The sequence below is a fragment of the Streptomyces ortus genome (genome assembly GCF_026341275.1).
GTDB classification, from domain to species: Bacteria; Actinomycetota; Actinomycetes; order Streptomycetales; family Streptomycetaceae; genus Streptomyces; species Streptomyces ortus.
In genome coordinates this window covers 7,970,051-8,025,697 of the sequence record NZ_JAIFZO010000002.1, presented here as the reverse complement: position 1 = coordinate 8,025,697, position 55,647 = coordinate 7,970,051, and the positions used below count along the sequence as shown (strand labels likewise).

55 protein-coding genes and 1 riboswitch (2 of these 56 only partly in view) are annotated in these 55,647 nt (G+C 70.6%); of the genes, 22 read left to right on the top strand and 33 right to left on the bottom strand.

Going from position 1 to position 55,647, the window contains the following annotated elements:
* Positions 1-68, bottom strand: the 5' end (the start) of a protein-coding gene (locus tag K3769_RS38185) for a hypothetical protein (protein WP_267030793.1). 151 nt of this gene lie to the left of the window's left edge; the window shows 68 of its 219 coding nt (coding positions 1-68); it begins with the start codon at positions 66-68; the stop codon falls past the left edge of the window.
* Between the two features lie 213 nt (positions 69-281).
* Complete coding sequence (locus tag K3769_RS38180) at positions 282-1,334, bottom strand: alpha/beta hydrolase family protein (RefSeq protein WP_267030792.1); 1,053 nt, start codon at positions 1,332-1,334, stop codon at positions 282-284.
* Positions 1,335-1,534: 200 nt separating this feature from the next.
* Between K3769_RS38180 and K3769_RS38175 the strand changes: the two genes are divergently transcribed.
* Positions 1,535-2,143 carry a TetR/AcrR family transcriptional regulator gene (locus tag K3769_RS38175; protein ID WP_372515117.1) on the top strand — a complete coding sequence of 203 codons (609 nt, stop codon included), beginning with the start codon at positions 1,535-1,537 and terminating at the stop codon, positions 2,141-2,143.
* 63 nt (positions 2,144-2,206) lie between these two features.
* Here K3769_RS38175 and K3769_RS38170 read toward each other — a convergent pair whose 3' ends face one another.
* Positions 2,207-2,704: a PaaI family thioesterase gene (locus K3769_RS38170; protein WP_267030790.1), complete on the bottom strand. Its 498-nt coding sequence runs from the start codon at positions 2,702-2,704 to the stop codon at positions 2,207-2,209.
* 101 nt (positions 2,705-2,805) lie between these two features.
* On the opposite strand from K3769_RS38170, the gene K3769_RS38165 reads away from it, so the two are divergent.
* Positions 2,806-3,276 (top strand): winged helix-turn-helix transcriptional regulator, encoded by a 471-nt coding sequence (locus tag K3769_RS38165; RefSeq protein WP_267030789.1) that lies wholly within the window; start codon positions 2,806-2,808, stop codon positions 3,274-3,276.
* Between the two features lie 23 nt (positions 3,277-3,299).
* Positions 3,300-3,920 (top strand): TetR/AcrR family transcriptional regulator, encoded by a 621-nt coding sequence (locus K3769_RS38160; protein WP_267030788.1) that lies wholly within the window; start codon positions 3,300-3,302, stop codon positions 3,918-3,920.
* Positions 3,921-4,003: 83 nt separating this feature from the next.
* Here the strand turns inward: K3769_RS38160 and K3769_RS38155 are convergent, their stop codons facing one another.
* Positions 4,004-4,609, bottom strand: a complete 606-nt coding sequence (locus tag K3769_RS38155; RefSeq protein ID WP_267030787.1) for a GOLPH3/VPS74 family protein — start codon at positions 4,607-4,609, stop codon at positions 4,004-4,006.
* Between the two features lie 217 nt (positions 4,610-4,826).
* Between K3769_RS38155 and K3769_RS38150 the strand changes: the two genes are divergently transcribed.
* The 3 genes from K3769_RS38150 to K3769_RS38140 all read left to right on the top strand — a co-directional run bounded on the left by K3769_RS38150 (position 4,827) and on the right by K3769_RS38140 (position 7,074).
* Positions 4,827-5,747 (top strand): LysR family transcriptional regulator, encoded by a 921-nt coding sequence (locus K3769_RS38150; RefSeq protein WP_282566326.1) that lies wholly within the window; start codon positions 4,827-4,829, stop codon positions 5,745-5,747.
* 184 nt (positions 5,748-5,931) lie between these two features.
* Positions 5,932-6,648 carry an SDR family NAD(P)-dependent oxidoreductase gene (locus K3769_RS38145; protein ID WP_267030786.1) on the top strand — a complete coding sequence of 239 codons (717 nt, stop codon included), beginning with the start codon at positions 5,932-5,934 and terminating at the stop codon, positions 6,646-6,648.
* Between the two features lie 51 nt (positions 6,649-6,699).
* Positions 6,700-7,074, top strand: a complete 375-nt coding sequence (locus K3769_RS38140) for a YybH family protein (protein ID WP_267030785.1) — start codon at positions 6,700-6,702, stop codon at positions 7,072-7,074.
* A 57-nt stretch (positions 7,075-7,131) separates the two neighbouring features.
* Here the strand turns inward: K3769_RS38140 and K3769_RS38135 are convergent, their stop codons facing one another.
* The 4 genes from K3769_RS38135 to K3769_RS38120 form a co-directional block, all read right to left on the bottom strand.
* Positions 7,132-8,349 (bottom strand): glycosyltransferase, encoded by a 1,218-nt coding sequence (locus K3769_RS38135; protein ID WP_267030784.1) that lies wholly within the window; start codon positions 8,347-8,349, stop codon positions 7,132-7,134.
* A 137-nt stretch (positions 8,350-8,486) separates the two neighbouring features.
* Positions 8,487-9,287 carry an MBL fold metallo-hydrolase gene (locus K3769_RS38130; protein ID WP_267030783.1) on the bottom strand — a complete coding sequence of 267 codons (801 nt, stop codon included), beginning with the start codon at positions 9,285-9,287 and terminating at the stop codon, positions 8,487-8,489.
* 34 nt (positions 9,288-9,321) lie between these two features.
* Positions 9,322-9,882, bottom strand: a complete 561-nt coding sequence (locus K3769_RS38125; RefSeq protein WP_267030782.1) for an ester cyclase — start codon at positions 9,880-9,882, stop codon at positions 9,322-9,324.
* A gap of 11 nt (positions 9,883-9,893) precedes the next feature.
* Positions 9,894-11,000 carry an MBL fold metallo-hydrolase gene (locus K3769_RS38120; RefSeq protein ID WP_267030781.1) on the bottom strand — a complete coding sequence of 369 codons (1,107 nt, stop codon included), beginning with the start codon at positions 10,998-11,000 and terminating at the stop codon, positions 9,894-9,896.
* 97 nt (positions 11,001-11,097) lie between these two features.
* On the opposite strand from K3769_RS38120, the gene K3769_RS38115 reads away from it, so the two are divergent.
* The 6 genes from K3769_RS38115 to K3769_RS38090 all read left to right on the top strand — a co-directional run bounded on the left by K3769_RS38115 (position 11,098) and on the right by K3769_RS38090 (position 20,643).
* Complete coding sequence (locus K3769_RS38115) at positions 11,098-11,811, top strand: TetR/AcrR family transcriptional regulator C-terminal domain-containing protein (RefSeq protein WP_267030780.1); 714 nt, start codon at positions 11,098-11,100, stop codon at positions 11,809-11,811.
* A gap of 315 nt (positions 11,812-12,126) precedes the next feature.
* A complete protein-coding gene (locus K3769_RS38110) occupies positions 12,127-12,891 on the top strand; it encodes a serine/threonine protein kinase (RefSeq protein WP_372515116.1) in 765 nt (254 codons plus the stop codon).
* Between the two features lie 19 nt (positions 12,892-12,910).
* Complete coding sequence (locus tag K3769_RS38105; protein ID WP_267030778.1) at positions 12,911-14,458, top strand: serine/threonine-protein kinase; 1,548 nt, start codon at positions 12,911-12,913, stop codon at positions 14,456-14,458.
* Between the two features lie 109 nt (positions 14,459-14,567).
* Positions 14,568-15,827, top strand: coding sequence for a hypothetical protein (locus tag K3769_RS38100; protein ID WP_267030777.1), 1,260 nt, complete (start codon positions 14,568-14,570; stop codon positions 15,825-15,827).
* Positions 15,828-16,035: 208 nt separating this feature from the next.
* Positions 16,036-19,053 carry a 3-keto-alpha-glucoside-1,2-lyase-like domain-containing protein gene (locus K3769_RS38095; RefSeq protein ID WP_267030776.1) on the top strand — a complete coding sequence of 1,006 codons (3,018 nt, stop codon included), beginning with the start codon at positions 16,036-16,038 and terminating at the stop codon, positions 19,051-19,053.
* Between the two features lie 171 nt (positions 19,054-19,224).
* Positions 19,225-20,643: an erythromycin esterase family protein gene (locus tag K3769_RS38090; RefSeq protein WP_267030775.1), complete on the top strand. Its 1,419-nt coding sequence runs from the start codon at positions 19,225-19,227 to the stop codon at positions 20,641-20,643.
* A gap of 69 nt (positions 20,644-20,712) precedes the next feature.
* Here the strand turns inward: K3769_RS38090 and K3769_RS38085 are convergent, their stop codons facing one another.
* The 3 genes from K3769_RS38085 to K3769_RS38075 form a co-directional block, all read right to left on the bottom strand.
* On the bottom strand, positions 20,713-22,047 hold the full coding sequence (locus K3769_RS38085) for an NAD-dependent succinate-semialdehyde dehydrogenase (RefSeq protein ID WP_267030774.1): 1,335 nt from the start codon (positions 22,045-22,047) through the stop codon (positions 20,713-20,715).
* An 81-nt stretch (positions 22,048-22,128) separates the two neighbouring features.
* Complete coding sequence (locus K3769_RS38080; protein ID WP_267030773.1) at positions 22,129-23,244, bottom strand: alcohol dehydrogenase catalytic domain-containing protein; 1,116 nt, start codon at positions 23,242-23,244, stop codon at positions 22,129-22,131.
* Positions 23,245-23,276: 32 nt separating this feature from the next.
* Entirely contained in the window at positions 23,277-24,773 is a 1,497-nt protein-coding gene (locus K3769_RS38075) for an APC family permease (protein WP_267030772.1), read from the bottom strand.
* A 223-nt stretch (positions 24,774-24,996) separates the two neighbouring features.
* Between K3769_RS38075 and K3769_RS38070 the strand changes: the two genes are divergently transcribed.
* A complete protein-coding gene (locus tag K3769_RS38070) occupies positions 24,997-25,647 on the top strand; it encodes a TetR/AcrR family transcriptional regulator (RefSeq protein ID WP_267030771.1) in 651 nt (216 codons plus the stop codon).
* Positions 25,648-25,785: 138 nt separating this feature from the next.
* On the opposite strand, the gene K3769_RS38065 is transcribed toward K3769_RS38070, so the two are convergent.
* The gene (locus K3769_RS38065) at positions 25,786-26,253 is read right to left on the bottom strand and encodes a DoxX family protein (protein ID WP_267030770.1); all 468 of its coding nucleotides are present in this window, start codon (positions 26,251-26,253) and stop codon (positions 25,786-25,788) included.
* Between the two features lie 342 nt (positions 26,254-26,595).
* Here K3769_RS38065 and K3769_RS38060 point away from each other — a divergent pair, with 342 nt between their 5' ends.
* The 3 genes from K3769_RS38060 to K3769_RS38050 all read left to right on the top strand — a co-directional run bounded on the left by K3769_RS38060 (position 26,596) and on the right by K3769_RS38050 (position 28,507).
* On the top strand, positions 26,596-27,054 hold the full coding sequence (locus K3769_RS38060; RefSeq protein WP_267030769.1) for a MerR family transcriptional regulator: 459 nt from the start codon (positions 26,596-26,598) through the stop codon (positions 27,052-27,054).
* 105 nt (positions 27,055-27,159) lie between these two features.
* On the top strand, positions 27,160-28,239 hold the full coding sequence (locus K3769_RS38055; RefSeq protein WP_267030768.1) for an NAD-dependent epimerase/dehydratase family protein: 1,080 nt from the start codon (positions 27,160-27,162) through the stop codon (positions 28,237-28,239).
* A 91-nt stretch (positions 28,240-28,330) separates the two neighbouring features.
* Positions 28,331-28,507: a hypothetical protein gene (locus K3769_RS38050; RefSeq protein WP_267030767.1), complete on the top strand. Its 177-nt coding sequence runs from the start codon at positions 28,331-28,333 to the stop codon at positions 28,505-28,507.
* A 157-nt stretch (positions 28,508-28,664) separates the two neighbouring features.
* Here K3769_RS38050 and K3769_RS38045 read toward each other — a convergent pair whose 3' ends face one another.
* On the bottom strand, positions 28,665-29,171 hold the full coding sequence (locus K3769_RS38045; protein WP_267030766.1) for a CGNR zinc finger domain-containing protein: 507 nt from the start codon (positions 29,169-29,171) through the stop codon (positions 28,665-28,667).
* 108 nt (positions 29,172-29,279) lie between these two features.
* On the opposite strand from K3769_RS38045, the gene K3769_RS38040 reads away from it, so the two are divergent.
* Complete coding sequence (locus tag K3769_RS38040; RefSeq protein ID WP_267030765.1) at positions 29,280-30,146, top strand: alpha/beta fold hydrolase; 867 nt, start codon at positions 29,280-29,282, stop codon at positions 30,144-30,146.
* An 89-nt stretch (positions 30,147-30,235) separates the two neighbouring features.
* Here the strand turns inward: K3769_RS38040 and K3769_RS38035 are convergent, their stop codons facing one another.
* From K3769_RS38035 to K3769_RS38010, 6 genes are all read right to left on the bottom strand, one after another.
* A complete protein-coding gene (locus K3769_RS38035; RefSeq protein ID WP_267030764.1) occupies positions 30,236-31,657 on the bottom strand; it encodes a glucoamylase family protein in 1,422 nt (473 codons plus the stop codon).
* Between the two features lie 172 nt (positions 31,658-31,829).
* Entirely contained in the window at positions 31,830-33,032 is a 1,203-nt protein-coding gene (locus tag K3769_RS38030; protein ID WP_267030763.1) for a glycoside hydrolase family 1 protein, read from the bottom strand.
* A 189-nt stretch (positions 33,033-33,221) separates the two neighbouring features.
* Positions 33,222-34,118, bottom strand: a complete 897-nt coding sequence (locus K3769_RS38025) for a carbohydrate ABC transporter permease (protein ID WP_267030762.1) — start codon at positions 34,116-34,118, stop codon at positions 33,222-33,224.
* Positions 34,115-35,095, bottom strand: coding sequence for a carbohydrate ABC transporter permease (locus K3769_RS38020; RefSeq protein WP_267030761.1), 981 nt, complete (start codon positions 35,093-35,095; stop codon positions 34,115-34,117). Before K3769_RS38020 ends, K3769_RS38025 begins: the two co-directional genes overlap by 4 nt.
* A gap of 25 nt (positions 35,096-35,120) precedes the next feature.
* The gene (locus tag K3769_RS38015; RefSeq protein ID WP_267030760.1) at positions 35,121-36,365 is read right to left on the bottom strand and encodes a sugar ABC transporter substrate-binding protein; all 1,245 of its coding nucleotides are present in this window, start codon (positions 36,363-36,365) and stop codon (positions 35,121-35,123) included.
* A 538-nt stretch (positions 36,366-36,903) separates the two neighbouring features.
* Positions 36,904-37,989: a LacI family DNA-binding transcriptional regulator gene (locus tag K3769_RS38010; RefSeq protein ID WP_267030759.1), complete on the bottom strand. Its 1,086-nt coding sequence runs from the start codon at positions 37,987-37,989 to the stop codon at positions 36,904-36,906.
* Between the two features lie 329 nt (positions 37,990-38,318).
* Here K3769_RS38010 and K3769_RS38005 point away from each other — a divergent pair, with 329 nt between their 5' ends.
* The gene (locus K3769_RS38005; protein ID WP_267030758.1) at positions 38,319-38,906 is read left to right on the top strand and encodes a histidine phosphatase family protein; all 588 of its coding nucleotides are present in this window, start codon (positions 38,319-38,321) and stop codon (positions 38,904-38,906) included.
* Positions 38,907-38,941: 35 nt separating this feature from the next.
* Here the strand turns inward: K3769_RS38005 and K3769_RS38000 are convergent, their stop codons facing one another.
* The 5 genes from K3769_RS38000 to K3769_RS37980 all read right to left on the bottom strand — a co-directional run bounded on the left by K3769_RS38000 (position 38,942) and on the right by K3769_RS37980 (position 42,258).
* Positions 38,942-39,700 carry a CbtA family protein gene (locus K3769_RS38000; RefSeq protein WP_267030757.1) on the bottom strand — a complete coding sequence of 253 codons (759 nt, stop codon included), beginning with the start codon at positions 39,698-39,700 and terminating at the stop codon, positions 38,942-38,944.
* A gap of 18 nt (positions 39,701-39,718) precedes the next feature.
* Positions 39,719-39,937, bottom strand: coding sequence for a CbtB domain-containing protein (locus K3769_RS37995; RefSeq protein WP_267030756.1), 219 nt, complete (start codon positions 39,935-39,937; stop codon positions 39,719-39,721).
* 36 nt (positions 39,938-39,973) lie between these two features.
* A riboswitch (cobalamin riboswitch) is annotated at positions 39,974-40,103 on the bottom strand.
* A gap of 87 nt (positions 40,104-40,190) precedes the next feature.
* Positions 40,191-41,339 carry an enoyl-CoA hydratase/isomerase family protein gene (locus tag K3769_RS37990; protein WP_267030755.1) on the bottom strand — a complete coding sequence of 383 codons (1,149 nt, stop codon included), beginning with the start codon at positions 41,337-41,339 and terminating at the stop codon, positions 40,191-40,193.
* Between the two features lie 191 nt (positions 41,340-41,530).
* Positions 41,531-41,887, bottom strand: a complete 357-nt coding sequence (locus K3769_RS37985) for a ribosome maturation factor RimM (RefSeq protein ID WP_267030754.1) — start codon at positions 41,885-41,887, stop codon at positions 41,531-41,533.
* Between the two features lie 209 nt (positions 41,888-42,096).
* Positions 42,097-42,258, bottom strand: a complete 162-nt coding sequence (locus K3769_RS37980) for a DUF5670 family protein (RefSeq protein ID WP_267031722.1) — start codon at positions 42,256-42,258, stop codon at positions 42,097-42,099.
* Positions 42,259-42,411: 153 nt separating this feature from the next.
* Between K3769_RS37980 and K3769_RS37975 the strand changes: the two genes are divergently transcribed.
* Positions 42,412-43,035: a flavodoxin family protein gene (locus tag K3769_RS37975; RefSeq protein ID WP_267030753.1), complete on the top strand. Its 624-nt coding sequence runs from the start codon at positions 42,412-42,414 to the stop codon at positions 43,033-43,035.
* Positions 43,036-43,063: 28 nt separating this feature from the next.
* On the opposite strand, the gene K3769_RS37970 is transcribed toward K3769_RS37975, so the two are convergent.
* The 9 genes from K3769_RS37970 to K3769_RS37930 form a co-directional block, all read right to left on the bottom strand.
* A complete protein-coding gene (locus K3769_RS37970) occupies positions 43,064-43,756 on the bottom strand; it encodes a response regulator (protein ID WP_267030752.1) in 693 nt (230 codons plus the stop codon).
* Positions 43,753-45,039, bottom strand: a complete 1,287-nt coding sequence (locus K3769_RS37965; protein ID WP_267030751.1) for a sensor histidine kinase — start codon at positions 45,037-45,039, stop codon at positions 43,753-43,755. The genes K3769_RS37970 and K3769_RS37965 overlap by 4 nt, the downstream gene beginning before the upstream one ends.
* A gap of 61 nt (positions 45,040-45,100) precedes the next feature.
* A complete protein-coding gene (locus tag K3769_RS37960; protein ID WP_267030750.1) occupies positions 45,101-46,705 on the bottom strand; it encodes a fused response regulator/phosphatase in 1,605 nt (534 codons plus the stop codon).
* Positions 46,702-48,156 (bottom strand): sensor histidine kinase, encoded by a 1,455-nt coding sequence (locus tag K3769_RS37955; protein WP_267030749.1) that lies wholly within the window; start codon positions 48,154-48,156, stop codon positions 46,702-46,704. The genes K3769_RS37960 and K3769_RS37955 overlap by 4 nt, the downstream gene beginning before the upstream one ends.
* Positions 48,157-48,171: 15 nt before the next feature.
* Positions 48,172-49,236 carry an ATP-binding SpoIIE family protein phosphatase gene (locus K3769_RS37950; RefSeq protein ID WP_267030748.1) on the bottom strand — a complete coding sequence of 355 codons (1,065 nt, stop codon included), beginning with the start codon at positions 49,234-49,236 and terminating at the stop codon, positions 48,172-48,174.
* Positions 49,224-49,646, bottom strand: coding sequence for an anti-sigma regulatory factor (locus K3769_RS37945; RefSeq protein ID WP_267030747.1), 423 nt, complete (start codon positions 49,644-49,646; stop codon positions 49,224-49,226). Before K3769_RS37945 ends, K3769_RS37950 begins: the two co-directional genes overlap by 13 nt.
* Complete coding sequence (locus K3769_RS37940; protein ID WP_267030746.1) at positions 49,643-50,014, bottom strand: STAS domain-containing protein; 372 nt, start codon at positions 50,012-50,014, stop codon at positions 49,643-49,645. Before K3769_RS37940 ends, K3769_RS37945 begins: the two co-directional genes overlap by 4 nt.
* The gene (locus K3769_RS37935) at positions 50,011-50,862 is read right to left on the bottom strand and encodes an STAS domain-containing protein (RefSeq protein WP_267030745.1); all 852 of its coding nucleotides are present in this window, start codon (positions 50,860-50,862) and stop codon (positions 50,011-50,013) included. Before K3769_RS37935 ends, K3769_RS37940 begins: the two co-directional genes overlap by 4 nt.
* A gap of 141 nt (positions 50,863-51,003) precedes the next feature.
* Positions 51,004-51,369, bottom strand: coding sequence for an STAS domain-containing protein (locus K3769_RS37930; RefSeq protein ID WP_267030744.1), 366 nt, complete (start codon positions 51,367-51,369; stop codon positions 51,004-51,006).
* A 237-nt stretch (positions 51,370-51,606) separates the two neighbouring features.
* Between K3769_RS37930 and K3769_RS37925 the strand changes: the two genes are divergently transcribed.
* The 3 genes from K3769_RS37925 to K3769_RS37915 all read left to right on the top strand — a co-directional run.
* Positions 51,607-51,981 (top strand): ATP-binding protein, encoded by a 375-nt coding sequence (locus K3769_RS37925; protein WP_267031721.1) that lies wholly within the window; start codon positions 51,607-51,609, stop codon positions 51,979-51,981.
* Between the two features lie 205 nt (positions 51,982-52,186).
* Positions 52,187-53,149 (top strand): bis(hydroxyethyl) terephthalate hydrolase, encoded by a 963-nt coding sequence (gene bdeA, locus K3769_RS37920; protein ID WP_435369369.1) that lies wholly within the window; start codon positions 52,187-52,189, stop codon positions 53,147-53,149.
* 222 nt (positions 53,150-53,371) lie between these two features.
* Positions 53,372-55,647, top strand: the 5' portion of a protein-coding gene (locus K3769_RS37915) for a helix-turn-helix transcriptional regulator (RefSeq protein ID WP_267030743.1). 652 nt of this gene lie beyond the right edge of the window; only the first 2,276 of its 2,928 coding nucleotides appear in the window; its start codon is at positions 53,372-53,374; its stop codon lies off the right edge, out of view.

Genomic DNA, 55,647 nt, shown 5'->3' with positions numbered 1-55,647 from the left:
CCGGCGGGCCTGCTGCCGCACGCCTTGCAACGGCGGTGTGTCTCGCGGTCGCTGTCGTTCTCCGTCATGACTCTCCTGCTCGCGGTCGGCCGGTGATCGTGCGCGGGCCGAGTTCCCAAGGAGCGAACAGTGACTCCTCATCCTCCGAACCGCCGCCCCGGATTCCGCCGCCACGCCCGGTTCCGCCGCCACGCCGCCACTCCGCGGAGGGCTCCCCTCAGGGGTTCGGAGAACCACTGGCAGGACTGCTCGCAGCGCTAAAGCGCCACAGCGGCACAGCGCTACTTCGACTCGACCCGCCCCCACGGCTCCGCGCCGCCCGTCAGCGCGTCCTGCGCCTCCCGCCACGCATCGTCACCGGGGTGGAACCGCGTGCGGAGGTACGCCGCGGTGAGCCGCCCGACGGCGGCGACCCGTGCGGGGTTCTCGTCCGTCGTCTCCGCCACGTCGTACCCGGCGATCCCACCGAGCCCGTGTTCGGCGTCGAACAGGGTGAGCAGGGTCTTGGGGCCGGGAGCGAGGGTGTACGGGTCCGCGTGCCAGTCCGGGCCCATGTCCGTGAAGTGCCGCGAGTCGTCCTTGTCCCCGGCGACGACCAGCGCGGGCGTGCTCATCGTGGAGAAGTCGACGACCTTGAAGAACGGAATCCCCTTGGCCATGGGGCCGTTCAGCGCGTCACCGCCCCTCCCGGGGGCGGCCAGCAGTACACCCGCCTTGATACGGGGTTCGGCGAGGTCCACCACTTCCCCGCTGTCGGGGTCGGTGACGCGGGCCCCCAGCAGCAGACCGGCCGTGAACCCGCCCAGCGAGTGACCCGCGACCGCGACCTTGCCGTGGTCGACGCGCCCCGCGAGCTGCGGCACGGCAGCCTCGATCACGTCAAGCCGGTCGAGGATGTGCGACATGTCCTCGGCGCGCGAGCGCCAGAAGAAGGGGCCGCCGGGGGCACCGGCGAGCACATCGCTCAGCATCCTGGAGCTGAGATGGGTCGGCTGGAGGACCATGAACCCGCGCGCCGCCCAGAAGTCGGCGAGCGGCGCGTATCCATGCAGCGAGGAGAGGTGGTTCGAGCCGCCGTGGCCGTGGGAGAGGAGGATCACCGGCAGGCCGGTGCCTGTCGCCGGCGCGGAGACCCGTACCCGCAGATCCACCGGCCGTCCGGGCACGGACAGCACCACCGGACTGTACGAGAGGACGGGTATGGGCGTGCCGCTGCCCGCACCCCCGCCCGTACCCCGGTCTGCACCCGTGTCCGTGTCGACCTCGACCTCGACCTCGGCCTCGACGTCGACCTCGGCATCGGCCTCGACCCCTGTGTCGGCATACGCACTCATGATGTCCGGTTCCCTTCGGTCGGCTGCGTGATTGCGCGACTGCGCGGCTGGCCAACCGCCCGGCTGGCCAGCCATGTCCGGTCTCGGCTAACCTGAACCGGAACGTCGCTCCACATAGCGCTTCTAGTATTCGGAACAGCGCTCCGCTTTGTCAACCGGAGCCGCAACCGGAGCCGAAGCCGAAGCCGGAAGGAAAATTGGTGTCCACCGAGAAGCCCACCGGGAACCACACCGGGAAGGCGGCATCCCGCACCAAACGGGCCGATGCGGTGCGCAACCAGCAGACGCTGCTCGCCGCCGCGGCCGAGGTCTTCGTCACCTCGGGTGTCGACGCGCCGATCCGCCAGATCGCGGCCAAGGCGGGAGTCGGGATGGGGACGATCTACCGGCACTTCCCGACCCGGGCGGATCTCGTGACGGCCGTCTACCGCCATCAGATCGAGGCGTGCGCGGAAGCCGGTCCGCGCCTGCTGGCCGAGGCCGATTCGCCGTTCGACGCCCTGCGTCAGTGGATCGACCTCTTCGTCGACTTCCTGGTCACCAAGCACGGACTCGCCGACGCACTCCAGTCGGACAGCAGCCGCTTCACCGCGCTGCACACCTATTTCCTCGACCGCCTGGGTCCCGTGTGCACCGAACTGCTGTCGGCCGCGGTCGACGCCGGGGACATCAGGCCCGGCACGCAGCCGTACGAGCTGATGCGCGGCATCGGCAACCTCTGCATCGGACGTGACACCGATCCGCGGTACGACCCTCGGCGGCTGATCGAGCTGCTCCTCCTGGGGCTGCGGCAGCCGCGGCAGACCTGAGCCGAACAGCCCCCGCACACAACCCCGGCACACAGCAGCGGACACGCCCGCCGGTCGGCGCGATCAGCCTGCCGTCGGCAGGGGAAAGAGCAGGCAACTGCTGGTGGCGTGGGCGAGCAGGCGGTCGGTGGAGTCGAAGAGTTCGGCCTGGGCGAGGGCGGTACGGCGGCCACTGTTCAGGACGGTGCCAACGGCCCGCACCTTGCCCGTGTCCACGGTGACAGGTCGCAGGAACTTCAGAGAGAGGTCGAGCGACGTGTACGCCATGCCCTGGGGCAGCACCGACTGAACGGCACAGCCGGCCGCCGAGTCGAGCAGCGTGGCATAGACACCGCCGTGGACGCTTCCGATGGGGTTGTAGTGCTCCTCGCCCGGCTCCAGGACGAAGACGGCCCTGCCGTGTTCGACCTCCTCCAGGGCGAAGCCCAGGGCGGCGGAGATGGGCGGCGGAGGCAGCCGTCCGGCGACGATGTCGCGCAGGAAGTCCAGGCCGGTGGCCTTTCCCACGGCGCCCGCCGAAACGGCCGGATCCTCCCAGGTGAACGTGCGCGATCGATCCATGACCCCTTCTCCACCAGTCATTTCACCCGCTGACTATGTTTAGTGAAGTTAGCCAGCCCGGCATCTGGCTGTCAATGGCGAAGCTGGCCTAGGGTCGTCCCATGGAGTGGGTCGAGGTCAGCACCGAGAACTGCACGGTCCAGCGAACGCTGGACGTGATCGGCGAGAAGTGGTCGCTTCTGCTGCTCCGGGACGCCATGAACGGAGTCCGGCGCTTCGACGACTTCCGGCGGCACATCGGCCTCTCCGACGCGGTGCTCGCCGACCGGCTGCGCAAGTTGGTCGCGGCGGGGATCCTGGACACCGTTCCCTACCAGGAGTCCGGCCGGCGCACCCGGCACGAGTACCGGCTCTCGAAGAAGGGCTGGGACCTGTGGCCCGTCATGCTCGCCCTCAAGGGGTGGGGCGACCGGTACACCGCCGATCCGGAGGGGCCACCGCTCGACGTCTTCCATGCGGACTGCGGCGAACCCGTACAGACGGTGGTCACCTGCGCGCACGGTCACGGCCCGCTGCGCCCTCAGGAGGCACACACCCGCCCGGGGCCCTCCGCGCGGCCCGACGGGCGGTAGACGACCGGTCGTACACTCGCCGTATGGGACGGACCAGCGATGCCAGGGTGAAGATTCTCAGCGCCGCCCGGTCGCTCATCGAGCTGCGCGGTTACTCGGCCCTGGGGGTGGCCGAGATATGCAAGGCGGCCGGTGTGCCCAAAGGCAGCTTCTACTACTTCTTCGCATCCAAGGAAGCGCTCGCGCTGGCGGTGATCGACGAGCACTGGACCGGTCAGCGGAGCACCTGGGAACGCATCCTGAGCGGTGACGCCGCCCCGCTGGACCGACTGCGCAGGCTGTTCGAGGAGACGGGGGCCGGACAGCTCGCCGGGCAGCGGAGCTGCGGCAGCGTGTCGGGGTGCCTGTTCGGGAACCTCACGCTCGAGATGAGCAATCAGACGGAGTCCGTCCGCACGCGGCTGCAGGAGATCTTCGAGGCCCAGGCCGCCCTCGTCGAGGCGGTCGTCACGGAGGCCCTCGAACGCCGGGAGGTCACCGTGACCGACACCCGGGAGGCCGCCCGCTCGGTGGTCGCGCAGTTGGAGGGACAGGTGCTGTTCGCCAAGCTGTACAACAACACCCGCCGCCTCGACTCGCTGTGGACGAACTGCCTCGCCCTGCTCGGCGCCCGCACGGCGGGTGAGGTCACCGTCGGGACCTGACTGCCACCGGACGACACCCGGCCGTGGCGCACGGGGGGGCGCGGCCATCCGCCTGGCGTCGTCACTCCCTCCTCACTTCCGCGTCACTGGCCGCGCCAGATGTTGTCGAAGGCCGCGTTCTCGATGCTCCGCCGCTGCCGTACGGCCTCCAGCTCCCGCACCGCGTCGTTCACCGCGGCCAGTACGGTCACCACCCTGTCGTCGACCAGGGTCGCGGCGTCCTCCGCCGGCTCCTCGTGGATGCCCACGGCCGCCGCGAGGAAAGCGAGGACGGGCTCGCCCGACGCCCAGCGGTCGGCCGCCCGGCGACGGGCCGGGGAGTCGGTCAACGTCGCCGCGTCACTCCGGAACGGGATCCACTGGTGGCGCTGGCGAGTGGTCTCCCCTTCCGCACCCAAGTCGTCGACATAGGCCGAGGACAGACCCCGGCCCCGGCGCCACAGCCAATCCTCGACGGTCTCGTACGGCGCCTCGCGGGTGAGCGCCGACGCGGCCTCGTCCAACAGCCGGTCCCCGAGGGCCGTCTGCGGGCCGGGCACGATGCGGTCGTCGTCCAGAGTGAGGGCCTGGGCCTCGCCGAGGTCGATCAGCTCGGCTCCGGCGAGGGCCAGTGACAGGTCGCCCTGCCCGACGGGAGCACTGGACGCCACGTCCATGGTGAGGATCAACAGGTCGCGCGGTGTGGTCATGACGAGCTCCATGTCAAAGGCGTCTGTGTCAAAGGCATCCGTGTCGGAGGTACCGGCGTCAGAGGTGCCGAGGTCAGAGGCATCGGTGCCAGAGGTGTCGGTGCCGGAGGTGTCGGTGCCAGAGGTATCGGTGCCGGAGGTGTCGGTGCCAGAGGTATCGGTCCCGACGTCACTGTAGGCTCCGCCGCTGGGAGGCGTGGCCTCTCACCCCCGTAGCATGACGCGCATGGAGCTGCGCCAACTGCGGTACTTCGTCGCGGTCGCCGAGGAGCTGAACTTCGGCCGGGCCGCCGAGCGCCTGCTGATCGCGGGGCCCTCCCTGTCACAGCAGATCAAGGCCCTGGAACGCGATTTGGGTGTACGACTGTTCGATCGTGACCGCCGCTCGGTGTCCCTCACCCCGGCCGGCTCGGCACTGCTCCCGCACACCCGCGCCCTGCTGGAACGAGCCGCCGACCTCCAGCGGCGCGCCGGCCGGCTGGCAGGATCGGAACCTGTACGGCTCGGGTACGTCAACTGGCTCCCCGGCGACCTGACGGCGCGGGCCGCCGCGGTGGCCCAGCTCCACCTCGACGCGTGGATCGCACCCTCGCACACCCAGGCGGCCCGCGTCGCCGACGGCAGCCTGGACCTCGCCGTCTGCTGGGTCAGGACCGAGGACCTGGAACGACGCGGCCTGCGCGCCCGGCTCATCGGCGCCGACCGGCTCTACGCCGTGGCCGCCGGCGACGACGCGAGCGACGTGGCGGCCCAGGACACCGCCGTCCTTCTCGACGACGACACCACCTCCTGGTCGTCCTGGAACACCTACGCCGAACTGCTGGCACGGGACACCGGGGCCCGTGCGGTACGCATCACCGACGGAGGCATCACCGGTCCCGCGTTCTTCGACCATGTCCGCCGCAGCGGCCTCCCGGTCATCAACTCGCCCAAGGGGCAGACCACTCCCCTGCCGGCCGACCTGGTCCGCCGCCCGGTCGTCGCGCCGGAGATCCACTGGACCTGGTCCCTGGTCCGGCGCGCGAGCGAGGACCGTCCCGCGGTACTCGCCCTCGTGGACGCGCTCTGCGACGGCGTCGGCGACCTCGTGCCGCACGCCCCGGACGCCTGGCTGCCCGGGGGCGACCCGCACCGCTGACGTGCGCTGACGTGCGCTGACGTGCGCTGGGAGGCTACGCCTACCAACAGCTAGAAAGCCGGTCCCGGCCAAGACCCCGTCGCCCTTTGACTCCCCCTGCGACCGCGCCTACATTCCAAATAGTCGACCGGTCGGCTAGTTAATCGGTCGGTCGAGAAACCACCTCACCTCGAAGAAGGTCGTCATGAGCGCTCAGGACCAGAAGGTCGCCGTCATCACCGGTGCTTCGCAGGGCATCGGTGCCGCCCTGGTCGACGCCTACCGCAAGCTCGGGTACGCCGTCGTCGCCACCTCGCGCACCATCGAATTCTCCGGCGACGCGGGCGTCGTGACCGTGCGGGGTGACATCGCCGATCCCGCGACCGCCGAGCGCGTCATCGCCGCCGGCATCAAGCAGTTCGGACGTATCGACACCGTCGTCAACAACGCCGGTCTCTTCGTCGCCAAGCCCTTCACCGACTACACCGCCGACGACTACGCCACCGTGACCGGTGTGAACCTGACCGGCTTCTTCCGCGTCACCCGGCTGGCCGTCGAGCACATGCTCGCCCAGGGCGGCGGCGGCCACATCGTCAACATCACCACCAGCCTGGTCGACAACGCCGACTCCAGGGTCCCCTCCGTGCTCGCCTCGTTGACCAAGGGCGGTCTGCAGTCCGCCACGAAGTCCCTCGCCATCGAGTACGCCACCCGTGGCATCCGCGCCAACGCGGTCTCCCCGGGCACCGTCAGGACGCCGATGCACCCCGAGGAGACCCATGCGGCCCTCGCCGCCCTGCAGCCGGTCGGCCGGCTCGGCGAGGAGAGCGACATCGTCGACGCGGTGCTCTACCTGGAGAACGCCCCGTTCGTCACCGGCGAGATCCTGCACGTCGACGGCGGCATGAGCGCCGGCCACTGACCCGTCCCGACCGACCCGAGCGGGGTCGGCCCCAGCGACAGGAGAACTCCGATGAGCGACATGACGGAAGACGGCGAAGCGGTCCTGCGCGCTGTGCTCGACCGGTGGAAGGCCGCCGTCGACCAGCACGAACCGGAGCGGGTGGCCGCGCAGTTCACCGAGGACGCCGTCTTTCAGGGACTGCGTCCCCACAGCGTCGGAAGGCCGGGCGTGGCCGCCTACTACGCGTCCCAGCCCCTCGGGCTGACGGCCGAGTACCGGATCCTCGAAACCCGGCGCCCGGCCGACGACCTCGTACTCGGTTATCTGAACGTCGACTTCTCGTTCACGGACCGCCCCACGCTCAGTGTCCACCTCGGTGTGCTGGTGCGGCGCGGGCAGGAGGGCTGGCAGATCAGCTACTACCAGGTCTCCCAGCCCAGTTGAACCGGCTGCTGCCGGTCAGGTGCTCCCGATCGGGGGCCAACGATCAGGCGCCGTCGATCAGGCGGCGCCGGCCAGCAGGAGTCCGGCGGCCACCGCCGCTCCGTCGGTGCGGATCGCACCGGCCACGGCGGTGGCCCGTACCCGCGTCTCGGGAGCCAGGGCCGTCCTGAGCGCGGCAGACAGGGACTCGGCGGTCGGGGCGGGGCCGTCGTGGGCGGCGCCGATGCCCAACTCGGCCACGCGAGCGGCGAAGTACGGCTGGTCGCCGCCCTGGGGCACCACCACCTGCGGTGTGCCCGACCAGGTGGCCGTCGTGGTCGTACCCGCGCCACCGTGGTGGACGACGGCCGCCGTCCGGCCGAACAGGGCCTGATGGTTGGCCTCGCCGACGACGAAGCAGTCGTCCTGACCGGCGACCGGGGCGAGTCCGGCCCAGCCGTGGGAGACGATCACGCGACGGCCCTGCGCACGAACCGCTTCGACGGCAGCCCGCGCGACCTCCGCCGGATCACCCATGGGAACGCTGCCGAAACCCACGTACACCGGGGGTGCGCCGGCGTCCAGGAACGCCGACAGCTCGGCCGGGAGCGGGCGTTCGTCCGGCACGAGCCACGCGCCGGTCTGCACCACCTCCAGGTCCGACGGCTGCTGCCACGGCGCCAGCACCGGGTCGGAGGCCAGCCACGGGCGGTCGGTGAAGACGTGGTCCCGGACGTTGTCCACCGGCGGCAGGCCGACCGACACGCGGTGGGTGTTGACCGCCTCGCCGAACACGGACTGCGCGTCACGGGCGTCCTGGTCCCAGAGCGCCCGGTTGTCGGTCACGTCCGCCGACAGGGGCTTCCCCGGCCGCGGAATCGGCCGGTGGTGGGGTGACGGCAGGCTGACCGGCTGGTAACTCGCGTACACATAGCGGATGCCCAGTTTCTCGGCGGCCGACTTCACCCCCGCCACGGCCGGTACGAGGCCGGTCGCCACCAGCACCTCGGCCCCCGCGCCCGCCGCCATGACGTTGTCGTGGAACGCGGCGACCAGTTCGGCCGCGCGCCGGGGCACACCCCCGGCCGTCGGCGGTGTCCTGCCGGTCACGAGCCGGCGCACCGACTGCCCGGTCGGCACCATCTCCACGCCGGCCCCGGCCAGTCGCTCCGCGAACTCCTCGTCGGGCGGCGCGCACACGCGCACCTCCGCGTCCAGTTCCCGCAGTCGCACCGCGAGCGCCACGAGCGGTTCGACACCGCCGCGCGAATCATAGGCAGCCAACACCACACGCATTCAGTACCCCTGTCCCCACAACGCCTTCGGCCCCTGCTCGGTCACCGGTGCCGTGTCACATGCTCGGCCACAGGGCCGCGCCTGGGTGCGACTATCGCATCGACGACCGCGAGCGGGTGGGTATCGCCGGGCGTGGGTCAGCCGCTCACGCCCCGGCCGCGAACGCGAGCAGCTTCGAACAGGGCGGGATCGTGGGCGCAGACCACGGACAGGTGCTCCGCACCGTCCTCGCGGAGTTCGGCGAGACGTGCCTGATTGGCTCGCAGGGCCTTGATGTCGTGGGCGACGAGGCGTTCCTGGATCCGGAGCGCGGCCGGGACATGGGTCGTACCGTCGAGGGTGCCCGGGTGGTAGAAGGTGTCTCCGCAGTGCAGGACCCAGTGGTCGCCGGCGTCGACCGCGACGGCCGCGTGTCCTCTGGTGTGGCCCGGCATCGGCACCAGCACGATGCCGTCGTCGATCCCGGTGAGCTGTTCGGCGGCGGCGAATCCCCGCCACTGTTCTCCGGTCGGGTCGTGCCGGACCAGCTTCGGGTGGTGGGACAACTGGGTAGGCCGGTAGCGGCTCTTCTCCAGTCGGGTGGCCGGTGACAGGGCCCCGCGCGCTTCCGCCGCCGTGACGTGGACCTGTGCGGCCGGGAAGTCGGCGAGTCCCCCGATGTGGTCCAGGTCGAAGTGGGTCACCACGATGTGCGTGACGTCCTCCCGCCGGAATCCGAGCCCCTCGATCTGGTGCAGCGCCGTCTCGTGGGGGTCCAGGGCAGGCCGGATGATGTGGCGTACGCCGCCGATGCGGCGGGCCGGATCGGCGATGTCCTTCGTCCCGAAGCCGGAGTCGACGAGGACGAGGCCCTTGCCGGTCTCGACCGCCAGGACGTGGCAGACGAGTGGCGCGCCCGGCAGTCGCATGGTCCCGCAGTTGAGGTGGTGGACCTTCATCCGAGAGCCTCCGGCATCGCGGCCATGGCCGGCCTCACTTGACGAACTCGGGCGGGGTGGTTTCGACGAGCCGAGGATCCTGTGCGCCGCCCGCCATGGACAGAACTCCTCTGACGATGCGGGCGAGTTTGAGCAGCCCGCTCGGCCTGCGTTTGTCGACGCCCGCCACCAGTTGCTTCAGGATGGTCAACTGGTCGAAGTAGATCCGCTCGGTGACGAGGTTCTCGTTCTCGTCGAAGACGAAGAACGCGTTCATGCGCGTACGGTGCTCGCCGCCCGTCGGCGGTATCTTGCCGAGGGGGCCGAGGTGTGTGCCCAGCAGCCAGAACTCCACGATGACGGCGTCGACGCTGTGCCGGAACGCGATGATCTCGTGGCGCTGGTCGGGGAAGGCGACCCGGGTGTCGTCGTAGTAGGCGCGTACGTCCGTGTCGCCGTCGTGCACCTTCATCTGCGCGACGAGTTCGTAGTGAGGGTGCGGGAAGGTGGACAGGGTGGCGTCCCAGTCCTGGGCCACCTCGTCGCGGAAGTGGTCGAGGACGAGTGTCTCCCGGGCGCGGAGCACGGACTCGTCGGGCAGCACGAAGCGGTTCATGGTCGGGCTCGCTAACGGGTGTGGGTGAGGGCGTGGTGGCTGAACGTGGGTTTGGTGCCGGGGTTCGTCCAGGCGCCGGTCAGTTCGCTGGACGGGAAGAACTGCAGGAAGCGGGGGTCTCGCTGACTCGGGTCGGCGAGCGTCTTCTCCAGGACGACCGAGTTGTACTGGTCGGCCGTGGTCTCGATGGTGTTGGCGTTGAGGACGGCCTCGTACTCCCATTCGCGGCTCCATCCGGCCACCCCGGGGAGCTTCGAGTGTTCCGGCGTCAGGCATTCGGCCGCTATGACGTTCTCACTGCTGACCCAGATCCCGGTCGAGGTGTTGACGACCAGGCTCTGGTTGCCGAACACATGGCCCGGTGTCTTCACCACGGCGACACCGGGGCCGAGGACGACGGAGCCCTCGATCGGGAGGAACGCCTCGGGCGGCACGTCACGGTAGGCGGCTGGCTGGTACCAGGGCTTCTGCAGCGGGTGCAGTTCGGCCATGCCGGCGAGTTCGTCGCGCTGCACGATGACCTTGGCGTTCGGGAAGGCCGCCGTCGGCCGGTCGCCGAGGTCCTGCTGGTACGCCGTCGTGCCCACCCAGCGGCGGAGATCCTGCGTGTGGAGGTGGTCGAACATCAGGTAGTCGACGTCCTGCGGCGCGATTCCCAGCGCAGCGAGATGTTCCAGGACCGTGGCGTACCGGGTCAGCATCAGACGGGCGACGGCGGCCGGTGTCCGCCGACTCAGGCGGTCGAAGTACGGGGTGTACTGGCCGAGTTCGACGTCGCTGGGCTCGAACAGCAGCACCCGGGCCCGGCCGTCGGTCTCCCGCCAGCGGATGACCAGCATGCGGTTGGTGATCGACAGGAACGGCGCGACGGCTCGCGAGGCACGGAAGAGGCCGAACCGCGTCGGGTAGGGCAGCGTGACCAGGTCGCAGGTGGTGACGCTGTCGGGCGTGCCCGTCGTGGCGAACTCGCGCTTGAACACGGCGCCCTCCGTCCGGACCGCGGCCAGTCGTGCCCCCGGCCCGCCCGGTACGCGGCTGGGGTCGGTGAGCGAGTCGACCGGGGTGCCGATGCCCGGCAGGTCGGCCACGTTCGCCGTGTTCCACGGAAAGGGCTGCATGCCGGTCTCCATCGAGTTAATTCCACATCGTGGGTATGACGCATCACGGTTATAGTCCACGCCGTGGGTTTACGCAAGGATGAGGCATGATGAGGGGGTGACGAATCGGACGGCGCCCGCCGACAAGCAGCCCGGAATCCCACCCCGGCGCGGCCGGCCCCGCAAAGGCGCCGGAACGCTGACCAGGGACGCCGTCATCAAGGCCGCGATCTGCGTCATCGACGAGGAGGGCGTCGAGGGGGTCGGCATGCGAACGGTGGCCCGGCGCCTGGGAGTCGACGCGAAAAGCCTCTACAACTACGTCGACGGCAAGGACCACCTCCTCGACGCCGTCGCCGAACACATCCTGCTCGGGGTGGCACTCCCGGAGCCGACGGGGTCGCTCGACGCGGATCTGCGCACCATCGGCAGGACGTTCCGCGCCGCCACCCTCGCGCATCCCCGCGCCGGAGCCCTCGTACTGACCCGGCAGCTCTCCTCCTCGGCCGGCCTGCGGCCCGTGGCCTCGGTGCTGTCGGTGCTGCGCTCGGCCGGCTGCGGGCCCGAGGAGGCGGTGCACCTGCTCCGGACGCTGCTGGCCTCGGTCGTCGGGACCCTGCTGCGGGAGGTCGCGGCGGGTCCGACCTTCGGGGTGGTCGGCCCCGAGGCCACGGCGGCCCGCCGGCGCGACCTGGAGGCCTCGGGCCTGCCCGTGCTCGTCGAAGCGGCCCCGCATCTGGCGCGGTTCAGCCACGACGAGGAGTTCGAGTACGCGCTCGACCTGATCGTCACCGCTGTCACGAGGAAGATCGGCGACGGCGGCCGGCCGTGACCACGGCGGTCACGCCGAACCGCTTCGGCGGGCGGCGGCGACGAGCCGCGCACGGTCGGACAGAGGGCGCTTTGCGCACATGTGCCGCGGAACGCGTTTCCCCTTCGCTCCCCTCCTCCTGAGCGCCACGATTCACCCTTCCCAGGAGCGTTTCCGGGGAACTACTGCCGCACGCACGGCGTCAAACGTATCGGGCTTGCCACCCCAGCACTTCGCCCGACATTTCGCCGAGACCTGAGCACGCCGCGCAATCGCCCTCCCGCACCATGCGTCGAATGCCCGTTGAGCCGCTGACCACTTTGGGGACCATTCGCAGTGACCACCGTAATCGTGCAGCTTTCCGACGCCGTCGTGCGCCACTCCGACGATCCCAGGCCCGAGCCGCGGCTGGTGCGTCTGAGCCCGGGCCAGAGCGCCGATTTCGGCCGGGGGGAGCCCGGGACACCGCCGCCCATCCCCTTGCGTGATCCCGCGGTGTCGCGCTGCGCCGGTCAGGTCACGGCCGTGGAGGACTACTGGCGTCTTTCCAATTACAGCGCCGAGGCGACATATGTCGTGGAGAACCTCGAAGGGGCGGGAGAACACATCCGGGTCGCACCGGGACGGATTGGTGCACCCGTCCCGTTCGAGCTGGCCCGGGTAATTCTGCCCGCGGCCGAAAACCCCATGGAATTCAAGGTGTTCGCACCCCAGCACGCGTATACGGAAGCCGGGTGCGACAGCTCCGCCGGGGAGCCGACGACGAGCCCCTTCTCGCTGAACCCCACGTCCAAGTATTTCCTGGTACTGCTGGCCCTGTGCGAACCTCGGCTGCGCTTCCCTTCGAGCGCGGCCGTCCCTGGCGTGGGAGAGGTTCTCGAACGGCTGCGAGCACTGCCGAGCTGCCACGATCTGACCCGGTCCGCGCTCAACTACCACATCGACTACCTCGCCGACACGAAGCTGCGGCTGCGGGAGGGCCCGGCGGGCTCGTACGGCGGGGCGGGAGGCAAGCGCGAACGACTGGTCAGCCTCGCCCTGCGGTTCAATCTGGTCCGTGAAGAGCACTTGGCTCTGCTCCCCCCAGCCGTCAGACGCTGAACCGAAAGGCCCACCCAGGATGAACCACTCGCACTCCACTCCCCCGCTCGACCCCGCGCCGGGATACCGCATCTCGGACTGGGAGATCACCGGTCTGATCGGCTCGGGCAGCTGGGGCAGCGTGTACGCGGCCCAGAAGGTCGTGGACAGCGCCGCGGGCGGCTCGGCCGTCGCCATCAAGCTGCTGCGCACCGACCTGCTGACACCGGGACAGCGTGCGTCGATGGAGGAACTGGCCCACAAGGAGGCGCAGTTCAGCACGGAGGCGGACCACCCCCACCTCGTACGTACTCACGCGGTCGTGACCCTGCGCGATCCCGAGCGGCCCGAGCTGGACGGCATGACGGCCCTGGTGATGGACCGTGCGGAACGCAGTCTCCAGGATCTCCTGGCGGCGGGCGGGACCGGGCGCCCGCTGCCGGAGGCGGAGCGGATCCTCAGCGGGGTGGCTTCGGGACTTGCGCACATGCACACGCACGGCTGGATCCACGCGGACCTCAAGCCCGCGAACATCCTCCTCGGTCCCGAACGCGCCGTGTGGCTCGCGGACTTCGGGCTCACCGTGGAGCTGGAGGGCACCCACGCCTACGTACCGCCGCTGGGGTCGCTGGACCACGTGCCCCCGGAGTGGTGGTCGGAGCGCACCGGCGTCCACGGCACGACCGTACGCAAGACGGCGGACATCTGGGCGTTCGGTGTGCTGGCGCACCAGGTGCTCACGGGCGGCCTGCATCCGTTCCCCGGTGGGACGGCAAGGGCTCGCTCGCTGGCCGCGCAGGCCTATGCCAACGGTTCGGCCCCGCTCCGCCTGGACGACTCCCTCGAACCGGAGTGGCGCAAACTGATCGCGGAATGCCTGGCTCCCGATCACGCGTCGAGAGCGGCCCTCGGCGCGGACGAACTGTCCCGTCGGGCAGAGGCGTTACACGCCGAGCGCCTTCCCCGGCCCGTGTACCGGCGTCCGGCGGTCCTGGTCGCCGCCGGTCTCACCGCCTGTGCGACGGTCGCCGGCACCTTGATGGCCTTCGTCCCCTCGGACGGCAAGGACGCCCCTGAGAGGTCGAAGTCCTCGGCGAGCGCGACCGCGCTCGCCGACACCGTGCTGCCGGGGGCCATCCCCGCCGACTCCGACGTGCCGGTCTCGCTGCGGCCCATCATCACCGACGCCGCGAAGCGGTGCACCGACGCGGAGGTCACTCCGGCGTTACTGGCCGCGATGCTCAAGGCCGAGAGCGATTTCGACCCGAAGGCGTCCCGGCCCGCCACCGGCGAGTACGGCATCGCCATGTGGACGCCCGCGGTGTTCAAGGCATGGGCGGTGGACGGCGACCGCGACGGCGACAAGGACTACATGTCCCCCGCCGATGCCATCGGGACGATGTCCGTGTTCACCTGCTGGCTCGACCAGCGCTTCAAGCAGAGCGACATGCGCAAGAACCTGCCCGGGCTGATCGCGGCCGGTTACCGCACGAGTGACCGGACCGTCATCGAGGCCGGTGGCGTGCCGAAGGCCGTGCAGCCCTACGTGGACGAGGTCCTCGCCAATCTCAAGAAGTACACGGCCTGACACACCGGGGGCGGGTCCGACCCTGACATGCGTCAGGAGCGGACCCGGCCCACCGCCGCATAGCGTCGCGGATCATTCCGTCACCGTAGGCAACAGGGGGCATCTGATCATGCGGCACTTCTCATCCCTCCGCAGCGGCCCGAGAGCGGCCGGCCGCAGCGGCCCCAGGGCGGCGCGGCGGGCACTGTTCTCGGCGGGCGCCCTGCTGCTCTGCCTGGCGACAGCGGCCACCACCGCGTCCGCCGCTCCGGCCGCTCCGGGTGGCACGGCGGGCGATTCCGGGGGCGCGGTGTCTTCCAAGACAGCTCAGATCGAGGTCCCGGCCGGTGTCACCGCGGGCGTCGCGGTCTACGACCGGCAGGCGGGTACCTTCACCGACCAGCTGAACGCGAGCATGCCGTTCCGGTCGGCGTCCATCGTCAAGCTGCTGCTGGTGCTCGACTTCTTCCGGAACCGCGGTCCGAACTACACGATCCCGGCCGCCGACCGCGCCCTGCTGGAACCGATGCTCCGCAGCAGCAACGACGACGCGGCCAGTCACTACTGGGAGGTCAACGGCGGCCCGGCGATCGTCGAACGCATGAAGACCGACCTCACGCTGAGCGACACGGCCGTTCCGCCCGCCGGATACGAGGGCTACTGGGGATACACGGCCATCTCGGCCCGGGACACGGTCAAGATCTACCGCTACATCCTCGAACAGGCCGCGGCGCCCGTACGTGAGTTCATCATGTCCAACCTGCGGCAGTCGACGCGCTGCGCCTCGGACTCCTTCGACCAGCACTTCGGCATTCCCGGCGCCTTCGACCGGCCCTGGGCCGTCAAGCAGGGCTGGTCGGGCGAGTACGAGGACGGCACCTGCGGCCCGGACAGCGCGCGGAAAGCGGCATCGGCGTCGAAGTCCGCGGGCCGGGAGGCGGAGGGAGCCAAGTCCGCGGACACGGTCAACCTGTCCCGGCCGGCCCTGCACACCACCGGCACGGTCGGCCCGGACGACCGGACCATCGTCGCCGTCCTCACCCTGCACCCGCTCGGCACCACCTACGGCCAGGCCTACACCGACATCGGCAGGCTGACCCGCGGTCTCGACGTGCCCGGCGCGACCAGGCCGGCCGGCAAGTGGTACGGCACGTGGGGCGAGCGGGTCGCCGTCCGGGAGACGGCGACCACCGCGTCGGGCTCCAGGACGCGGCTGCCCGCCGGGGTGGAGGTCCTGATCAGCTGCCAGAAGCAGGGCGGGACCGTCTCCGTACCGCCGTACACCAACAACTGGTGGGCGTACCTGCCCCAGTACGGCGGCTACATGTCCAACATCTATGTCAGCGCACCGGAGAACAAGCTGCCCGACGTTCCGGTCTGCACCTCCTGACGTCTGACGTCCGCCGGGGCGCTGTGGGGGGCACCGCTCGAACGCGGTGTCCCCCACTGCTCGTTCGGCGGGCAGGACTTTGCACACTCACAGTACAAAGTATGGACATGCCAAGTGAAAGCCCCGTAGGTTGGCGGCGCACCGCAGCCCCGTCAGAGAAGACCGGAACGCAGTCCGGCACGGTCCGGTCCCGCTTCATGGAGGACCGTTGTCCCACCATCAATTCCTGCGTGCCCGAAGACTTCTCACCTCTCTGCTGACCGGAGCCGTTCTGACCGGTGGCCTCCTCGCCGCACCGGGCTCCTCGGCCGCCACGAACGCCGCCGCGGCCATTCCGCCCCAGGAACCCGGCGTCACCCTGCGCGTGTTCGACGTGCAGACGCCCCTGAGCAAGCTCTGCACCCTCAAGCCCGGGCAGACCCCCAACCACGACGCGCTCAAGTCGACGGTGGACTGGTCCACGACCGATGACTTCGGCGGCTTCTCCGACCGGTTCGTCTCGGAGGTGACCGGCTATCTGGTCGTACCGAGCGACGGCACCTACGGCCTGCGCCTGACCAGCGACGACGGGTCCCGGCTGAGCATCGACGGCGCCACCGTGATCGACCACGACGGGCTGCACGGCGCGGAGCCGAAGGACACCTCGGTCCAGCTCACCGCCGGTTCGCACCCCCTGCGCATCGAGCACTTCGAGCGGGACGGCGGGCAGGAGCTGCGGCTGGCCTGGAAGCCGCCGGGCGCGAGCGACTTCACGACCGTGCCGCGCGAGGCGCTCAGCACGGACGCCGGCGTCGTACGGGTCACGGCCCCCGGACGCAAGGAGTGCGAGGCGAGCGGCGACACCCCCGGCGACGGCCTCCCCCTCACCGACGTACGCCCCGACCTGGACCTCACCGATCTGCGCCCCGACGGTTTCGAACCGCAGGTCACCGGCATGGACTGGCTGCCCGACGGACGGCTGGCGATCAGCACCTGGGGCGGCTCCGACAACGTTGCCGGAGAGGTGTACCTGCTCGACAACGTGACCGGAAAGACCAGCAAGGACAAGGTCACCGTCAAGAAGGTGGCGAGCGGGCTGCGGGAGCCCATGGGGATCAAGTACGTGGACGGCTCGCTGTACGTCTCGCAGAAGCACCAGCTGACCCGGCTCGTCGACAAGAACCACGACGACGTCACCGACGAGTACCGCGAGATCGCGACCTGGCCGTACGGCAAGAACTTCCACGAGTTCGCCTTCGGACTCCTGTACCGCGACGGCTACTTCTACGTGAACCTCTCCGTGTCCATCAACCTCGGCGGCGCGACCACCGTTCCGCAGCCGGCGCCGGGCCGCGGGACCACGTACAAGGTCAGCAGGAAGACCGGGAAGATCAGTCCGATCGCGGGTGGACTGCGGACGCCGAACGGGATCGGCTGGGGTCCGAAGGGCGAGATCTTCGCGACGGACAACCAGGGTGGCTGGCTGCCCTCGTCGAAGCTCGTGCACGTCAAGCAGGGCCGCTTCTTCAACCACTACACCGAGCCGTCCGGCGCCTTCGACGCGGCCACTCCGACCGCGCCGGTGCTGTGGCTGCCGCAGAACGAGATCGCCAACTCGCCCTCCACACCGCTGTATGTGAAGAAGGGCCAGTTCAAGGGCCAGATGCTGATCGGCGACGTGACCTACGGCGGTCTGCAGCGCGCGTACCTGGAGAAAGTCGACGGTCAGTACCAGGGCGCCGTGTTCCGCTACACGCAGGGCCTCGAAGCCGGTGTGAACCGCCTCAGCTACGGTCCCGACGGCTCGATCTACGCCGGTGGTCTGGGCGCCGACGGCAACTGGGGCCAGGAGGGCAAGCTCAAGTTCGGCCTGCAGAAGCTCACTCCCAACGGCGGCAACACCTTCGACATCAAGACGATGCGTGCCGTCCCGGGCGGCTTCGACCTGACCTACACCCAGCCGGTGTCCGCGAAGACGGCCGAGGAGCTGGCCAAGCACTACAAGGCCGAGCAGTGGCGGTACACCCCGACCAGCGACTACGGCGGCCCGAAGATCGCCGAAGAGGTGCTGCCCGTGCGGTCGGCCGAGCTGTCCAAGGACAAGCGGACCGTGAAGCTGCGCCTCGACGAGCTGAAGCCCGGCCGGGTCGTGCACCTGCGCTCCCCGCGCCCCTTCACCTCCGAGTCCGGTGAGTCGCTGTGGAACACCGAGGCCTGGTACACGCTCAACGCCATGCCCGGCAAGCAGCCTCCCGCCGCCACCACGTACGAGGCCGAGGAGGCCCGGCTGACCGGCGTGGCCGGCATCGCCACGGACCACACCGGCTACTCCGGCAGCGGGTTCGTCGCGCGGTACAACACGGAGGGCAAGGTCGCCACGACCTTCGACGTGCAGGTCGAGAAGTCGGGCACGTACGACGTCAACCTGCGGTACTCCAACGGGCCGAACCCGTTCGAGGGGACCAAGTCGCTCTCCCTGTACGCCAACGGGAAGAAGCTGCGGCAGGTGAAGCTGGCCTCCACCAGCAACTGGGACACCTGGTCCACGCAGACCGAACCGATAAAGCTGCGCAAGGGGAACAACACCGTCTCCTACCGCTACGAAGCCGGGGACACCGGTCATGTCAACCTCGACCTGATCACCGTCCGCCCCCAGGGTGCGTCCCTCACGCTCTTCGACGGGACGGCGGCCTCGCAGTCGCAGTGGCAGCACACGGACGGCCGACGGCTTGAGTGGCCGCTCGCCGACGAGCAGTCCATGGAGGTGTGCTGCGGTGACATCCGGACCATAGACGCCTACCAGGACTTCAAGCTGCACGCCGAGTTCCGGGTTCCGCTGCTGCCCGACGACGTCACCGGACAGAACCGCGGGAACAGCGGGATCTTCATCCAGGACCGCTACGAACTGCAGATCCTCGACTCCTACGGTGACACCACACTGGACACCAACGAAGCCGGAGCCATCTATCTGAAGAAGGCGCCCGACGTGAACGCGGCCAAGGCGCCGGAGACCTGGCAGACCTACGACATCGTCTTCCGTGCCGCCCGCTACGACGACAGCGGCAACAAGACCGCGGACGCCCGGCTGACCGTGGTGTGGAACGGCCAGAAGGTGCACGACGACATCACCCTCGACAGCCACACCGCCTCGGGCCGGGCCGAGACACCGTCGACGGGGCCGATCCGGCTGCAGGACCACGGGAACAAGGTCCGCTTCCGCAACATCAGGCTGGAGCCGCTCACGTGACCCGACGTGTGCGACGAGGTGAAGTGAAGTGACCCGAGCCGGGCCCGGTCGACACCGGGCCCGGCTCTCGTACGTGGGGTCTGCCGGGGGTCGGTGGTAGTGCCTGCGCTACCCCGGGCCGGGCAGCGTATGGGTTCGTGACACCCCAGGTCCGCGCGGGAATCTATGGACATGACGCGAAGCAAGGCAGTAATCATTCCCTCGGTCCTCCTCTCCCTCGGCGCCATGGCGGTCGCCACCCCCGCCCTCGCGGACTCGGCGCAGGGCTCGCCGCAGCCGGCTCCGGTCTCGGCGTCGACCACCACGACCGCGGCCCGGGCGGCAGCCTCCGGGCAGAGCCTGGAGAGTGTCGTGGACGCCATCGAACGCAGCGCCCGCACCTTGAGGAGCACGAATCCCGAGGGCAGTCTGCGGGACCTCGACGCACTGGGGCGCATGGTCGGGGACGCGGACGTGGTGGGCCTCGGCGAAGCCACCCACGGTTCGCAGGACTTCTTCCGGATGAAGCACCGGCTCTTCCGCTACCTGGTCGAGAAGAAGGGCTTCCGCACCTTCTCCCTGGAACTCCCCTGGAGCAGCGGTGTGCGGATCGACGAGTATGTGCGGTACGGCAAGGGCGAGTTGAAGGACATCGCACGCGAGGAGTTCCAGGGCGCCTACCGGATCTGGAACAACCAGGACTACATCGACCTCATCGAGTGGATGCGCGACCACAACCGCAGCCACCCGAAGGACCCGGTGCGGTTCATGGGCAACGACATGGGCTACGCGGGGCCGGAGTCGTACAAGCGGGTGACCGACTATGTGGCCCGCGAACACCCGCGCCTGCTGGAGCGTGTCACGGAGCTCTACCGCGGGCTGGCCCCGACCACCGACGCCGGCACCTACAGCGAGCAGTACCTCCAACTGCCGCTCGCCGAGCGCGCGGAGCGGTCCGAGCGGACGCGCAAGGTGTACGAGCTGCTGCGGGACGCGCGGCCGGCGCCCGGCGACCGGCAGGCCCACCTGTGGGCCGTGCAGCACGCGAGGACCATCCACCAGATGGCCAAGGGGTACTCCCTCGACATCACCGACGACGCCGAGGTCACCAAGATGATGAGGATGCGCGACGAGGTGATGGCCGAGAACGTGGCGTGGTGGCGCAAGCACACCGGCGACAGGATCCTCCTGTCGGCACACAACACCCATGTGTCCTACGACTCGTTCGACGAGCGGTACCCCAAGACCCAAGGGGCCTTCCTGCACGACGCGTTGGGCAAGGACTACGTCAGTGTCGGTTTCAGTTTCCACCAGGGCTCGTTCGTGGCGTTCGGCGCCGACGACAACGTGATGCGGACCTACCGGGTGGGCGCGGCGCCGGCGGGCTCCAACGAGGACACCCTGGACAAGGTCCGCCAGGAGGACTACGTCCTCGACATGCGTACGGCTCCGAACGCCGCCCGGGCGTGGCTGGCGAAGCCGCGTGTCACGTACAACATCGGGGCGGGCTGGCCCGACCCGATGTTGTACAAGATCGGCCTCGGCAAGGCGCACGACATCCTCATTCACCTGAACGAGGTCGAGGCCACCGAGTACCTGGGCACTCCCTGAGCCTCGATCGCCTCGGCCGACAGGAGCCGTCATGACCGGCTTCCGTCACGGTTCGCCGCCGAAAGGGGCCTACGCGACCGTGCGGATCAGCTTCTTGTTGACGAACTCCTCGATGCCCGGGCGGCCCAGCTCCCGCCCGAAGCCCGAGCGCTTGACGCCGCCAAAGGGCAGTTCGGCGCCCTCCGCGCCGACACCGTTGACGAAGACCATGCCGGCCTCGATCCGGTCGGCGACGCGCTCCGCCTGGTCGGGGTCGGTGGTGAAGACGTAGGAGCCGAGGCCGTACGGCGTGTCGTTGGCGATGCGGATCGCGTCGTCCTCGTCGGTGGCCGCGAAGACCATGGCGACCGGGCCGAAGAGTTCCTGGCGGGCGGCGGTGTCCTCGGTGGTGAGTCCGGTGAGGACACCGGCCGGGAAGTGCGCCCCCTCGCGGCGGCCGGTGCTGTGCAGGGTCGCGCCCTCGGCGACGGCCGCGTCCACCTGCCGGGCGAGGTTCTCGGCGGCGGCCACGGACGACAGGGGCGCGCCGGTCTCTCCGGCGAGGAGCCGGGCGCTGAACCTGTCGACGAACTGCTCGTACAGGTCCTCGACGACCACGAAGCGTTTGGCCGCGTTGCAGGCCTGGCCGGTGTTGTCGAGCCGGGCGGCCACGGCGGAGTCGACGACCGCGTCGAGGTCGTCGGTGGACAGGACGACGAAGGGGTCGGAGCCGCCGAGTTCGAGGACGACCTTCTTGAGGTGGCGGCCGGCGATCTCGGCGACGGCGGAGCCCGCGCGCTCGGAACCGGTGAGCGAGACGCCCTGGACGCGCGGGTCGGCGATCACGTCGGCGATCTGCTCGTTGGTGGCGTACACGTTGACGTAAGCTCCGGCCGGGAAGCCCGCCTCGGCGAACAGCTTCTCCAGCAGGGCGGCGGTGGCGGGGCACTGCGGGGCGTGCTTGAGGACGATGGTGTTGCCGATCGCCAGGTTCGGGGCGGCGAATCGGGCGACCTGGTAGGCGGGGAAGTTCCACGGCATGATGCCGAGCAGGACACCCACCGGGCTGCGCCGGATGACGGCGGTGCCCGCGCCGGACGTCACGTCGAGCGGTTCGTCGGCGAGGAACTCCTCGGCGTGGTCGGCGTAGTAGTGGTAGATCTCGGTGCAGAAGCCGACCTCGCCCTCCGCCTCCGCGAGGGGCTTGCCCATCTCGCGGACGATGCTCGCGGCCAGTTCGTCCTGGTGCTCGGCGTGCAGGTCGCCGAGCCTGCGCAGCAGGGCGGTCCGCTCACCGACCGAACTGGAGCGGCCCCACGCGGCAGCGGCGTGTGCATGGTCGACGGCCGCGGTGACCTGGGAGTCGGTGGCGGTCGGGTAGGTCTCGACGACCTCTGCGGTGGCCGGGTCGGTGACGGCGTACATACGAACTCCAGGTGCTGCGGGGTGAGGGGCGGGCGGGGTGTCGGGCTGTGGTCGGCCGTGAGTCACGGGTCGGCCACCCCGTCAGGGTTCGAGGATCGTCCGCACTCCGGTGTTGGACCGGAGGTCGTCGAACGCGAGCGGTGCCTCCTTCAGCGGGCGGACCTTCCCGACCAGGTCGTCCAGCGGCAGACGCCCGGCGAGGTACAGACGGGCCAGCTTCGGGATGTCCAGCTCGCCGACGCTGGAACCGTAGTTGCAGCCGAGGATGCGTTTGCCCTGGTCGGCGAGGTCGAAGAGGTCGAACGAGCCGGTGGCGCCGGTGGCCGCCATGCCGACGAGGACGGCCGCGCCGCCGGAGGTGAGCATGGCCGGCAGCGTCTCGACGACCTTCGGGCTGCCGATCGCCTCGAAGGCGTAGTCCACACCGCCCAGCTCGTCCTGGCACCAGGCGGCCACGTCGTCGCGCGCCCCGTCGAGGGTGTGGGTGGCACCGAACTTCCGCGCCGCGGCGAGGCGTTCGGGTGAGAGGTCGACGGCGACGACGGGGTCGGCGCCGACCAGGGACAGGCCCATCACCACGGACAGGCCGACTCCGCCGGTGCCGATGACGACGGCGGACTCGCCGGGCCGTACCCCCGCGGTGTTCACGACCGCGCCGATCCCGGTGGTGATGGAACAGCCGAGCAACGCCCCGATACCGAAGGGCAGTTCGTCGGGGACCTGCACCGCGGCCGTCTCCGGGACGACCAGCCGGTCGGTGAAGGCGCCGAGGCCCAGGTAGGGCCAGATGGCCTCGCCGTCGGCGTCGGTGAAGGGGGTCGTGCCGTCGGGGAGGGTGTTGGCGACGGCTTTGGTACCGGTGCACAGCCAGCCCTGACCGGCCACGCACTTGCGGCAGCGGCGGCACGGCGCGAACCAGGACAGCACCACATGGTCGCCGGGTCCCACGGAGGTGACTCCGGGTCCGACCCCGGTGACCACGCCCGCCGCCTCGTGGCCGAGGACGAGCGGGCGGTCGGTGGGCCAGTCGCCGGACACGATGTGCAGGTCGGAGTGGCACACACCGGCGGCGCGTACCTCGATCTCGACCTCGCCTGGCCCGGCGGGGCGCAGGGTGACCTCGCGCGTGCCCAGGCCCGCCCTCGGGTCGAAGACGATGGCGGAGGAGGGCGCGGACGAGGATGGGGAGGTCGGCACGGAGGAGGGTGTGGAGGAGGACTTCGACGGCATCAGGACGCCTTCACTTCTTCTGCGGTCGGGTGGTCCGTGGCCGGACGCGGGGCGAGCTTGGTGTGGGGCTTGGCGACCACGACGTACCCGAGGCCGATGACGAAGAGGGCGGAGAAGACCAGGACCACGGCCCAGACCTGCATCCAGCTGCCGCCGACGGGGGCGAGTTCGGTGCGCGGCCAGGCGATGTTGACCGCTTCGAACAGCAGCCACAGCACGGCGAGTACATTGACGACGAGCCCGGTGCGGCCGAGCCGAAGCTGTCCGGCGGCGGGGTTCCAGCGTCCGCCGAGCCGGGCGGCGAGGGCCACCACGGCGACCGCCAGGAAGACGAAGTAGAAACCGCCCGAGCCGAACGCGATCAGGGTGGCCGCCGCGTTCCCGTTCAGCCCCAGCAGGAGGCCGAGGCCGGCGAGTACGGCGGTGACGATGAGGGAGACGTACGGGATCTGGCGGGGGCCGACGGTCGCGAGCGTCGTGGAGAAGGGCAGTTGGCGGTCGCGGGCGAAGGCGTAGACGGCGCGGCCGATGTAGGTCTGGATGGAGATGGCGCACGCGAAGAAGGCGATCAGCACGACGACGACGAACGGCTTCTCGCTCCAGCCGCCGAGCCCCTGGGTCACGGCCTCGAAGACGGGGTCGGTGATCGCCCCGGAGACGGCGTCCTCGGGGCGGCGCAGCGCGAGCGTCACGGCGAGGCCGGTCAGCAGGACGGTGAAGGCGACGAAGAGGTAGGCGCGCAGCAGGGCACGCGGCACGCTGCGGCGGGGCTGTTCGGTCTCCTCGGCCACCTGCGTGGTCGCGTCGAAGCCGAGGAAGGCCCAGCCTGCGACCGCGAGGCAGGTCAGCAGTCCTGCGGTCACCGATCCGCCCGAGACGTCCTGGGCGCCCAGGGTCTCGAAGAGTATCCCGAAGCCGTTGTGCCGCACGAAGAGCAGGAGGATCAGGCTCACCGCGATGGAGGCGACGCCCTCGGCGATGATGCCGGCGTTCAGGAAGTGCTTCACGGGGTTGACGCCGAGCAGGTTGATGCCGAGGGCCACGGCGACGAAGACCACGCCGAGGAGTACGTGCAGGGCGGGCGAGGGGACTCCGTCGCCGGTCAGCATGTGGAGCCAGCTCGCGCCCAGGTAGGCCACGGTCGTCAGGGAGGCGACGGCCGAGGCGAGGTAGATCCAGCCCACCAGCCAGCCCAGGCGTGGGCCGCCCAGTCTGCGCACCCACTGGTACACGCCTCCCGTGATCGGGAACTGGGAGGACAGTTCGGCGTAGACCACGGCGACCAGCAGCTGGCCGAGGAAGGCGACGACGACCGCCCAGATCCAGGTGGGGCCCGCGAAGACGAAGCCCAGCTGGACGACGGCGTAGATGCCGACCACGGGCGAGATCGTCGCGAACCCGATCGCGAAGACGGCCCACGCGGACAGGGTCCGTTTCAGCTCCTGCTGATAGCCGTACTCGGCGAGTTCACCGGCGTCGGTGCGGGGGTCGTCCACGTTCATCTCCTGACACTTACTGATATTTCTTGGTACTTCTTGTTACTTTCTGACACTTTCTGACAGCGATGCGGGTGCGGGGGGCCGTCCGGCCCTCCCTGTTTCGTCGCGGCGTGACAGCGAGGGGCGATTCTCGGACCGCGGGCGACAAGATTCGGACAGCAACCCTTATTGGGCGCATGACCAATTGCTTATTGGTCGCATACTCAATAACATTCGCGGCATGACGTCAAGAGGTCACGCCAAGCGGGTCCGCAAGGCTCCCGCGGAGCGCCGCCACGAGATCGTCGCGGTCGCCGCGCGGGTCGGCCTCGTCGAAGGTCTTGAGTGCATCACCCTGCGCAGGGTCGCCGACGAGCTCGGTGTCCAGCCCGGACTCGTCGGCCACTACTTCCCCGCGGCCGACACGCTGGTGGCCGAGGCCTTCACGGCCGCCACCATGGCCGACCTGGACACACTGCTGCCCGAGCGGCCGGACGGGCCCGGCGACGACACTCCGCGAGCGGTCCTGCGGCGCTTCTTCACGCTGATGTCCAGCACCGAGTTCGACAACGTGAGCAGGCTCTGGCTCAACGCCCGGCATCTTTCGCGCTACCGCCCCGGGCTGCGCGAGCACGTCGTGGCGCAGGAGCTGCTGTGGTGCACGCGCATCGAGCGGGCGATCACCGCCGGTACGGAATCGGGGGATTTCGTCTGCGCCGACCCGCGGGGCGCCGCCGTCCGCATCCTGGTGGCGATCGACGGGGCCAGCGCCTACATCAACACCAGCGCCGACCGGCGCGGAGCCCCGATCACGCACCTGGCCAGGACGGTGGCGGAGGCTGAACTGGGCCTGGGGCCGGGGGCGTTGGAGTCGGCGGGCGAACGGTCCTGAGTCGCGGCAGCACCAGGTGGGCGCCTGTCGGCGCCGACGGGTACCCGCAGGGCTTGTGTGCGCCTGCGGGTGCTGCCGCGAAGGGTCAGACGGTCACCGTCACCGTCACCGTCGTCATCGTCATCGTCATCGTCATCGTCATCGCCATCGCCATCGCCATCGGGAGCCTTCGGTCACCGGCTCGGCGGTGGGGCGCGCCGCACGCTCGCGTCCTGTCAGGCGTTCCAGCGCGAAGGCGCCCGGGCCGAAGAACACGATGAGCAGGAATCCCCAGCAGAAGAGCACCGGGGCCAGCCCGCCGTTCTGCAGCGGGAAGAGGCCGTCCTGCTGGTGCTCCGTGAAGTACGCGAACGCCATGATCCCCGAGCTGAGGAACGCCGCGCCACGGGTGACGATCCCGAGAAGGATCAGGGCGCCGCACACCAGCTCGATCACCCCGGCGTACCAGAAGGGCCAGTCGCCCGTCGGACTGGCCTTGCGGTCCAGCACCCCGAAGACCGTGGCAGCGCCCTCGGTGGTGAACAACAGGCCGAGAACCATCCGGAACAGGCCCAGTACGAAGGGCTGGCGCGACGTCAGCCAGTCGCCGAGGCGCGAAGTGGTCATCAGAACTCCTCAAAGGTCATTACGTGCTCGATGGTCAGTACGCGGTCGGTCAGTGCGTGATCGGTCAGTACGTGATCGGTCAGCATCTGGCCGATCAGTATCCGATCGAAACGGAATGCCGGTCAGCATCCGATCGACGGATTGAGGGGGAAATCGGCCGGGGAGTCCGGGTCGCGCCCCTCAGCCGTCCGTACGTGCGCGGGACGCCCAGGGTTCAACCGAATGCCGAGGTCCTGAGCCCCTGACGGCCGTACCTCCGCGCGCCGCCTTCGAGGCGGGGCCGGGACGGGGCCGATGCGGCCGGTTTGACTTGAAGCGCTTCAAGTAGCGGAGGCTACTCATATGTCAGCGACCACACAGCAAGCCGCGGACCTGACCATCCAGGAGATGGCCCGGCGATCGGGCTTCGCCGAGTCCACGCTCCGCTACTACGAGAAGATCGGCCTCCTGGGCCCGGTCGCCCGCGACGAGTCCAGTGGCCATCGCCGGTACGGGCCCGCGACCGCCGACCGTGTGGAGGCGCTGTCGTGCCTGCGTTCGGCCGGGATGACGGTCAGCGGGATGCGGCGCTATCTGGACCTGCTCACCCAAGGGGACTCCGCCGCGGCCGAGCAGCGGGATCTGTTCGCCGGGCAGGCCGAGGTGCTGGCCGCCGACATCGAACAGCTTCAGCTGCGCCTGACGTATCTGCGCCGCAAGGCGGACCTGTGGGACGCCCGGGTCCGCGGGGACGCCACGGCCGAGAAGCAGGCGGCCGACGAGGTCCTGGACGTGATGAAGCAATTCCGATTCCGGCTCTGATCCCGAACAGCACGGCTGAAGGGCTGAAGAGCTGAAGAGCACGGCCAAACGGCTGAAGAGCACGGCTCAAGAACCCAAGAGAGCAGAGGACTGAAAGACATGAGCATGAGCCCAGAAGATCTCGATACCGCCCCCCGGGACCACGGCCCCGTACTCGTCACCGGCGGCACGGGACTCGTCGGCAGCCACTCGATCGCCCGGCTGGTGCGCGAGGGGTACCGGACCCGGGTGACCGTTCGGGAGCCGGGTCAGGAGGCCGGGGTGCTGGCAGCGCTGCGGCGGGCGGGGGTCGATCCGGCGGGCCGCCTGGAGTTCGCCGTCGCGGACCTCGGCTCCGACGCGGGGTGGGGAGCGGCCCTGGACGGCGTCCGCCACGTACTGCACCACGCCTCGCCCTTCCCGGTCAGGCCGCCGGAGACGGAGGACGAACTGATCCGGCCCGCTCGCGAGGGTGCGCTGCGGGTCATCGCGGCGGCCCGGGAGGCCGGTGTGCCGCGCGTCGTGATGACGTCCTCCTACGCCGCGGTCGGGTACACGCTGAAGCCCGACGACCACTACGCGGAGACGGACTGGACCGACCCCGACACGGAGGGCCTGCCCGCCTACCACAAGTCGAAGGTCCTGGCCGAGCGCGCCGCCTGGGACTACGCCCGCGCCCACGACGACATCGAACTGACCGTCATCAACCCCACCGGTATCTTCGGCCCCACGCTCGGGGACCGGCCGTCCGGCTCCGTCGGCCTGGTCAAAAGCATGCTGACCGGGCAGCTGCCGGTGGTGCCGGTCATGTACTTCGGCGTCGTGGACGTACGGGACGTCGTGGACCTGCATCTGCGCGCCATGCTGCGCCCCAAGGCGGCGGGGGAACGCTTCATCGCCGTCAGCGGGTCGTCGATCAGCTTCTTCGAGATGGCGGGGATCCTGCGCCGGCACTTCCCCGCCGCGGCGGATCTGCTGCCCGCCACGGAACTGACCGTCGAGCAGGTGCGCGAGACGGCGAGGACCGATCCTGCGCTGCGGGACGCCGCGACCCTGCGGGGCCGCGTCCCTGTCATCAGCAACGAGAAGGCCCGTACGGTCCTGGGCTGGCGGCCCAGGGAGGTCACCGAGACGATCGTGGCGACGGCGGACAGCCTGATCAGGGGCGGCCTGACCCTGCCGACGGGCGACAGCCACCGCCCCTGACGGGCTCGGTTCCCGGCACTCCTGGCTCAGTTGTCCCGATTGCCGCGGTGACCCGGCTAGCCTGGGGGTTTCGCCATCGAGAGGAGCCGCCATGCCGGAGGAACCGACACCGGGGGGCCCGTTGGGCACAGCGATGCGCAAGGTCACGTTCCCGGACGGGTCGCGCGGGATCATCCTGGTGAAGGCGGGCACCTCCCAGGAGGAGGCGGATCTGCAGGCGGCGCGGGTGTGGGCGGAGCGTTCGGAACGGGGCCCGGCCGACAACTAGTCCGACAACGCCGACCACTGGGACTCCGCGAGAGAGACGGTGGGGGACGTCCGTGTCCGGGGCGCGCGCGTGCGCAGGCGCAGGCGCAGGCGCAGGCGCATGAGCATGAGCAGGGTCGTGCGCGGGCTCGTGCGTCGCGAACGTCTGGACGCGGGGCCTACTCGAGGCCGGAGGTCTCGCGTGTACGAGCCTGGTGCCGACGCGCCTTGAGCCGGTTCCCGCAGGTCTTCATCGAGCACCACCGCGCGGTGTTGGCGCGGCTGCGGTCAAGGAGGAAGAGCCGGCACTCGGGGTTCTCGCACGGTCGCAGCCGGCCCGGCATGCGCTCCTCGACATCCGCCCACGCGAGGACGAGTTCGGCGGCGAGCCTGCGCTCCGTCGGCGCCTCCAAGTGCCATTCGATGCCCGACGCGCTGGGCTGAGGAACCTTGTGGACGCCCGCGAGGAGCTCGGCCAGCCGGGTCTCCGCCGCCGTGGCCGACGCCACCGCCTGCAGCGCGTCCCTGGCGGTGCGCAGCCACCGGCGCTCCGCGTCACCGCCGAGACCTCCGTGCTCCCGCGCCCACCTGTCCAGTTCCTGGTCGGCACGCCACAGGTCCTGGCGTCGGCCGTCCACGACAGGGGTGCTGTTCAGCGCCTGCATCAGGGCCTGGTCGTCCAGCACTGGTCCCACCTCACCGGCTAACTCCATTGAGACGTTTGACAGGTTACCCCAAACACGGTCTACTTGACGCCGAGGGGTAACCGTCATGGACCGTCGAAGGGGTTAGTCATGGCCGAGATCCGCCATCAGTACGCGACAGTGCGGGGACACCGCGTCTTCTACCGCGAGGCGGGCCCCCGCGAGGCGCCCACCCTCGTCCTGCTGCACGGGTTCCCCACCAGTTCCCGTATGTTCCGCCACCTCATTCCCGCACTGGCCGACCGGTTCCACATCATCGCTCCGGACCACCTGGGCTTCGGCAACTCCGACGCACCGTCGGCGGACGCGTTCACCTACACCTTCGACTCCCTGACCGACATCACCGAAGCCCTGCTGGAGCAGCTCGGCGTCACCCGCTATGCCGTGTACGTGCAGGACTACGGCGCACCCATCGGGTGGCGGCTGGCCCTGCGCGCCCCGGACGCGGTCACCGCGGTGATCACCCAGAACGGAAACGCCTACGAGGACGGATTCGTGCCGGAGTTCTGGAAGCCCGTGCGGGCGTACTGGGACAACCCCGGGCCGGAGACCGAGCCCGCCGTACGGGCCGCCCTCTCGTTCGACGCCATCCGCTGGCAGTACCTGCACGGAGTGGACAGGCCCGAGCTGGTCGATCCCGACACCTGGACCACCGACCACCGTGAGGTCAACCGGCCGGGCAACGACCTCGTGCAGCTCGCCCTGTTCGGCGACTACGCCAGTAACCCGCCCCTCTACCCCGAGCTGCACGCCTACTTCCGGGAGCGCCGGGTGCCGCTCCTCGCGGTCTGGGGCGCGGGCGACGAGATCTTCGGCCCGGCCGGGGCCCGCGCCTTCGCCCGGGACCTGCCGGACGCGGAGATCCATCTGATACCGGGCGGCGGTCACTTCCTGCTCGAAAGCCACCTGGACACCGTGGCCGGTTACATCCGCGGGTTCCTGACCGCCACCGGCTGAGGGCGGTCCCGGGAGGTCCCGGGAGGACGCGCCCCGGACTCGCCCCGGACTCGCTCCGGACGGGCTCCGGCGCGCCTCGGATACGCGCCCTAGATCGAGAACCGCTCCTTGCGCAGCAGCGGACGCACCCGGGAGGCGAAGCCCGCCGTGCGGAACGGCCTCTGGAGCAGGCCGGGACGCAGATGCTGGGCGATGGCCGCGGTGATCATGCCCTGGTCCAGGGCGAGTACGTAGTCGCTCACACGGCCGGTCGTCACGTCGACCGAGTCGCGGTAGCCGTAGCGGTCGTCGTAGGCACCGAAGGCACGGTCCAGGGCGCGGAGGTTGGAGAGGGCCTCCGTCGGAGCCTGGGGCAGGGCGAGGAAGGAGGCGTGCGGGGTGACGACGCCCAGGGAGTTGTAGCCGTCCTCCTGCATACCGATGGCGTCGACGCCGTACTCCCGGTAGCCGTCGGCGGGTATGGAGGCCGGGGAGAAGCCCCAGTAACCCAACTTCTCCTCGATCAGGCCGTGTTCGATGTGACTGCGGACGTAACGCCGGTGGGTGGTGCCCCAGGAGCGCGGGGACCACTCGGACTCGGGCACGAACAGCGGGACCATCAGCGCCTCGAACATCGAGCCGCCCCAGGTGGGGACGAGGTCCCGGCCGCGGTAGGTGTAGTGGCCCTCCCACACGCGTACGCCGTCGATCTCGACGTACTCGCCCCGCGGTTCCTGTTCCTGGCCCATGCCCGGAAGCATGGTGCGGAGCAGGTGCCAGTAGTGGTCGGTGGGCAGCGAGCCGTCGGCGATACCGAGGTAACTGGCCATACGGGGTTCGGTGTTGAGGGCGCCGTAGTGGTGGCCCGTGGGCTCGCCCTTGCCGGGCTTGTCCGGCCAGAAGCCGCCGCGCAGCTGCCCGGGTCCGGCGACGGGGTCGGCTGGGTCGTAGGGCGTGTAGTAGTACGACCAGTCGGCGTCGGCGAGGAGGGCGGCGACGCGGGGGCGCAGTTCGGGGGCGGCGTCCGCGGCGATCCGCAGACCGGTCACCAGCCACGCGTTGTCGACGCTCGACAGGAACGGCCGCACGGGGTCGCCGGTCTCCGGCCAGGCCGTCAGCAGGGAACCGTCGTGTGCGTCGTACCAGTTGAACCAGAAGCCGTGTGCGCGTTCCAGGCGTTCCACGGCGGTGATGGTGCGGGCCAGCCGACGGCGCATGGTGGTGGCGGAGATGACGCCGAGTCCGGCGGCGGCGACGGTGGACCACAGGCCGCAGCCGATGTTGGTCGGCGAGGTCTGCGCGGAGGGTACCGGCGTCCCGCTCCCGCTGACGTCGATCTTGTCGGCGGCCAGGCCGAGTTCGGTCGTCATGGCCTCCATCGAGCGGTGGGTCGCGACGAACCAGTCGCGCAGCAGTCGGTGGTCGGCGTCGGATCGCCCGGCGGGGGCGGCGTGGGCCGTCCCGGTGAGGGAGGTGGCACAGGTGGCGGCAGCGGTGGTCGCTGCGGCGGTCAGGAAGCTACGACGGTTCATGCGGCTCTGGCTCCTCTGCGGTGAGCAGGCAGACGGAAAGGGGTGTTTCCTTGGTGCGGGGCGGCGGTACGGGGGAGGCGATGAAGTGCGGCCATGGAGCGGGGTGGACATGGTGAGGGGGCGGGAGCCGGCCGGTGTCAGGTGCCGGCCGACTCCCGGTCTGGGGGTGGGGTCAGGCCGCGGTCCGGGGCAGGACGCGGTCGCGGCCGAGGCCACCGAGCCATACGGCGGACGGCTTGGCCGTGCGCTCGAAGGTGTGCGGGTCCACAGCGATGAGTCCGAAGGTCGGCTCGAACGAGCCCCATTCATAGTTGTCGAGGGCGCTCCACGCAAGGTAGCCCCGCACGTTCAGGCCGTCCTCGATCGCGGCGGCGACCTCGACGAGGGCGCCGATGTAGTAGTCGACGCGACGGCTGTCGTCCGAGGCGGCGATGCCGTTCTCGGTGACGATCAGCGGGGTGCCGTCGCCGATGACCTCGGCGGTGTGGCGCAGGGCGTACCCCACAGCGGCCGGGTAGTACTCCCACTGCGTGAGGGTGCGCTCGACGTCGTCGGGCGCCGGTACGGGACCGGTCTCAGCGATCTTGGTACGAGTGTAGGACTGCACGCCGATCCAGTCGTCGCCGCGGGCGGCCTCGATGAAGACGTCCTCGCGGGGGTGCCGGTAGTCGGCGGTGACCTGCTCGGCGCCGGGCAGGGCCTGGTAGACCTGGTTGGCGATGGTCCAGCCGACCTGGATGTCGGGGTGCGCGGCACGGACGGCCTTGACGGCCGCGTGGTGGGCGGCGATGACCGCGCGGGTGGTCTCCTCGTCGGGAGTCGGCAGTCCGGCGGGCGGGAAGCCCTGGTTCCCGGTCTTCGCGAGGCCGGCCATGACAGCGATCATGTTGGGCTCGTTGATGGTGCACACGTGCCGGACACCGTCGGCGATGACGGGCGCGCACTCCTCGACGTACCGCGCGAAGAGTTCGACGGCGCCGTCGGCCGTCCAGCCGCCGAAGTCCTCGAACCACTGCGGGACGGTGAAGTGGTGCAGGGTGACCATCGGGCGCAGACCGCGGGCGAGGGCGCCTTCGACCATGCGGCGGTAGTGGGCGATCTCGGCGCGGGAGAAGATGCCGCGGACCGGTTCGATGCGGGCCCACTCGATGCTGAACCGGTAGTCGGTGAAGCCCAGTTCGGCGAGCAGGTCCATGTCCTGCTCCCAGCGGTGATAGCTGTCGCAGGCGTCCAGGCTGGGCTCGGCGATCCCGGCGGCGGGGTCGTGCTCCTTGCGCCACCAGTCGCTGTTGACGTTGTTGCCCTCGATCTGGTGGGCGGCGGTGGAGGCGCCCCACAGGAAGCCGTCGGGGAAGCGGGTGGTGGAGTGCGTCATCGTCCGTTTCTGTCTTTCTGGTGTGGGGGTGGGAGTGGGAGCCGGGGCGGTGGTGGCACGGCGATCCGGCCCGGGGGTCGGCGGAGGGGCCGATCGGCCGGCGGGGGCGGGAAGCCGGGAGAAGGGGGTGCGCGGAATCCGGGCGGCGAGGCGCCTGGCGGGCACGGCGGCCCTGGCGGCCCCGGTGGGCTACTTCAGGCCCGCCGTCGCGATGCCCTGGGTGAAGTGCCGTTGCAGGACGGCGAAGACGGCCAGGACCGGGAGTACGACGAGGAGGGAGCCGGCCATCAGCATGCCGTTGCCGCCGCCGACCGTGCGGTTGGGATCGTTGGCGAAGGTCGCGAGCGCCACCGGCAGCGTGTACTTGTCCGGGTCGTTGGTGGCGATCAGGGGCCAGATGAAGTTGTTCCAGGAGCCGAGGAAGGTGAAGATCGTCAGTGTCGCGAGGGCGGGCTTGACCAGCGGGATCACGATCCGCCAGAAGATGTACCACTCCCCCGCGCCGTCGAGGCGGGCCGCCTCGAGCAGTTCGTCGGGCACGGACTGCATGAACTGCCGCATGAGGAACACCCCGAACGCACCCGCCGCGAAGGGCAGCACCAGTCCGGCGTATGTGTCGATGAGGCCGAGGCCGTTCATCAGCACGTACAGCGGCAGGATCATGAGGTTGCCGGGGACCATCAGGGCGGCCAGCACGAGCGCGAAGACCTTGGAGCGCCCGGTGAAGTCGAGCTTGGCCAGCGCATAGCCCAGCATGGAGCAGAACAGCAGATTGCTGACGGTCACCAGGACGGCCACGATCAGCGAGTTCAGGAAGTACTGCGGCATGTCGAGCTGGTCGAGCAGGGCCGTGAAGTTGTCCAGCGTCCAGCGGGAGGGGATCCAGACGGGCGGGTTCGCCGTGAGGTCCTGCTTCGTCTTGAACGCGGACAGCGCCATCCAAAGGAACGGGGCGGCCATCACCAGCAGGGCGACCGAGGCGATCACGTACAGCAGCGGGGTCCGTCCCCGGCCGGTGCGGCGGCGGACCGGGCGCGCCGGGCGGACCGGGGCCTCGGGGGTCTTCTCGACGGTCTCGGCGGTCATCGGGTGTTGTCCTTCAGCAGTCGGAGCTGGAGCACCGTGATGCCCATGATCACGACGAACAGGACGTACGCCATGGCGCTGGCGTAGCCCATGTGGAAGAAGTTGAAGCCCTCGCGGTACATGTCGAGCGACACGGTGAGCGTGGAGTCGGAAGGGCCGCCCTGGGTCATCACGAAGGGCTCCTCGAAGACGTTGAGGTAGCCGATGGTGGTGATGACCGTGGCGTACAGGAGGGTGGGTCGCAGCAGGGGGACGGTGATGCCGCGCAGTTCCTGCCAGGCTCCGGCGCCGTCGAGGCGGGCCGCCTCACGGACGTCCGCGGGGATGGCCTGGAGGCCGGCGATGCACAGGACCATGACGGTGCCCAGGTTGCGCCACACCGCCATGGTGATCAGGGACGGCATGGCCCAGGTCTCCGAGCCGAGGAAGTCCGGTGCGGTCAGGCCCACTTCGGTGGCGAGGGAGACGATCAGTCCGTCGGAGGGGTCGAGCACGAAGCGCCAGACGACGGCCACGGCGACGATGGTCGTGACGACCGGTGCGTAGAAGCCGACGCGGAACAGGGTGCGGGCCCGGTGGATGCCGTTGTTCAGCAGGATCGCCGCGAGCAGTCCGAGGACGATGGTCGCGGGCACGCCCACGACCACGAAGTAGCCCGTGTTGAACAGGGCCTTGAGGAACTTGTCGTCCTGGAACAGCCGGGTGTAGTTGTCCAGGCCGACGAACTCCGCCTCCAGCGGGCGGGTGACGTTGCGGGCCCCGAAATCGGTGAAGCTCATCAGGAGCGTGGCGACGATCGGGAAGAGCATGAAGACGCCGAACAGCACCAGGAACGGGGTGGAGAACAGCCAGCCGGTCAGATTGTGCTTGCTGAGCGAGCGGTTGCCGCGGCGGTCGCGACCGGTTCCGCCGCCACCGTGCGGGCTCTTGTCGACGGCCGCCGCCTGCGGGGCGGCCGGTCCTGTGGTGAGGGACATGAGGGGGACTCTCTCCTACGGCCTCCTACTGCACGAGGCCTTCGATCTCGGACTGGGCCTTGTCCAGCGCTTCCTTCGCGGAGGACTTGCCCTGGGTGACCGACTCGATGGCGGTGTCCACCTTGGAGGTGATCTCGGTCAGCTTGGGCTGGGAGGGGGTGGCGCGGGCGGTGTCCATCTGCTGCCGCCACACCTGCATGGTCGGGTCGTCGGCGAGGTCGCCGCTCGTCCAGGCCTCGGTGTTGGCGGGCAGGTCGTTGGTGCGCTCGAACCAGTCGGCCTGGCCCTTGGCACCGGTGAGGTAGGCGACCAGTTCCTTGGCGGCGGCCTTGTGGTCGCTGTCGGCGGAGATGGCCAGGCTGGAACCGCCGGCCATGGACACGGACGCCTGGTCGGCGGGTACGGGGGCGACGGCCCACTTGTCCTTGAGGTCGGGGTAGTTCTCGTCGATGAGGTTCGTGAGCCAGGGGCCGCCGAAGAACATGGGTACGGCGCCGGTGTTGAAGTCCTTGGTGACGTCGTAGCCGGGGCGTACGGACTTCTCGCTCAGGCCCTTGTCGAAGTAGCTGCCGTAGTTCTCCAGTGCCTTGACCGCCGCGGCGGAGTTCACGGCGGCCTTGCCGTCGTCGTCGATGATGGCGCCGCCGGCGGAGTACAGGAACTGGTAGAAGCTCTGCACGGTGTCGAGGCCGCCCGGCTGGATGGACAGGCCCCACTTGGTGCCGGCCTTCTTCTGGTACGCCTCGGCGGCACTGCGCAGCTCGGCCATGGTGGCCGGGGCCTTCTCGATGCCCGCCTTCTTGGCGAGGTCGGTGCGGTAGAAGAGCACGCGCGTGTCGACGTACCACGGGGCGCCGTAGGTCTTGCCGTCGTACGTACCCTGCTGCCAGGCGGCGGGGAAGTAGTCGGTCTCGTGAATGGTCTTGGTGTCGACCGGCTCCAGGACGCCCATGTCGGCGAACTCACCGAGGTAGCTGCCGCCCATCTGCATCACGTCGGGGAGCTTCCCGGCGGCAGCGGCGGCGACCAGCTTCTGGTGGGCCACGTCCCAGCCAATCGGGGTGACCTTGACCGTGAGGTTGGAGTGGGACTTCTCGTACTCCTCGGCCACGTCGCCGAGCTTCTCCCCCTCCGTGCCCATCGCCCACACGGTCAGGGTCTGCTTGGCGTCTGCTGCCACGCCCGCGCCACCCGAGCCGCCACAGGCGGTGAGGGTGAACGCGGACGCCAGGGTGAGTGCGATCGACCCGGTTGCGACGGCGCGGTTCATGGGCGGCTCCTCCTTGAGCTTCACGGTCGAGCTTGACGGCTGTGGTGCACGACCGAGGTGCGTGACTCGGCCTCACGACCGGACTTTCACGATGTATGCGCTGCCTGTAAGCGCATACATCACTCTGTGGCAGCGGTTCCTGGCCTGGCAAGAGGGGACTTGGTCACACTCCCGTAACGGGCGGGACATGCGAGGGGCGGTTCGCGGTGGGGCCTGGCGGCTTCCGCGGGTACGCGGTCGGCGCGTACGAGGGCGCGCGTGGACGAGGCGCGCCTACGGGGGGGGCCACGGGTACGCGGGCCGCCGGTGCGGGGTAGGGCGCGACGCGCTCGGTGGCAGGGGTGCGGCTTTGCCGGCGCTACCGTGCGGCGGGCCCGTACACGAAGGTCACCACGGTCACCATGCTCCCCATGGGCACCACGGTGATCATGGTTTCGTCGTCGGGCGCGGCCACAGCGGACGTCGGGGACGTCGGGGAAGCCTGCGTCGGCGTACGCCCTCCGTGGTCCCGGTCCGTGGTCGGGCGGGCGGGCGGGCGTCAGCCGAGCGTCGGGATGGCTGTCGTGTCCTCGCAGCCGCAGCTCGCCCGGCGGACCACGCCGACCGGCAGCATCAGGGAGACGGGTTCGCGCGGCGGCTGTCCGCCCAGCCGTCGTACGAGCAGGTCGACGGCCTCCTCCCCCATGCGCACCATCGGCTGCCGCACGGTGGTCAGCGCGGGGCGCACCATGCGGCTCAGCGGAATGCCGTCGAAGCCGGTCACGACGACGTCGTCGGGTACGCGCAGGCCACGGCGTTCGAGTGCCTGGAGCGCGCCCACCGCCATCTGGTCGTTGGCGAACACGAACGCCTCGGGCCGACCGCCGTCTCCCTCACACAGCAGGCCTGCGGCGCGGGCACCCTCCGCCTGGGTCATCATCGGCATGCGCAGCGCCGGTGCGGCGGCGCCCTCGACTCCCGCCTCGGCGCAGGCCCGGCGGAAGCCCCGGAACCGCGCCTCGACATCCGGTGAGTCGTCCACGAGTCCCACGTAGGCGAGGCGGCGCAGCCCGTGGTCGTGGATCAGGTGCCGGGTCAGCTCGTACTGGCCGTCCTCGTTGGCGACCTCGACGTGGTCGAGATGGTCCAGGGAGGGGTCCTGTGCGCGGGGTCCGGCCAGCATCACCACCGGCCGGCGCCGGGAGATCGCTTCGAGTTCTTCCGTCGGCACCGTGCGCGCCATCACGGCGAAGCCGTCCACCCGGCCGGCTACCTGGGCCACCAGGCTCTCCGGGCCCCCGGCGAGGGAGGCCGCGATCAGCAGCGCGTACCCGTGCCGGCGGGCCGCGCGTTCCATGCCCCGGATGATCTGGTCCGAGTAGAGCATCGCGGCGTCGTCGTCCTCGGCGCCGACCGTGTCGGGGTCGGAGTAGTCCGGGAAACACAGGCCGAGGACCCCGGTGGAACGGCTGGCGAGGCCACGGGCGTTGCCGCTCGGCACGTATCCCAGCTCGGTCGCCGCCGCCAGGACGCGTTCGCGGGTGGCGGCGCGTACGGAGTCGGGGCTGCGGTACACCCTGGACACCGTGGCGATGGACACTCCGGCGCGTTCGGCCACGTCGTACACCGTGGGAATCGCGTTCACGATGCGGCGCCGTTCATGGGTCGGGCCCCCGTCTCTGGTGATGCATGTATGTCGATGAAAGCGCATTCACCCTAGAGGCGGGCAGGTCGGTGAGGCAACCGGGGCCCGGCGCCGGACATGTGCGTGCCCGCACCGGCCCCGCCGAGCCGTGCGAACTCCGCCGCCACATCGCGGGCGCTGCCCGATGCCGGGTCCGGGTCCGGGTCCGGGATCCGAGGTGAGCTCCATACGTATGCGGATGCGGATGCGGATGCGGATGCGGATGCGGATGCGGCGGTAGCATCCGTCCGCATGGACATGGTCAGCAAGGTGACGCGGGAAGTCGGCCCATGACCCACCGCGTCACTTTCGTCTCACCCGCGACGAGTTCGTCGCTGCGTGCGGCGCGCTTCGACGACGGGGCCTCGATCGACGCCGGCGCGGCTGCCCGCGCCCGTGCCGTGGGCGCGTCGCTCCCACCGGTCACGCGCGCCGTGGTCTCTCCCTCGGTGCGCTGCCGGGAGACGGCCGCCGCCCTCGGCCTGGACGCGGTGGACACGGCGGAGTGGGCGGGACTGGACGTGGGGCGCTGGCGCGGCCGTACGCTCGCCGAGGTCGGTGCGGCCGAACCGGAAGCCGTGGCCCGCTGGCTCGCCGATCCGGCCTCCGCGCCGCACGGCGGTGAGTCCGTGGCGGACTTCCGCGACCGGGTGGCGCGCCTGCTGGAGTCCTCCTCCGCCACGGACGGCCGTACGCTCGCCGTCGTCGAACCAGAAGTCGTACGAGCCGTGGTGGCCCATGTGCTGGCAGCGCCGGCCGCGGCCTTCTGGCGGATCGACGTGCCGCCGCTGTCCGCCACCACGATCAGTGGACGCGGCGGCCGGTGGAACCTGCGGGTCGGGCAGCCACTGGACGCCGGCCCGGCCACGGACCTCTGACTGCGGCCGGTCAACAGCGGTCGGCGCGCGACCGGTCAGTGCGGGGCCGGTGTCGCCGTATCCCCCGCGACCGTGGCGCGTTTCGGGTGGAGCAGCCGTTCGGCCAGTGCACCGAAGACGAGCCCGAAGGCCGACCACAGCGTGATCTGCAGGGCGAGGGCGGAGAGCCTGAACCGCCACAGCAGGGCGGCCGGGAAGTCACGGGGCACCTCGTTGACCGCGGGCAGGAACGCGTACGCCAGTCCGATCAGGACGACGAAGCCGAGAACGGCGACGACGGTGGCGTACCAGGTGCCCAGTTTCGGTGCGAGCCGCTTGCCGACGATCACCGCGGCGACGGCGAGGAGTACGCCCAGCACCATCATGAGGAGATAGAGGGTGGTCCGCTTGCCGATGGTGTCGGGGTCACCGACCGCGGGCGGGTTGGCCGGGTACTTCAGGAACGGCACGACGTAGACGGCGACCAGCGCGGCCCCCGAGAGCAACAGCGCCGTGGCGCGGGGGCCGAAAGGGCCGACGCGGCCGAGGGCGAAGCAGTAGGCGAGGGCGGTGATGCCACCGAAGGCCACCCCGTAGACCAGTACGCCGGTGGCGAGGCCGGCGGTGGACTGCAGGCTGCGCGAGACGAGTTCGGCCTCGTGCTCGTGCGCGGCGGCGTGGGACTCCTCGAAGCCGATGGCGCTGTCGACGTTCGGTTCACCGAGGAAGTAGGCGACGACCAGGGCGAGCACGCCGGCGGCCAGGCCGGCGAGCATGCCCCGCACGAGAAGGTTTCTCACCGTTGCGGAGTTCATGGGTGCGCGGGCCCCTCGTCAGTGGCAGGGGAAGCCGAGCAGGTGACGTGCGTCGTGGACCCATTCGTGGACGTCCCCGCCGGAGACGACGGAGGTGGCGCCCTGTTCGGCGCCGACGAAGTACAGCAGGAGCAGCATCAGGACGCCGATGAAGACCGCCCAGGGAGCGATGTCCCTCAGCGGCAGCTTGGCGGGCACGACAGGGGTGGTGCTCGGCGGGGCGACATGCTGCGCCATCGCGGGGCCTCCTCCGGGAACTCGCGTCCCATCTCGGTGGTGCACAGGACGACGGCCCCGGGTCTGACTCACGGGGTGCTCCCCTGGGGGAGTCACGCCGTTCACAGTGGCGCGACCGTGCCGGATTTCCACCGGCTTCCGTGCTGCCGTCGTCGGTATCCGAGAGACGCTACCGCTCGACGGGTGCATGCCCAAGAGCGGCGGCCGACAAGAACCCGCTCACACCGAACACTTACCTCTCAGAGCCCCAACCTCATCTCAGGCCCCACCTCAGGCCCCGACTCGGGCCCAGCTCCGGATCTGTCTCGGGTCCTGCCTCGGGTCCTGCCTCGGGTCCTGTCTCCGGGCCCGTCTCCAGTTCCAGCTCCGGGCCGCGTTCGCCGAGCGGCTCGAAGAAGCGTTCCACGTCGCCGTCGGTGACTTCGGCGAGGGTGGCCGGCGACCAGCGGGGGGTGCGGTCCTTGTCGATGACCTGGGCTCGGATGCCCTCGACCAGGTCGGGCGTGGTCAGGGCGGCGCAGGAGACGCGGTACTCCTGCCGCAGCACGCGCTCCAGCGAACCGAGGCGCCGGGCGCGGCGTACGGCGGTCAGGGTGACCTTCAGCGCGGTGGGCGACTTGGCGAGCAGAAGCTCCGCGGTCTCCTTCGCCACCGGATCACCGTGGTCGAGCAGCCGCCGGACGATCTCCTCGACCGTGCCGGCGGCGAAGCAGGAGTCGGTCCACTCCCGCTGCCCGGCCAGCTCCCCCTCCGGTGCGGGCCGCGCGTGCCGGTCGAGCGCTCCCCGGACTGGCAGCTCGGCGAGGTCGTCGAGGAGACCGGGAAGCGACGCCGACGGTACGTGGTGGTCGGCGAGCCCGCACATCAGGGCGTCCCCGGCCCCGATCGCCTCACCCGTCAGCGCCAGGCGGGTGCCCAGTTCGCCCGGAGCGCGGGAGAGCAGGTAGGTGCCGCCGACGTCGGGCACGAAGCCGATGCCGGTCTCGGGCATGGCGATCCTCGACCGTTCGGTGACGACCCGGACGCCGCCGTGCGCGGAGATGCCGACGCCCCCGCCCATGACGATGCCGTCCATGACGGCGACGTAGGGCTTGGACCAGCGGGCGATACGGGCGTTGAGGCGGTACTCGTCGCGCCAGAACGCGGCGGAGGCGGTGCCGTCCCCGTCCCGGGCGTCGTCGTGGATGGCGCGGATGTCGCCGCCCGCGCACAGGCCGCGCTCCCCCGCTCCGGTGACGACGACCGTCTCCACGGCGCTGTCGTGCTCCCACGCGGTCAGCGCCTCGTCGACGCGCCGCACCATGGCGTGGGTGAGGGCGTTGATGGCCCTCGGGCGGTTGAGGGTGAGGTGGGCGGCCCGGCCGGCCGTGTGCAGCAGGACCGAGTCTTCGCTGCCGGTCATCCGCATACCTGCGTCAGGCCGCGGGCCTCGATGTCACGCATGAGTTCGTCGGTTCCTTCCGGGATACGAGGGGCGCATAGGTCGCAAGCGATCTTCTCAAGTCCGCGTGCGCCCGGGCGGCCCGGGGCAGCGCGACGGCCCCGGGACTCCTGGAGGAGTCCCGGGGCCGTGACGTGCGTGACGGGTGCGGCTCAGACGTGCGGGCCGCCCGTGCCGTAGTACGTGCCGAGTTCGTCGCGGTAGCCCTGGTCGCCCAGGTGCTTGTCGCGGTCGAACTCCGGCGCGTCCTTGATCTGCTGCTTGGTGCGGTCGACCACGATCTTCTGCTCGTCCTGGTCGATGCTGACGACCGTGCTGGCGGGCAGCAGGACCTCCTTGCCGAAGATCCACACACCGGTGTCCACCACCAGGTAGGCGTCACCGACCTCGTCGGAGTGCTTGTCGACCTTGCCGATATTGCCGTCCGTGGCCTCGACCTTGTAACCCGTAAGGTCCACACCCGCCAGACGACCCGCGGTCGACTTGTAACCCCATACATTTTCAGTCACGCGAAAACAACTCCTCCGGTAAACAGAGGACAGCGGGGATCCCCACCGGCCCTCTCTTTTTCCGTACGTCGTGCACGGTGATTTCCGTAATCGCCGTCCTTGCGGCGGGTGCCCATGGTCCGGGCCTTCACGCACCTTAATTCCGGCCGAGTTCGTCTCCGCCTCGCCGGAGCGGACAGGCACTGCCTGAACTGGGCCGACGCAGTCGGCTACCAGCGGTACCAGCGGCCACTCCCGCGCTTCGGGCGGGCGACGAAGCCGATCAGCCACAGGACCAGAACGACGATCGCGATCCACCACAGGATTTTCAGCGCGAAACCCGCGGCGAAGAGGATCAGGGCCAGCAGAAGAACAAGTAGCAGGGGAACCATTTTTTCAACCTCCGGAGCACCGAGTGCCCGGATGATCTCCATTCACGCACACCGATTCACGGGACGCGCACATTCCACCTCCGGCACACCGCCGGGCATCCGCCTCTCCGGTGAACTTGGGTACGCGATCGCGGCGAGGGGTACTCCTGCGCCATGACCACCACAGGAACGACCCCTCTGCGCGCTGTCGCACTCGTCTGCACCCTGTCGCCGTCGCCCGCCGCCTCCAGTTCACAGCTGCTGGCCGAGCAGACCATGACGGCACTGGGCGAGCACGGTGTCACCGGCAAGGTGATCCGGATCGCCGATCACGACGTCCGCCCCGGAGTGGAGACAGACATGGGGGACGGCGACGCCTGGCCGGCGATCCGGGACGCGGTCCTCGACGCCGACATCCTCGTCCTGTCCACGCCGATCTGGCTGGGCCATCCGTCCAGCCTCGCCCAGCGCGTCATGGAGCGGCTGGACGCGGAGATCTCCGAGACGGACGACGAGGGGCGGATGCTCACCTACGGGAAGGTCGCCGCGGTGTGTGTCGTCGGCAACGAGGACGGGGCTCACAAGGTGAGCGCCGACCTCTTCCAGGGGCTCAACGACGTCGGGTTCTCCCTGGCTCCGAACGCGGTCACCTACTGGGTCGGTGAAGCCATGCAGGGCGCCGACTACCAGGACCTCGACAAGACTCCCGAGACCACCTCCGCCACGACGGCGACCCTGGCGGCCAACACGGCCCATCTGGCCCGCCAGCTCAAGGGGTCCCCGTATCCGTCGAGCTGACCGGAGTCCGCGTTCAGAGCTCAGGCTCTCAGTCGTGGGCGCCGACCAGGCCCACCCGGTGGGCCAGCACGACCGCCTGGACCCGGTCCCGCAGATCGAGTTTGGTCAGGATGCGGGACACGTACGTCTTGACGGTCTCGCGGCTGATGACCAGCCGGTCGGCGATCTCGGTGTTGGACAGGCCCTCGGCGATCAGCTTCAGCACCTCCGTCTCCCGCGGCGCCAGAGCGGCCAACGCCGGTGCGGCGGGGTGCCGTTGGGGTCGGCGGAGCCGGTCGGCGAACCTGCCGACGAGTTGCCGGGTGACGGCGGGTGCCAGCAGCGACTCCCCCGCGTCGACCGTCCGCACACCGTGCACCAGCTCGCGCGGGGGTGAGTCCTTTAGCAGGAAGCCGCTCGCCCCGGCCCGCAGTGCCTCGTACACGTACTCGTCGAGGTTGAAGGTGGTGACCACCAGGACCCGCATCGGATCGACGACGCCGGGGCCGGCGAGCAGCCGGGTCGCCTCGATGCCGTCGAGCAGGGGCATGCGGATGTCCATCACCACCACGTCCGGGCGCAACCGTCGCGCGCTCTCCACCGCCGTGCGGCCGTCTCCGGCCTCTCCCACGACCTCGATGTCCGGCTGCGCGGTGAAGATGGTGACGTACCCGGTCCGTACGAGTTCCTGGTCGTCACAGACCAGCACCCTGATCGGCGCCGGGGCTTCCGGGCCGGTCATACCTCTCCCCCGCCTGCCGCGGTTTCGCCGTGCCCGGCGGACGGTATGCGCGCGCGGACGCTGAAGCCGCCGTCCGGGCGGTCGCCGGCGGACAGGTCACCGCCGAACACACTGACCCTTTCGCGCAGCCCGATCAGGCCGTGCCCGCCGCCACGGCCCAGCGGTCCGCGCCGCTGACCGGGAGGGGTGGCAGCCTCCGTGGCGGGCGCGGTGGCGGGCGCTCCCTCGGTGGTCACCTCGACCTCCACGTCCGTGCGGCCGTAGTGCACCTGGACGAGCGTCCGGTGGCCCGGGGCGTGTTTGAGCGCGTTGGTCAGCGCCTCCTGCACCACGCGGTACGCGGCCAGTTCCACCGCGGCGGCCAGTTCCTGCCGCTCGCCCCGCTCCGCCAGTTCCACCGGCTGTCCGGCGGCCCTGGTCTGCTCGACCAGCTCGCTCAGCCCGCCCGGCGCCGGGGTACGGTCCGGTGCGGACGAAGCGCCTTCGGTGCCGGCGGACGCCTTCAGTACGCCCAGCAGATGCTGCAGGTCTCTCAGGGCCCGCCGCCCGGAGTCGCTGATCGCTTCGAGTCCGGTCCCCACCCGCGCGGGTGCGTCGTCGAGCAGGAACTGGGCGGCGTCCGCCTGGACCACCATGGCGGTCACATGGTGGGTCACCACATCGTGCAACTCCCTTGCTATGCGGGCCCGTTCGCGTGCGGTCGCCGCCTCGACGCTGAGCCGGCGCCGTTCCGCCTCACCGTCCTGACGGGCCCGTACCGCTGTGCCGACGGCCCAGCACACCACCAGGATCAGGAACATCAGGACGTAGTCGGAAACCTGCTGGGGCGACCCTCTGTGGTGCAGCCCGGCCGCGAACAGCGTGAACGCCACGACCGCGACGGCGACCGCGAGAACGCGGCGCGGGCCGCCGACGCGGTCCCCGTGGGCTCCCAGGCTGTACAGCGCGAGGTAGAGGCCCAGACTCGCGCAGGTCTGCGGATAGCCGACGAGTTCATGGACCGCGAACGCGCCCGCGATCAGCGCGAGGCACCCGACGGGCCGGCTGCGCCGCAGCACCAGCGGCAGCCAGAGAGCGGCCGTCACCAGGACCCCCGGCAGTCCGAGGGAGCGTTCCGGCAGGTCGCCGAACTGGGCGCCGATCGGGGCCGTCACCGGCGCGAACACCAGCGGGGCCAGCAGTGCGGTGCACACCGCGTCCCGGCTCACCACGCCCAGCGCACGCCAACGGGCCGCGAACACGGGCGTGTTCAGCCTCAGGTCCGACCCCGCTGATCCGAGCACAGGCAGAGCCTAGCCCCCTGCCGGACCCCGGACGATCCGGCCGGGGGCATGGCACGGGCTCCTATGCGAACAGTGCGGTGATCAGGGCGATGTCGTCGTCCTTGTTCTGTCCGAAGCGTGCGAGGAGCAGGTCGCACATCTCCTCCAGGTCGGCCGGCCCGTCGGCCACGGTCTCGCGGAACTCGGCGAGGGTGGCGTCCAGATGGGAGGTCCGTACCTCGACGAGGCCGTCCGTCACCATGAGCAGCCGGGTGCCGGGCGGGGCCTCCACCACGGTGGGCGGCGGATGCGGGAGACCCAGGCCGATCAGCGGACCGTGGGGTTCGTGGAACCGCGGCCCCTTCTCCGGGTCGATCAACAGCGGCGGGAGGTGGCCCGCGTTGGCGATGTGCAGGCGGCGTTCGTCCGGCTCGACCAGGACGAGGCACAGGGTGACGGTGATGCCGGGCTGGGACTGGCCGAGGAGCGTCTCCAGCCGGTTCAGAATCTGGTGCGGAGCGTGCCCTTCGACGGCGTAGGCGCGCAGTGCGTGGCGTACCTCGCCCATGACGGTCGCGGCCGTCACCGAGTGTCCGACGACGTCTCCGATGGCGAGCAGCAGGCCGTTGACCGTCCGCACCGCTTCGTAGAAGTCTCCCCCGATCTCCGCGTGTTCGGAGGCGGGGAGGTAGCGGAAGGCCAGCTGGACGCCCGGGACGGTCGGCAGTTCCTTGGGGAGGAAGGAGCGTTGCAGGGCCAGGCCCAGGGCGTGTTCCTCGTTGTAGGTCCGCAGGGCTTCGAGGGCGAGTGCGCCGGCGTTGGCGAGTTGCTGCAGGAGCTGCTCGTCGTCGGCGCTGCGCAGGGCGGTGACCGGTACGGCCAGGCAGACGGGGGGCCGACCGCGTTTGGTGCGGGCCACCGCGAGCGCGATGTCCCCGCAGAGGTGGTCGTCCGGCAGCATGGCCTGCCACTGCCCCTGCGGGAGACGGACGATCGTGACGCCGGTGTCCTGGCTCAGGCCGTGGGCCGCGAGCTGCTTCAGGAGGGCGGGGTGTGCGGGATGGATCCGTACGGTGGACTGTGCGTCGTCGGTCATGCTGTGCACGGCCTGCGTCTGAGGTGAGAGGAACACCGCGCTGGCCGGGCTGTCCAGGACCGCTGCCGCGCCGCCGGTGGCCGCCGACGCGAAGGAGTGGAAGCCGACGGCGCTGTAGACGTCCAGCGTCGCCTGGTTCAGCGCTATGAGGCGGTGCGCGAGCTTCTCGGCGCGCTGCCGGGCTCTGGCGTACCGCAGGGTGGCGGAGACGGTGGCGAGGAGCTCGCCGGGGTCGATGGGTTGGTCGAGATAGGCGTCCGCTCCCCGCCTCAGCCCTTCCGCGTGATCGTCGGGGGTGATGGCGGCGGCGGAGATCTGGATGATCGGCAGATGGGCGGTCAGCGGGCTGTTCTTGACCCGTTCGCTGACCTCGAACCCGCTCATGTCGGGCAGCCGGACGTCGATGATCGCGATGTCCGGAAGCGCGCCCGGCCCGTTGTGCAGCTGATCGAGGCCCTGCTCGCCCGTGCTGACGCCGATGACGGAGTGTCCCGCGCGCTGCAGCCAGCTGGTGAGGACGTAGCGGTTCGTCTCGTTGTCGTCGACCACCAGGACGGTCGCGGGCAGACGCTCCTGGGCGCTGTCGGTCACGGCCCGCCCTTTCGGTTCTGCGCTGGCTGCGTGTACTCATGGCCGAGATCCGGGAGGCGGACCTCCACCTTGGTGCCGACGCCCACCGTACTGGTGAGGGTCAGGGTGCCACCGAGCAGTTCGGCGAGCGTACGGGCGTAGGGCAGGCCGAGGCCGGTGCCGAGCCCGCCGCTCTGGTGGGGGCCGCGGACCTGGTAGAAGACCTCGAAGACCCGGTCGAGTTCCTCGGGCGGGATGCCGATCCCGGTGTCCGTGACGGTGAACAGCACACCGGGGCTCGAAGGTTCGGGATCGACGTCGATCTCCAGACGCACCTCGCCGCGCTCGGTGAACTTCAGCGCGTTGGCGCAGAGGTTGCGCAGGATGCGGACCAGCAGCGTCTCGTCCGTCACCAGGCGCGGCTGCTCCTCGGCAAGGGGCGTGACGAGAGTCACCCGTTCGTGTCCATGGCCGCTCAGGATGAGGCCCCTGAGGTGGGCGACCAGCAGACGCAGATCCACTGGTTCCGGATGGATCTCCAGGTGGCCGGCCTCGGCCTTGGCCACGTCCAGCAGGTCGCTCACGAGGGACAGCAGCGTATGGCCGGCCGAGCCGATGAGTTCGACCTGTTCCCGCTGCTCGACGGTGAGGGCGGGGGAACTGGGGGCCAGCAGCAGCGTGGAGAGGGCGACCACGGAGTTGACCGGGGTGCGCAGTTCGTGGCTGATGTTCGTCCAGAAGCGGGTCTTGGCCTCGCTGGCCTCCTGCAGCTGGTGCCGCTTGTCCTCCAGTTCGGTGTGCAGCGCGAGAACACCGCTGTTGGTGGTCTCCAGCTCCTGGGTCAGCTCGGTGTACAGCGCGAGGACACCCCGGTTGGTCTCCTCCAGCTCTTCGTTGAGATGGCGCAGCTCCTCCCGCTGGGCGCGGGTCTCCTCCAGGGTGGCGATCAGGTCGCGCGTCTGGGCGCGGAGGTCGTCCGCCTCGGTCGAGCGGGAAGTGGCCTTGAGGACCTCCGCCAGCCGGGCGTGCTGCTGCGCCGCGCTGCCGGTCTCCGGCGGGAGCGGCTGGCTCACGGCGATGCGGCCGCCTGCCGGGCCGGTCTCGTACTCGATCCCCACGAGCTTCGCCGCCAGGTCGAGCGTCTCCTGCGCCGCGGGTGGTCCGTCCTCCCATACGAACGTGACGAGCAGGGTCGTCGGCCGGCCCGCTGGCACGAGACCGAAGGAGACCTCCAGCCCGCCACAGCCGAGCCGGTCCCGGCCCAGTTCGCTCAGCGCGGTCGCCAGCCGGACCTGGTCCTGCCGCTCCAGCGACAGGGCCGCTCCCACCTGTTGCGCGGTACGCCGCAGTCCGAAAACGTCCTGGGACGAGGACAGGGCGAAGGGCGCCACCGTGCGGGCCGGGCCGACGGCGGACGAGTTGTCGTGGCGGGGAACGTCGTCGCGGGGGCCCGGGTCAGACACCACGCTCATCCCGTCCCTCGCCGCTCACCATGCCCCCTTGATCACGACGACGCCGGCGTCGTCCCGCCGCCCTCCCGCCTCCCGCAGCAGCTGACCGGCCATGACGAGCGGCGTGTGGTGCAGCAGGCCGGGCAGGGCCGCATGGTCCCAGCGTTCGGTCAGCCCGTCGGAGTGCATCACCAGAGCGCCGTGGGCCGGGAGCGGTTCCTCGAAGGTCCGCAGCCGCCTCATGTGCGCACCGACGATGCCGGGTGCCGACAGCAGGGCCCTGCGAGCACCGTCGCCCACGAGGAAGCCGCTGACGTTGCCGATTCCGCAGTACAGCAGGCGGCCGGCGGCCGGCTCGATCCGGGCCACGGCGACCGCGCCACCGCGGGTCCCCCGCAGGGCGAGGTGCACCGCGCCGAGGGCGCCCGCGGGACTGAGATCGCGTGTCTCGTGGAACGCCCTCACCGCGGCCTGGCTCGCGCGCGCCGCGAGAGGGCCGTGGCCCAGACCGTCGCAGAGCATGACCAGGATCGCCGGGCGGTCCCCGGCGCCGTCGCGGTCGTCCGTACGGACGGCCCACGCGTCACCGCACGCGGTCTCGCCGCTGATGGGGCGGGTCACCCCGCCGACGGTGGACAGCTCCGGGGAGGTGACGACGGCCGGGGCGCCCGCGGTGCGCGGCCAGAACCGGGCGGCCATGACCGTGCCGCGGCCCGGCACGGAGTGCAGGTCGAACTGGTCCGCGAGACGCGAGACCGCGCCCAGGCCGATACCCAGCGTGCCCGCACTGGACGTTCCGTCGGCGAGCGCGGCGGGAACGTCCGTCATTCCGGGCCCCGAGTCGACGGTCAGGAACTCCACTCCGGCCTGGTCCCCGGCCCGCACCACGCGCAGCAGCAGCGCGCCGTCGTCGGCGTGCCGCTGGATGTTGGTGGCCGCCTCGGTGACGGCGAGGGCGACCTCGGCGGACCGGTGGCTGCTCAGTCCGACGCGCCTGGCCAGGGTCGAGGCCGCTCCCCTGGCGGTCACCGCCAGGGAGACGCCGTCCCTGAACCAGGCGATGTCCTCGCCGGTCGGTGCCGCGGCGTTCACCGCACCCACTTGATGATGGTGACGGTCGTTCCCTCGCCCGGCGCGGTGACCAGTTCGAAGTCGTCGACGAGGCGCCGGGCACCACTGAGGCCGAGGCCCAGCCCGCCGCCGGACGTCCAGCCGTCCGTCATGGCCTGCTCGACGTCGGCTATACCGGGGCCGGAGTCCTCGAAGACGGCGGCCACGCCCCGCTTGCCGTTCGCGCTGACCAGTCCGGACCTGACCGAGCCCCCGCCTCCGTAGATGAGGGTGTTGCGGGCGAGCTCACTCGCCGCGGTGATCATCTTGGTCTGGTCGACCAGGGACAGCTTGCACTGCTGGGACAGGGTGCGGATGGCCTGCCGGATGTGCACGAGGTCGCCGCTGCGCGCGATGGGGTACGTCTGCGGCGTCTCCCCCACGGTCCAGGGCGCGGTCACCGCAAGACCGAACTGGTGGGCTGCCGCAGCTTCGCCAGCCCCTTCTCCAAGTCCAGGGCGGTGTCGACGCCGCCCAGGGAGAGACCCAGCTCGACCAGGGTGATGGCCACGGCGGGGCGCATGCCCACGACCACCGTCCTGGCGTCGAGCACGCGCGAGATGGCGGCGACCGTCGCGAGCATGCGCCCCACGAAGGAGTCGACGATCTCCAGGGCGGTGATGTCGATGATGACGCCCCGGGCCGACTTGGCCACGATCGCGTCGGCCAGGTCCTCCTGGAGGTTCAGCACCATCTGGTCCTCCAGATCGAACTGGACGGACACCAGCAGGGTGTCGCCGATCCGCAGGATCGGGATGCGCTCGCTCATCGCTGCACGCCCTGGTGGACGACCACGTCGACGCCGGAGCGGCGCAGTGCGAGCTTGAGTGCGTCGGCGAGGCTGGCCTTCGTCACGATGTCGTCGAACTCGATGCCCAGCGCGACGATGGTCTGCGCGATCTGCGGGCTGATGCCGGACACGGTGCACTCGGCGCCCATGAGCCGGGCGGCGACGATGGTCTTGAGCAGGTGTTGGGCGACCTGGGTGTCCACCGCGGGCACGCCCGTGATGTCGATGATCGCCTGCTCCGAGCCCGTGTCGACGAGGGCCTGCAGCAGCTTCTCCATCACGACCTGGGTGCGCGCCGAGTCCAGCGTGCCGACCAGCGGCACGGCGATGACGCCGTCCCACAGCCGCACCACCGGCGTGGACAGCTCCAGGAGCTGCTCCGCCTGCGAAGTGATGATCTCGTCCCGGGTCTGCGTGTAGGTCTCGATCACGAAAAGGCCCATGCCGTCGAGGAGGGCGTTGAACTGCAGGTAGGCGCGGATCTGCTCGGCGGTGCCGTCGGACAGGACCGGTTCCAGGACCCGCTTCAGGGCGAAGACACTGATCGCGGTCTCGGTCGGCGAGAACCCCTGACGGGCCCTGTTCCTCGACAGCTCCGTCAGCAGGGCACGGACTTCGGACATCTGTTCCGAGTGGACGTCGGCGGCTCCCTGCCGCAACGCGTCCACCAGGGCGTCGAACAGCTCCCGCAGCTCGCGGTCGAGTTCGGCGGCGCTGATCCGCCCGCTCTGCGACCCAGACACCTCCCGCACCCACGCCGCAGCCAGGTCCTGACCCTCGACCGACAAGAGCCCTACCAGGTCCGCAGCGCTGTCTCGCTTCGCCATTCCGGCGCTCCTTCAATGTTCATATTTACGTGTCAGGGACGACCTGCGAAGCCTACGTCACGTGCCACGACGGTCCGGCGCGACCTGTGGACGGCCGGGGAGGGGCGTCCGCCGTGCCAACGCCCACCCGCTCCCCGCAGGTCAGCCCGCCAGCGCCTGGCGCACGGTGGGACTGCACGGGATGAGGGCGTCTACTCCGACGAGCTCGATCACCCGCAGCACCGACTGCTGGGCCCCTGCCACGCGCAGCCACCCCTGGGCCTCGTGGGCCGCACGATGGGCGGCGATGAGCAGATTGATGCCGCTGGAGTCCATGAAGGTCACGCCGGTGAGGTCCGCGACGGTCCGGGGGCGCTCGGCGCCGGCCGGTGGGTGCAGGGCGTCGCCGACCGCGTCCCGGGCGGCACGGTCCAGTTCACCGCACAGGCTCACGACGAGGATGCCGCCCACGTCGGACCGGGTCACCGACAGATGGCCGGACTGGGTGGGAAATGTGTCTGTCACCATGTCCTCGACTCGGTTTGCCGATGCGGCTCAGGCCAAAAGCTCGCGCCTGAAGCCTGCCCCGATGACACGGACCACCATGCTCGAACGCGTGATCGATCGAAGCGGAAGCGGCATGTGTCACGCCAAACAGGGTAGCCGCGAACGGACAACGGGAACGAAGGTGGACAAAAAGTGGAGTCAGTCGGGAGAGGCGGCGCGGGTCCGTCGGAAGCCCCTGCCATAGCCGCCACCGTCTCCATGAACGGAGGCGGCGCCTGCATCGCCGAAGCGCGACGCTTCGCGGCCGACTTCCTGGCCCGCGCCAGGACGGGCCACGGGGTGCCCGTCTCCGCGCGCGCGACGGACCTGACCCAGCTGGTCGTCAGCGAGCTGGTCACCAACGCCCACAAATACGCCCCCGGCCACCTGCTGCTGGACCTGCGCATCACCGACGCCGTGGTGGTGGTGTGCGTGCACGACAGCGTCGGCGTGCGGCCCGAGGCCCGCCCCGTCGACCCGAGCAGAGTCGGCCAGCACGGCCTGGAGATCGTGATGGCCGTCGCCGAGGATTTCCGGGTGGACCTCGAACCGGCCGGCAAACGCGTCACCGCGTCCATCACCCTGGCCCCCTGAACCGCTTCCTCAGAGCCTGACGACGCCGGGTTTTGTTGAAGACCGGTGATATTGCCGATGGCCGCACCCTCCTCCCGGTTCGACAGTGGCACGGCCGGCCACCGGTCGGCGCCGTCGGCAGAGCTGCCGGAAGCGGGGACACGGCTGCTGTCGTGTCACCCCCTCCGGTACGACGGTTCGTCACGGCCGAGAGGACGACTTCGTCGTGCAGCAGCACTCGCAGAACAGCTCATCCACCCCCGGGACGGTCCCGCACGCGTCCGCCGAGCCAGGCCCGCGCGACCGCGGAGGACGGATCGCGAAGCGGATCACCGGTGCGCTCACCGCGCTGACCGCCGTCGTGGGCCTCAGCTCCCTGGCCGCCCCGGGGGCGCAGGCGGCGGACAACCCCTACGAGCGCGGCCCCGCCCCCACCACGTCGAGCATCGAGGCGGCACGCGGTTCGTACGGCGTGTCCCAGACGTCGGTCTCCTCGCTGTCGGTCACCGGCTTCGGCGGCGGAACCGTCTACTACCCGACGAGCACCGCCGACGGGACGTTCGGCGCGGTGGTGATCTCCCCCGGGTACACGGCGTACGAGTCCTCGATCGCGTGGCTGGGGCCACGGCTGGCGTCCCAGGGCTTCGTCGTCCTCACCATCGACACCCTGACGACCCTGGACCAGCCCGACTCGCGGGGCCGGCAGCTGCTGGCCGCGCTGGACTACCTCACCGAGCGCAGCAGCGTACGCACCCGGATCGACAGCAGCCGGCTCGCGGTGGCGGGGCACTCGATGGGCGGCGGCGGCAGCCTCGAAGCGGCCAAGTCCCGCCCGTCCCTCCAGGCGGCCATTCCGCTGACCCCGTGGAACCTCGACAAGTCCTGGCCCGAGATCAGCACACCCACTCTGATCTTCGGCGCGGACGGCGACACGATCGCACCCGTCGCCACGCACGCGGAGCCGTTCTACGGAAGCCTGCCGTCGTCCACCGACAAGGCGTACCTGGAGCTCAACGGCGCGACGCACTTCACACCGAACTCGTCCGACACGACGATCGCGAAGTACAGCATTTCCTGGCTCAAGCGGTTCGTGGACAACGACACCCGCTACGAGCAGTTCCTCTGCCCGCTGCCACGGCCGAGCCTGACCATCGAGGAGTACCGGGGTAACTGCCCGCACAACTCCTGAGGCCGGCATCCCGATAAGCAGCCGGTGGGCGGTCGTGTGGGGAACGCGACCGCCCATCGGCGCTGTGCGGGTGCACAGATCCGCGGGGGCGCCGCTGGGCAGGCGTACACGGGAGCACCGGCTCAAGGCCGTGTCGGCGCAGGTGGGAGGGGGAATCCGCGGGGCGGGAGGCGCCGGACGGAGAGCTTCCGCCTCGCGCCGCGCGAACGTAACGTCACAGGGATGACCGGACGGACGAACGCGCCCCAGTCTCCCCCACCGTCGTCTCCCCCACCGCCGTCTCCCGTACAGCAGCCACCCTCACCGCCCGCTCTTCCGCCGCGCGGCCGAGGCGCGGAACTCGCCGCGCTGGCCGCCTTGTCGGACCGGTCGGGGCCGGACGCCCCGGTGCTCGTACTGGCCGGTGATCCGGGCCTCGGCCGTACCGCGCTGACCGACTGGGCGGCCCGCTCCTTCACCCCCGGGCCCGTGCTGCGCGTGCGGGCCAGCCGCGCGGAGTCCGCGCTGCCGCTGAGCGGCGTGCACGCGCTGGCGTGTGCCGCCGGCGGTCTGCCCGGACCGTGGACCACCGACGACACCGAGCACGGGACGACGCCGGAGTGGCTGCTCCACTCGCTGACCGCCACCGCGGCGAGATCGCCCCTGCTGGTGTGCGTCGACGACGCCCATCTGTGGGACGCCCCCTCGCGGACCGCCCTGGGCTTCGCCGCCCGGCGGCTGCCCGCGGCCGGACCGGTGCGGCTGCTCCTCACCGTCGCCGGGCAGCACGCGGCCGACCCCGATTTCGCTGCGCTGCCCGCCCTGACGCTCGGGCCGCTGCCCTCGGCCGCCATGGACGCGCTGCTCGACGACACGGCGTGCGGCCCCGTCGACCCGGCCGTCCGGATGGAGCTGCTGGACGAGGCGGAGGGCAATCCCGCCCTGCTGCGCGCGCTGCTGGCCGGCCTTTCCCCCGCCGAACTGTCCGGCGAACACCGGTTGCCGTGGCCGCCGGCCGACGCCGAAGCGCTACGGAGTGTGGCCGGGGCACATCTGGCGGGGTTCTCCGCCGCCGAGAGCGAACTCCTCCTGCTGGTGGCGGCGGCACACGAGCACGACCCCGAGGGCGGCGGCGCGGACGCCGACCTGGTCCGCGGAGCGGCGGCACGACTCGACCGGGCACGGGCCGCACTCGGCCAGGACCGGCTCCCGGACGCCCTCGTCCTGTCCGGCGGCCGGTTCCGCTTCACCAGCCCGCTGCTCCGCAGAGCGGTCCATGCCTGCGCTCCTCCCGACCGGCGGCGCGCCGCGCACCGGGCACTCGCCTGCGTGCTGGAGAGCGTGCCGGAGGACGCGGGCCACGGGCTCGTCGCGCTGCTCCACCGGGCCTGGTCGATCGCCGGGCATGCCCCGCCGATGGCGGATCAGCTGTCCGCCGCCGCGGCCGATCCGTGCGTCGCCGCGTCCCGCGCCCAGCGTGCGGCGGCGTACGCCCGGGCCGCGGAGCTGACGGCGGATGGACGCGAACGGGCGGAGCATCTGACCGCGGCGGCCGGGCAGGCGCTGCTCGCGGGCCGGGCGCGGGAGGCCCGCCGACTGACCGGCCGGGCCGGTGACGGTGCCCTGCCTGCCGTCGTCCGGGGCCGCTCGGCCTGGTTGCGGGGGATCATCGCGCTGCGTGACGGTCCCGCCGCCGACGCCGGGGAGGCCCTGCTGCTCGCCCGCTCCCTGCTCGCCCACGACGATCCCGCGCACGCGCTGCTCGCGGGGCTCGCCGCCGCGGAGGCCGCGTGGGCCACGGGAGACGCCGTCGCCTGTCTGCGGGCGCTGGACGCGGCGGACCGTACCGCCGGGACGACGGTGCAGACCAGGGCGGTCGCACACGGCCGCGCGGTCACGGACCGCCCGGCCACCCGCTCCGGGGTGCCGCCCTCCCCGGCCCGGGCCGGGGAGGCGGACAGTCTGCCGTGGGAATACCTGCACGGCATGCGGGCGATGCTGGAACAGGACTTCGCCCGGGCCGTCCCCCGGCTGCGCCGCGTGGTCAAGCACGCCTGGGAGGAGGACGGGCCGGAGCGGCTGCTGCGGTCGGGCGCGGCGGCCCTCCTGCTGGGCGATGTGCCCGCCGCCTGCCGGATCGGCGCGCGGACCCTCGCGGCGGCCCTCTCCCGCGGCCCGGAGGCGTCCGTGCCGCGGGCTCTGGAGCTGCTGGCCTACGCGGAGTTGCGGACGGGGCAGCACGCGCGGGCCCGGGCGCACGCGGAGGAGGGACTGCGTGCCGCACACCGGTACGGGCAGAGCAATGTGGCCGCCCACCACCATGCCGTGCTGGCCCTGGCGGCGTCGATCGCGGACGAGTCCACGCTGGTCGCGCACCATGCCGACGCCGCCCTGATCACCGCACGGCGTCACGGGCTCAGCCAGGCCACCACCCTCGCCGAATGGGCCTCGGCCCGCGCCGACCTGGGGCGCGGGCGTCCCTTCGAGGCGGCTGCCCGGCTCGGCCCGCTGGTCCGTCC

Bases quoted from the DNA above. Each gene is read 5' to 3' on its own strand.
- K3769_RS38155 (WP_267030787.1), bottom strand. From the start codon at position 4,609: ATGACCACACCGCGCGACCTGTTGATCCTCACCATGGACGTGGCGTCC.
- K3769_RS37975 (WP_267030753.1), top strand. From the start codon at position 42,412: ATGACCACCACAGGAACGACCCCTCTGCGCGCTGTCGCACTCGTCTGC.
- K3769_RS38160 (WP_267030788.1), top strand. From the start codon at position 3,300: ATGGGACGGACCAGCGATGCCAGGGTGAAGATTCTCAGCGCCGCCCGG.
- K3769_RS38060 (WP_267030769.1), top strand. From the start codon at position 26,596: ATGTCAGCGACCACACAGCAAGCCGCGGACCTGACCATCCAGGAGATG.
- K3769_RS38040 (WP_267030765.1), top strand. From the start codon at position 29,280: ATGGCCGAGATCCGCCATCAGTACGCGACAGTGCGGGGACACCGCGTC.
- K3769_RS38135 (WP_267030784.1), bottom strand. From the start codon at position 8,349: ATGCGTGTGGTGTTGGCTGCCTATGATTCGCGCGGCGGTGTCGAACCG.
- K3769_RS38130 (WP_267030783.1), bottom strand. From the start codon at position 9,287: ATGAAGGTCCACCACCTCAACTGCGGGACCATGCGACTGCCGGGCGCG.
- K3769_RS38150 (WP_282566326.1), top strand. From the start codon at position 4,827: ATGACGCGCATGGAGCTGCGCCAACTGCGGTACTTCGTCGCGGTCGCC.
- K3769_RS38020 (WP_267030761.1), bottom strand. From the start codon at position 35,095: ATGTCCCTCACCACAGGACCGGCCGCCCCGCAGGCGGCGGCCGTCGAC.
- K3769_RS38055 (WP_267030768.1), top strand. From the start codon at position 27,160: ATGAGCCCAGAAGATCTCGATACCGCCCCCCGGGACCACGGCCCCGTA.
- K3769_RS37990 (WP_267030755.1), bottom strand. From the start codon at position 41,339: ATGACCGGCAGCGAAGACTCGGTCCTGCTGCACACGGCCGGCCGGGCC.
- K3769_RS38170 (WP_267030790.1), bottom strand. From the start codon at position 2,704: ATGGATCGATCGCGCACGTTCACCTGGGAGGATCCGGCCGTTTCGGCG.
- K3769_RS38085 (WP_267030774.1), bottom strand. From the start codon at position 22,047: ATGTACGCCGTCACCGACCCGGCCACCGCAGAGGTCGTCGAGACCTAC.
- K3769_RS38030 (WP_267030763.1), bottom strand. From the start codon at position 33,032: ATGACGCACTCCACCACCCGCTTCCCCGACGGCTTCCTGTGGGGCGCC.
- K3769_RS38000 (WP_267030757.1), bottom strand. From the start codon at position 39,700: ATGAACTCCGCAACGGTGAGAAACCTTCTCGTGCGGGGCATGCTCGCC.
- K3769_RS38050 (WP_267030767.1), top strand. From the start codon at position 28,331: ATGCCGGAGGAACCGACACCGGGGGGCCCGTTGGGCACAGCGATGCGC.
- K3769_RS38140 (WP_267030785.1), top strand. From the start codon at position 6,700: ATGAGCGACATGACGGAAGACGGCGAAGCGGTCCTGCGCGCTGTGCTC.
- K3769_RS37970 (WP_267030752.1), bottom strand. From the start codon at position 43,756: ATGACCGGCCCGGAAGCCCCGGCGCCGATCAGGGTGCTGGTCTGTGAC.
- K3769_RS37925 (WP_267031721.1), top strand. From the start codon at position 51,607: ATGAACGGAGGCGGCGCCTGCATCGCCGAAGCGCGACGCTTCGCGGCC.
- K3769_RS37995 (WP_267030756.1), bottom strand. From the start codon at position 39,937: ATGGCGCAGCATGTCGCCCCGCCGAGCACCACCCCTGTCGTGCCCGCC.
- K3769_RS38180 (WP_267030792.1), bottom strand. From the start codon at position 1,334: ATGAGTGCGTATGCCGACACAGGGGTCGAGGCCGATGCCGAGGTCGAC.
- K3769_RS38145 (WP_267030786.1), top strand. From the start codon at position 5,932: ATGAGCGCTCAGGACCAGAAGGTCGCCGTCATCACCGGTGCTTCGCAG.
- K3769_RS37935 (WP_267030745.1), bottom strand. From the start codon at position 50,862: ATGGCGAAGCGAGACAGCGCTGCGGACCTGGTAGGGCTCTTGTCGGTC.
- K3769_RS38070 (WP_267030771.1), top strand. From the start codon at position 24,997: ATGACGTCAAGAGGTCACGCCAAGCGGGTCCGCAAGGCTCCCGCGGAG.
- K3769_RS38035 (WP_267030764.1), bottom strand. From the start codon at position 31,657: ATGAACCGTCGTAGCTTCCTGACCGCCGCAGCGACCACCGCTGCCGCC.
- K3769_RS38090 (WP_267030775.1), top strand. From the start codon at position 19,225: ATGACGCGAAGCAAGGCAGTAATCATTCCCTCGGTCCTCCTCTCCCTC.
- K3769_RS37940 (WP_267030746.1), bottom strand. From the start codon at position 50,014: ATGAGCGAGCGCATCCCGATCCTGCGGATCGGCGACACCCTGCTGGTG.
- K3769_RS38100 (WP_267030777.1), top strand. From the start codon at position 14,568: ATGCGGCACTTCTCATCCCTCCGCAGCGGCCCGAGAGCGGCCGGCCGC.
- K3769_RS37980 (WP_267031722.1), bottom strand. From the start codon at position 42,258: ATGGTTCCCCTGCTACTTGTTCTTCTGCTGGCCCTGATCCTCTTCGCC.
- K3769_RS37955 (WP_267030749.1), bottom strand. From the start codon at position 48,156: ATGAGCGTGGTGTCTGACCCGGGCCCCCGCGACGACGTTCCCCGCCAC.
- K3769_RS38065 (WP_267030770.1), bottom strand. From the start codon at position 26,253: ATGACCACTTCGCGCCTCGGCGACTGGCTGACGTCGCGCCAGCCCTTC.
- K3769_RS38025 (WP_267030762.1), bottom strand. From the start codon at position 34,118: ATGACCGCCGAGACCGTCGAGAAGACCCCCGAGGCCCCGGTCCGCCCG.
- K3769_RS38015 (WP_267030760.1), bottom strand. From the start codon at position 36,365: ATGAACCGCGCCGTCGCAACCGGGTCGATCGCACTCACCCTGGCGTCC.
- K3769_RS37930 (WP_267030744.1), bottom strand. From the start codon at position 51,369: ATGGTGACAGACACATTTCCCACCCAGTCCGGCCATCTGTCGGTGACC.
- K3769_RS38105 (WP_267030778.1), top strand. From the start codon at position 12,911: ATGAACCACTCGCACTCCACTCCCCCGCTCGACCCCGCGCCGGGATAC.
- K3769_RS38125 (WP_267030782.1), bottom strand. From the start codon at position 9,882: ATGAACCGCTTCGTGCTGCCCGACGAGTCCGTGCTCCGCGCCCGGGAG.
- K3769_RS38165 (WP_267030789.1), top strand. From the start codon at position 2,806: ATGGAGTGGGTCGAGGTCAGCACCGAGAACTGCACGGTCCAGCGAACG.
- K3769_RS38120 (WP_267030781.1), bottom strand. From the start codon at position 11,000: ATGCAGCCCTTTCCGTGGAACACGGCGAACGTGGCCGACCTGCCGGGC.
- K3769_RS38005 (WP_267030758.1), top strand. From the start codon at position 38,319: ATGACCCACCGCGTCACTTTCGTCTCACCCGCGACGAGTTCGTCGCTG.